Genomic DNA, 54264 nt, shown 5'->3' on the forward strand with positions numbered 1-54264 from the left:
CCCACCAGGCCGGCCCGCCGGCGATTGCTCTCCCGACGGCGACGCGGGCGCCGCGTGCCGCCGGGGACTCCGCTCAGGCGGGCGGGTAGCCGCGGGAGTGCACGACGTCCCGGGTGAGCCGCGTGAACGCGCGGACGGCGGCGCTTTGGTAGGCGTTCTCGCGGCGCAGGAGGCTGACGGTGCGGGCCGGCAGGGCGGGGGAGAGGCGGAGCGGGGCGAGGCGCGGGTGGTCGTGGGTGACGGCGTCGGGCAGGACCGTGGCCAGGGAAGTGCGCTGGACGATCTCGGTCAGCGCCTGGATGGAGTTCGACTCGACGGCGATGCGCGGCCGCACACCATGGGCGGCGAAGTAGGCGTCGATATGGCCCCGTGTGGCGAAGTCGCCGCTGAGCAGGGCCAGTTGATACTCGCCTAGGTCGCCCGGCGACAGCGGCTCCGCCAGGTCGTCGGTGGGCGGGTGGCTGCCGACGACCAGGCCGAGGGTCTCGGTGAACAGCGGGGTCGCGGTGATGCCGGGTGGATGGGTGCCGTGGAAGGCGATACCGAGGTCGAGTTCGTCGGCCAGGAGCCGGGAGGCGATGTGGTCCTGCGTCATCTCCTTGACGTCCAGGGTGATCCCGGGGTGGTGAGTGTGGAGTTCGGTGACCAGGGGCCCGATGAGGTAGGCGGTGAAGGTCGGCGTGGCCGCCAGTCGCAGGTGGCCACGGGACAGGTCGGCCACGTCCAGTACGGCGCGCTCGGCGGCCGCCAGGTCCCGGAGGGCCCGCCGGGCGTGGTGGACGTAGATCTCGCCGGCGTCGGTGAGCCGCACGGTACGCCCCGTGCGGTCCAGCAGCTGCACGCCCACCGTGCGCTCCAGCTGCTTGACCTGCTGGGACAGGGTGGGCTGGGAGATGTGCAGCTCCTCGGCCGCGCGGGTGAAGCTGCCGTGCTCGGCGACGGCGAGCAGATAGCGCAGATGACGCAGTTCCAGGGCGGCCATACGCCCACTGTAGGACACCTATAGATGACAACAATGGAAGTCATGGATAGTGCGTCTTGGACGCTATAGGCCCAGTTCGTGCAGGGTGAATGGCGTCGGCCCGCAGCGGGCCGACAGCCACCGAAGGGATTCATCCGTGCAGGACCTCACCGAGGGCGTCGCGCGATTCCAGCGGGACGTCCACCCGGCCAAGGCGGAACTGTTCGCGCACCTGGCGACCACCCATCGACCGACGACGCTGTTCATCGGCTGCTCCGACGCCCGCGTGGTTCCGGAGCTGATCACCCAGAGCGAGCCGGGCGAGCTGTTCGTCATCCGTACCGCCGGCAACCTCGTCCCCGCCCACACGCCCGGCCCGGACGGCGTCGCGGCCGGCATCGAGTACGCGGTCGCGGTCCTGGGTGTACGCGACATCGTGGTGTGCGGGCACTCCGCCTGCGGTGCGATGACCGCCCTCGCCGAGCGCCACGACCTGGCCGCGACGCCGGCGGTCGCCGACTGGCTGCGCCACGCGGACGCGGCCCGCGCCCGCGCCTCGGCCTCGGCCGCCGAAGGCGAGGTGAGCGCCCTCGTGCGCGAGAACGTGCGGGCCCAACTGGCGAACCTCGCCACCCACCCGTCGGTCGCCCGCGCCCTGGCGCGGCACACGCTCACCCTCAGCGGCTGGGTCTACGACATTCCCACCGGCACCGTCGAAGAAGTCGACGCCGCGGGCCGCGCGCCCGTCCCCGTGGGCTGAGCCGATCCACCGGCCCTCACCCCCGCCGTTCCGCCGCATCACGAGCGAACGACACCCTCCGCAACCCCGAACCCGAAAGGACACCACTCTCATGAAGCACGCTCAGTTCGACCCCGCCGCCCGCCAGGCCCTGGCCGCCGAAGCCGTCGAGGCCAAGCTGCGCAAGGACCTGTCCTGGCAGCACATCGCCGACGCCGCCGGCCTGTCCGTCGCCTTCGTCACCGCCGCCGTCCTGGGCCAGCACGCCCTGCCGGAGCCCGCCGCCCGGGAGGTGGCCGAACTCCTGGGCCTGGACGGCGATGCGGCGCTGCTGCTGCAGACCATCCCGACCCGCGGCTCCCTCCTCGGCGGCACCCCCACCGACCCGACCATCTACCGCTTCCACGAGATGCTCCAGGTCTACGGCACCACCCTCAAGGCGCTGGTCCACGAGCAGTTCGGTGACGGCATCATCAGCGCGATCAACTTCAAACTGGACGTGAAGAAGGTCGCCGATCCCGAAGGCGGCGAGCGCGCGGTGATCACGCTGGACGGCAAGTACCTGCCGACCAAGCCCTTCTGAGTCCCGCTGGGCCAGCAGTTCCAGCTGCCGCTCCCAAGGCGCGCCGAGCGCCCCCTCGGACGGGCCGCTGCCGCACCGGCCGCGCAATAGAGAAATACCCCGGACCGAATTGACGGCCGGGGTATTTCTCTGCGTATATTGAGGGCTTCTGTGTCTTGACTCAACCGAAGTTCAGTTGAAGGCACATTCCCAATGTTCATTCCGAACTATATCCGAGCGGAGTTCAATTGTCAAACGAGGAATTGCGGCGCGAGCAGGAATTCACCGATCTGCTCCATGAGCGACTCGCCGAAATGCGGGACGGCGCCGCGGCGGCGGTGCGGGCAACCCTGCCGCGGGAGGGGAACAACGCCCAGGCGCGGCTGGAACGCGATGTCATGGTGGCCGAGCAGGCCGGACTGCTGGCCGCCTTCGAAGCCGGGGAGAACGGCCTGTGCTTCGGCCGGTTGGTGTTTCGCGACGGCAGCGACCACCACATCGGCCGGATCGGAATCCGGCGCGACGACGCCGACCGCACCCCGCTCGTCATCGACTGGCGGGCCGAGGTCGCCCGCCCGTTCTACCTCGCCACCGGCCACACCCCGATGGGGCTGCGCCGCAGACGGCACATCACGACCGAGGGCCGGCGGGTCACCGCCCTGCACGACGAGATCCTGGACCTGACCGACGCCGAACGCACCGGGCACGAGGGCGCCGACGCGGACGCCGTGCTGCTGGCCGCGCTGGACGCGGCGCGCACCGGACGGATGCACGACATCGTGCAGACCATCCAGGCCGAGCAGGACCGCATCATCCGCGCCCCGCACCACGGTGTGCTCGTCGTGGAGGGCGGCCCCGGCACCGGCAAGACCGTCGTCGCGCTGCACCGCGCGGCATATCTGCTCTACGCGCACCGAGAGCTGCTCGCCCGCCGGGCCGTGCTGATCGTCGGGCCCAACCCGGCGTTCCTCAGCTACATCGAGGAGGTGCTGCCCGCGCTCGGCGAGACCGGGGTCCTGCTCGCCACCCTCGGAGAGCTCTTCCCCGGCGTCCGCGCGACCGGAACCGACACCGCGCACGCGGCCGAGGTCAAGGGCGCCGCGACGATGGCCGACGCGCTGGCACGCTTCGTACGCGACCGGCAGTGCCTGCCCGACCCCGCGATCGTGATCGAGCACGACGACGGCGAACTGCGGCTGGACGCGGACATCGCCTACGAGGCACGCCGCCGGGCACGGGAGACCGGGCTGCCGCACAACCTCGCCCGCCCCCACTTCGCCTTCCGCGTCATCGACGCGCTCACCGCCCAGTTGGTCGACCGGATCGGCGCGGACCCCTACGGCGGCCCGAACCTGCTGGGTCCCGACGACGTCGCCCAGCTCGGCAAGGCCGTCGCCGTCAACCCCGAAGTGCACCGCGCCATCGAGGAGTTGTGGCCCGCCCTCACGCCGCAGCAGCTGGTCGGCGACTTCCTCGCCGACCCCGTCCACCTCCCCGACGCGGACGCCCGAGCGATCCGCCGCGCGGTCGGCGACGGCGACTGGACCCCCGCCGACGTGCCCCTGCTGGACGAGGCCGCCGAACTCCTCGGCGAGGACGACTCGGCGGCCCGTGCCGCGGCCGAGGCCGAGCGGCAGGAGCGGATCGCCTACGCACAGGGCGTGCTCGAACTCTCCTACGGCTCCCGCACCCAGGAGTTCGAGGACCGCGACGACGAGGACTCGGAGGTGCTCGCCGCACACGACCTGATCGACGCGGAACGCCTCGCCGACCGGCAGGAGGAGACCGACCACCGCAGCGCCGCCGAACGCGCCGCCGCCGACCGCACCTGGGCCTTCGGCCACATCATCGTGGACGAGGCGCAGGAACTGTCCGCGATGGCGTGGCGGCTGCTGATGCGCCGGTGCCCGACCCGCTCGATGACCCTGGTCGGCGACCCGGCGCAGACCGCGGAGCCGGGCGGCTGCGGCACCTGGGAGGCGATCCTCGCGCCGTACGTCGGCGAGCGCCGGCAGCACGTCAGGCTCGGCGTCAACTACCGTACGCCGACCGAGATCATGGAGCTCGCCGCGCGGGTTCCCCGGGCCGTCGACCCGGACTTCGCACCGCCGCGCTCGATCCGCTCGACGGGCAGACCGCCGTGGGCGCACCGCACCGACGACCTGGCCGGCGCGGTGGCCGAGGCCGTCCTGCGCGAGACCCGCGATGCGTCGGGCCGCCTCGCGGTGATCGCCCCGCGCCCGCACCATGCGGCACTGCGCACCGCCCTCCCGGCCGCCTCCGCCGGCCCCGCGCCGGACCTGACCAGCCCGGTGGTGCTGCTCGACCCCCGGCAGGCCAAGGGCCTGGAGTTCGACACGGTGATCGTGGCGGCACCGGAGGAGTTCGGGACGAGCGACCTGTACGTCGCGCTCACCCGGGCGACGCAACGACTGGGTGTGCTCCACACCCGGCCGCTGCCGGCGGGACTGGAAACCCTTCTGCCGGAGGAGAGGGCAACCGCGCCGCTCTGAGGGCCGGTTGGCGAGCGGGCGCAGGTGCGGACGAGGAGGAGGGGGCAGGGACGGGAGCGCGACGGGGCGCGACGGGACCGGGCATGGCGGGCGCGGGCCACCCGCGCGCCCGCCAATGCCCCGGCGGACTCCTTTCCCAGGGCATGGACGACACCGTCCCTGGCAAGGCATGACCCGCCCACCGCACCCAAGTCCCCCGTGGGCAGGCCGCCCCCGGCCGCTCCGTGCCAGCCCTTCGCACAGAGGGGCAGATTGGAGGTTCGGCATGCCCGGTAAGCACCGGAGGCGCCCGCGCCGTCCCGAGCGCCGCACCGCGAGGGCCGCGATCGCCACCGCCGTGGGCGTGGTCCTGGGCGCCGCGGGACTCGATGTGGCGACGGCCGACGAGGCCCCGCCGCCGCGGACCGTGGACGCCGCCCCCGCCGCTCCGGAACATCCCGCGTGGCACACTCCCGTTGCCGCCTCGGCCGACCGCGATCCGGCGGATCAGGACCCGTCCGAGTACGTGCGCCAGGTCGTACGGCTGGTGAACGCGGAGCGCACCGGGCACGGGTGCCCGCCCGTACGGTGGAACGCCGTGCTGCAGCGAGCCGCGCAGCGCCACTCGGACGACATGGCCACCCGTCACTTCTTCGACCACACCAACCCCGACGGCGCCGACGCGGGGGAGCGGATCACCCGGGCCGGCTACGCATGGTCCTCGTACGGCGAGAACATCTCCGTCGGCCGGGCGACGCCCTCCGCCGTCATGACCGCCTGGATGGACAGCCCCGGCCATCGCCGCAACATCCTGCAGTGCGACCTGGCGGACATCGGCGTCGGCATCCGCTTCGGCACCGGCGGACCGTGGTGGACACAGGACCTCGCCAGCCCCCGCTGACGGCGACACCCGGGCCCTGTGGGACCTGTGCACCACAACGACCTCAGCCCGGCCGCTACTGACGGAGGGGAGGCCGGGCAGCCGGCAGCGACGCTTCAGGGGCGAGTCCCCCCTCAGCCCAGGTTGAGCGCCGTGGCGAGGTCCACGGACGGGTCGAGTGAGACGACGACGCGGGCCTGGAGGAGTGGTTCGCCGTGGGTGAAGCGGCTGGTGCCGAGGGCTGCGTTGAGGTGGGCGGCGGCGCCCGCCGTGGTCGTGAGGGCGGCGTCCAGGCGCAGGACCGCGGTCCGGGTGTCGAGGGACGAGCGGATGCCGGGCCGGGTGAAGGTACCCAGGGTGAGCGTGGTGCCGCCGTGCACGCCGTCGGTGGTGCGGGCCCTGAAAGTGCCTTGGGAGAGGTCGGCTTCGAAGCCGGTGACCTTGACGGTCTGGTGGGTTCGGCCGTTGACCAGCGCCATACCGGAGTCGACGAAGTGCAGTTCGCCGCCGACCGTACCGCCGCTGTTGGTGACCGCGCCGTCCTTGACGCGCAGCCGCATACCGCCGTCGGTGTGGCCGGAATCGTGCGGCCCGACCTCGCCGCCGGGGTCGACCCCGGCGATCGCCACGCCGTCGGCTGCGAGCGCGGCGAGCAGGGCGGCGGGCATGCGCACGACGGCGGAGCCGCTCCGGACGGGCACCTCGGTGTGGCCGGCGGGCCGGGCGGGAGCGGCCGGCGCGTCCGGGGGCGGGGCGGCGGAGGAGGGGTGTGCCGGAGCCGGAGCGGCCGCGGGAACGGCGATGGCGAGCGTCAGAAGGACGGCCGTGACCAGGCGGCGAGGGTGCATGGGGACCCCTTTCGTGAGCGGGAGGTCACTCCACGTGCCCCTCCGTACTCATGATGAAGTCTCCCGGCGCCTTCCGCCGGGCACGCCCTGGCTGACGGCGACCGCCGGGCGGGGGCACGGCGCATCGCGGCACGGCGGCGCGGTGACGTGGTGAAGCGTGGCGACCCGGCGACAGTTCTTCTCGTATTTTGTGCAAAGTCGAGGGTATCTTGCTAGTAGAACGAGTAACCGTGCCGTCCCGCCCCACCCCGCCCCAGCCCCAGGGAGCCGTGAACCTGCCATGACCGTCACCCCTGCGATTCCCGCCACCATGCGTGCCGCCGTCCTGCACGGACCCGAGCGCCTCGGCATCGAAGAGCGCCCCGTTCCCGCCCCCGGTCCGGGCGAGGTGCTGATCCGCGTCGAGGCGGTCGGCACCTGCGGCTCCGACGTGCACTACTACCGGCACGGACGCATCGGCGACTTCGTCGTGCGCGAGCCGCTCGTCCTGGGGCACGAAGCGGCCGGCACGGTGGTCGCCTGCGGCCCGGGAGCCGACGCCCGCCGGATCGGGCGGCGGGTCTCCGTCGAGCCCGGCACCCCTTGCGGCAGCTGCGGCGAATGCCGTCCGGGCCGCTACAACCTCTGTCCCGACATGCGCTTTCTCGCCACACCGCCGGTCGACGGCGCCTTTTGCGAATACCTCGCCGTGCGGCAGGACTTCGCCCACGAGGTCCCCGACTCCCTGACCATCGAGGAGGCCGCCCTGCTGGAGCCGCTCTCGGTGGCGGTCTGGGCCTGCCGCAAGGGCCGCGTCGCCCCCGGCGACCGCGTCCTGATCACCGGTGCGGGGCCCATCGGACTGGTCGCCGCGCAGACGGCACGGGCCTTCGGCGCACGGGACGTGCTCGTCACCGACGTCCTCCCGCACCGTCTCGAACTCGCCCGAGCCGTCGGCGCCACCGCCCTCGACGTCTCCCGCACACCGCTGCGCGAAGCGGAGTACGCCCCCACCGTGCTGCTGGAGTGCTCCGGCGTCCCCGCGGTGAGCGGCGAGGCGATCCGCACCGTGGCCCGGGCCGGACGCGTCGTCCTCGTCGGGATGGGCGGGGACGAGGTCCCGCTGCCCCTGAACCGGGTGCAGAACTATGAACTGGAACTGACCGGCACCTTCCGCTACGCCCACACCTGGCCCACCGCGACGGCGCTGGTGGAGTCGGGGGCGGTCCGGCTCGACTCCCTGGTCTCGCACGGTTACGGTCTTGCCCAGGCTGAGAGCGCACTGACCGTCGCCACCCACGACGAGACCGCCGTCAAGGCCGTCATCTATCCGCAGCGGTAGGCCGCGCCGCCGCTGCCCGACCGGAAAGGGGCGGCCCCGATGGCTTCCGCACGGTCGTCGCTGGCCGAGGTCGACCGGCGACGGCAGGACGTACTGGCCCACGTCGTCGAGCACGGAGAGGTGCGCATCGACGCGCTGGCCCGGCACTTCGGGGTCAGCCTCGCGACCATGCACCGCGATCTGGACCAGCTCGTCGAACGACGGCTGCTGCGCAAGGAACGCGGCCGGGCCGCGCCGTTCCCGTCCCTCACCATGGAGACCGCGACCCGCTTCCGTATCGCCGTGAACCGTCCCGTGAAGGAGGCGCTCTGCGCCGCCGTCGCCGACGAGATCCGCCCGGGCAGCACCGTCGTCCTGGACGACTCGACCACGGTCTTCCCGCTCGCGGCCCGGATCGCCCGCACCGAAGCGGTCGCCGTGGTCACCAACTCCCTCGGTGTGGCCCGGCTGTTCGACGAGACGCCGGGCGCCGACGTCACCCTCCTCGGCGGCCGCTACCGCGGGGAGTTCGGCTCCTGCGTCGGCCCCGACGTGCTGCGCGCCCTCGGCCGTCTCCGCGCCGACCTCGCGGTGATGTCGGCCGTGTCCGTCCTCGGCGGCCGGCTCTTCCACCCGGTACGCGAATACGCGGAGATCAAGGAAGCCATGCTGGACTGCGCGCGGCGCTCACTGCTCCTGGCGGACCACACCAAGTTCGGCAAGACCGCCACGCACGCCTACGGCGACATCACGCGCTACGACCGGGTCGTCACCGATCACGCCACGCCGCCCGGCGAACTGACCGAACTGCGCCGCCTGGGCGTGCCCGTCGACGTGGTCGACGCCTGACGCCCACGGCAGGCGCTTCGGATCGCCACGCACCGACGGTGCGGGGCGTACCCGGCCGGAGCTGCCGTACCCCGCCGGCGAGTGCCCGGATATCGGGCGGCGCCTGCCATTTTCCGACAATCAACGCCCTGCGCAGGAACATCCGTTGACGTCGGGCCCGTCCTGATGTGACAGTACGGCCGCCCGGGTCATGGACATGCCGTCCTCGACACGCCGTCCTCCTGCCGTGCACTGCCCCACTCGTCGGAAACCGGCCGGACGACGACACCACGCTGCCCCGACCCGGCGTCCCACCAGATCCCCCGTCGGCAGAACGCGCTACCCCCTCAAGGAGCCATGGTGTTACGAAGACTCTCGGTGGCCGGCATATCCCTCGCCGCCACCCTCGCAGCAGCCGTCCTCGCCGCGGCCCCCACGGCCGCCGCCACCCCGCAGAGCCCGCGGCCCGCCACGGCCCAGGCCGCCCCCGACATCGACGTGGTCAAGGTCCAGGCGCACCTCACCGAGCTGAACAACATCGCGACCCGCAACGGCGGCAACCGCAAATCCAGCGGACAGGGCTACCGGGACTCCGTCGCCTACGTCAAGAACAAGCTCCAGGCGGCCGGCTACACCGTCACCGAGCAGCCCTGCACCTCCGGCTGCGCCAGCGGGGCCGGCCCCAACCTGATCGCCGAATGGCCCAAGGGCGACGCCGGCACGGTGTACATGTTCGGCTCGCACCTCGACAGCGTCGGCGCCGGACCGGGCATCAACGACAACGGCTCCGGTTCGAGTGCGCTCCTGGAGACGGCGCTCACCCTCGCCGAGCAGAACCCCGCCATGGCCGCCCGCGTCCGCTTCGGCTGGTGGACGGACGAGGAGCAGGGCCTTAACGGCTCCGACTTCTACGTCAACTCCCTCTCCACCACCGACCGTTCGAGGATCAAGGCGTACTACAACTTCGACATGGTCGCCTCGACCAACGGCGGCTACTTCATCAACCACATCAACTCCGCCGCCGCCGCGCCGATGAAGGCGTACTGGGACTCCCTCGGCCTCCAGCCGGAGGAGAACACCGAGGGCGCCGGCCGCTCCGACGACTACTCCTTCGAGCAGGCCGGCATCCCGACCTCCGGATACGCGATGGGCGCCGGCGCGAGGAAGACCTCCGCCCAGGCCGCCAAGTGGGGCGGCACCGCCAACCGCTCCTACGACCCCTGCTACCACCAGTCCTGTGACACCACCGGCAACATCAACGGCACCGGACTGAACCGCAGCGCGGACGGCATCGCCGCCACCCTGTGGAAGCTCGCCGTCTCCGACACCGCCCCGTCGAACGACTTCTCCCTGGCCGCCGCCCCGTCCTCCGGCAGCGTCGAACCGGGAGCGTCGGCCACCAGCACGATCTCGACGGCGACCACCAGGGGCTCCGCCCAGACGGTGCAGCTGTCGGCGTCGGGCGCCCCGGCGGGCGTGACCGTCTCCTTCAGCCCCGCCTCGGTGACGTCCGGCGACAGCTCCGCCATGACCGTCGCCACATCGGCGACCGCGGCCCCCGGCACCTACTCCCTCACGGTCACCGGCACCGGATCCGTCACGCACTCCACGACCTTCGCCCTGACGGTCAAGGGGACCGGCAGCTGCACCAGCCAGCAACTGCTCGGCAACGGGGGATTCGAGAACGGCACCACCCCCTGGACGGGCGACACCGGCGCGATCGGCGCCCACTCGGGCCAGCCCGCCCACAGCGGCAGCAGGTCCGCCTGGCTCGGCGGCTACGGCTACTCCGCCGCCGACACCCTCAGCCAGCCGGTCACCGTGCCCGCCGGATGCAGCCGAGCGACGCTGACCTACTGGCTGCACATCGACACCGGCGAGACCGGCAACACCGCCTACGACACGTTCAAGGTCAAGGTGGGCGGCACCACCCTGACGACCCTGTCCAACACCGACGCGTCCAACGGCTACACCCAGCGCACCCTGGACCTGAGCCGCTACGTCGGACAGCAGATCACCCTGACCTTCACCGCCACCGAGGACGCCAGCCTCCAGACCAGCTTCGTCCTCGACGACGCGGCCCTGCAGACCGGCTGACCTCCAACTGCCCGGAGGGGCGACGGACCGGCCCACCGGCCCGTCGCCCCTCCGGCGCACGAGCGTGACGCGGCCTGCCTCACGTCGGGCTCAGACCCGGGCGGTGAAGGGGCACTTCCAGTCGGCCGGCTTGCGGCGGCCCGAGTAGCGCCGGGCCTCGGAGAGCTGCTCGTACTCCACGAGGTTCGGATTGATGTCGCCCTGCAGCTCGATGTCCTGCTTGCGTATCTTCTCCTGGAGCCGGTCCCACAGGCCGGCGGCCTTTATCCGGTTGAACTGGGCGTGGGAGTTGAAGGCGAGCATCGGGAACGGCGGGCGGCGGCCGAGACGGCTGTGCGTCTCGTGCAGCCCGATCACGAAGAACGGGTGCCCGGCCACGCTGTACGCGAAGGCGCCGGACGAGGGGTCGCGGTCGTAGCCGTCGGCCCAGGGGTGGGTCAGGCTGTCATGATCGTGAACGGCCTGCAGCTGCTGCCACATCAGGTCCTCGAACTCGGTGTCCGGCACGTTCAACGGCCCCGAGAAGGTGGCGACGAAACTGGTGAAGGGCTTGGCCTCCCAGTCCACCGACTTCACATAGGCGTGCAGGTCCTCCGTCATCTGCCGGGCGGCCCCGTCGTCCCCGAGCCAGGTGTAGTGATGATGGGCGATACCGCCCTGCCGCCATGCCGAACGGCCGGCCAGGCAGGGAAAGGCGTCGCCGAGCAGGAACTGCCCGACTTCAGTGGCGGCGGAGGCGTCAACCGTCATGTTCGTGACCTTCGGTGAGGGGGGCATCGCCCGGGGGTGGGGCCCTGGTCGTGCTGGGGACTCTGGAAGTGAAGATCGAACCCCGCCGATTCGTCAAGGCATGGCCGCTGGGCACCTGCTCGGCCGCCCTCACCAGCGGCGACGGGACCGTGGCCGAGGGGTGCCGTGCCCCGTCGGGCGCGATGTCGCCCCGGCGGGCCGCACGCCCCGGGGGAGCCGCCGTCAGCGTGCGGCGGGAAGGCCGCTCCCGGTGCGCTTCAGGGTGCGGATCACCGGAGCGGTCTCCAGGGACCGGACGGCGTCCAGCGCGGCCACCCGCTCGGTCAGATACCGGCACAGATCATCGGCGCTGCGGCAGTTGACCGCGGCGACGAGATTGCTGGGGCCGGTGGTCATGGCGGCGAACGACACCTCGGGATGCCCGGCCAGCTCCCGCGCGACGTCGCTCAGCGCGGAGGGCCGCACGGACATCCACAGCCGTGCCTCGGTGGGGAACCCCAGGGCGGCCGGAGCGATGTCGACGGCGTAGGTGAGGACGCCGGCTCGCCGCAGCGCCTCCAGGCGGTGCCTCGCCGTGGAGTCCGCCGCGCCCATGGCGGCCGCGAGCTCGGTGTAGCCGGCCCTGCCGTCACGCGCGAGGATCTCCAGCATCGTCCGGTGCTGATCGTCGAGGACCACCGGCCCGTCGCCCGGGGAGGTCGGGGCGGGCCGCAGACGGTCGACCTGCTCCGCGGTGAGTCGGGCGGCTCCCGCCCAGGCGTTCGGCAGAGCGGTGGCGCGCAGCAGCAGGTGCGCGGAGACCGCGGTGACCCGGCTGGTTCTGGGGAGCTTGTGCAGCAGCAGGGCATCCCGCTCGGCGGCGGACGGCGTCTGGACGTTGCAGGAGATCTCCGTCCCTCCGGAGAGCAGGTACACGTAGGACGTGTCGGACCGGGCGGCCAGAGCGCCGGCGATCGCACCGGCAGCGTCCGGGGTGCACTGCAGCCGGAGAGTCCACGACGTGTAGCCCAGCAGCACGCCGTTGACCACGCCGACGACCCGGAGGACGCCGGCAGCCCGCAGTCGGCGGTAGCGGCGGGCGACCGTGTTCTCCGAGACGTCGAGGACCTCGGCGACGGCGCGGAACGGTGCGCGTCCGTCGATCTGGAGCGCATGGACCAGACCGCGGTCGACCTCATCCATGGCCACGACATCGGTGACGGTATCCATCGCACCACGCTACTTGGTGACGGGTTCCTGCGTCCTGGCGGCGCTGGATGGCTCTCCCGCGCCCTTCACGGTGATCGTGGACACGCACCGCCCGACCCGGCAGGCCTCGGCCCACCCCGACCCCACGGAAGGCTTCGATGAACGCCAACAGCAAGATCCTCGTCACGGGAGCGACCGGAAACGTGGGCCGACAGGTGGTCTCCCGGCTCCTGACGGCCCACGTCGGCGAGGTGCGGGCACTGACCCGCACCCCCGACGCGGCCCGGCTTCCGCAGCAGGCGGACGTACGCCAGGGCGACCTGGCCGACTCCGGCGCGCTGGAGTCGGCCCTGGAGGGCGTGGACGCGGTCTTCCTCATGTGGCCCTTCCACAGCGCCGAGCCGGCCGCCGCCGTCGTGGACGCCGTCCAGCGACACGCGCGCCGCGTGGTCCTGCTGTCCTCCGGCGCCGTCCAGAGCGGGCTCCCCTGGGATCGGCAGCCCCACCCGGTGGGACGCTCCCACCGGGCGGTGGAGCAGCTGATCGAAGACTCCGCTCTGCGCTGGACCCACCTGCGGCCCAGCACCTTCGCCGCCAACGCCCTGTGGTGGGCCGACCAGATCCGCACCGGTGACGCGGTACGCGGCGCCTACGGGGCCGCGGCCATGGCACCCCTGCACGAGGCGGACATCGCCGCCGTCGCGGTACGCGCCCTGACCGACGACGGCCACGACGCTGCCACGTACACGCTGACCGGCCCGGACGTCCTGACCCAGGCCGAGCAGGTCCGCGTGATCGGCGAGGCGCTCGGCCGGCCCTTGAGGTGGCAGGAGCTGTCGCGGGAAGCCGCCCGGCAGCTGCTGCTGGCCGATGCGGCGATCCCCGACTCCTTCGTGGAGGTCCTGCTGGACGGGTACGCCGAGATGCTCGACGCGCCCCGCCCCGTCACCACCGGCACGGTCGAGGAGATCACCGGCGCACCGGCGCGGACCCTGCACCAGTGGGCCCTCGACCACGCCGATGCGTTCCGTCGTCGCCGGTGAGCAGCGAAGTCACCAACCGGGAGGCGATCGGCACGGGCACCCCGTGCCGATCGGCCGCCCGCAGCAGCGCACCGCCGATCGCATCGAGCTCCAGTGGACGGCCCGCCTCCGCGTCACGTTGCATCGACGACTTGCTGTCGCCCGGGAACGCGTCGTACAGCTCCAGGGTCTTCGCGGGGTCGGCCGGCGCACCGCAGGCCCCGCTCACCGCGGCGGCCTCCGCCACCAGCGCCGACAGCTCCTCGCGCCGCTCGGTCCGCACCGCACCGATGGTCAGACCGTAATGGGCGGTGAGCAGCGCGAACGGAGCCAGGAACGCCAGCTTGCCCCAGAGCGCGGCCGTCTCGTCGTCGGCCACACGCGTGCGCACCCCCGCCTCCTCCAGCACCGCGGCCAGCGCCCCGAGGCGCTCGGGCGCTCCGGCCAGATCGATCTCGGTGAACGGGCTGCCGTGCTCGATGGTCCCCGGCGCGGTCCGGGTCGAGGCGACGCGGATGACGCCCGGCACGACGCACCGCGCGCCGTAGCGCCCGCGCAGGACGTCCGGGTGCTCGACGCCGTTGAGCAGCGGAACCACCCAGCCGTCACCGACGACGTCGGGTGGGATCCGCTCCAGCGCCGCGGCGAGAGCGGTGTGCTTGACGGCGATCAGACACAGATCGACCGGTTCCCGCAGCTCGGTGACCGCCTCGACCGGCGCGGTGAAGGCACCGAACTGCGCGCTGCGCACCGTGATGCCGTCCCGCCGCAGCACCTGCGTCGTCTCCTCCGCGGCCACACAGATCACCCGGTGTCCGGCGCGGGACAGCACACCTGCCAGGAGACCGCCGACTCCGCCCGGGCCGAGCACCGCCACGGTCCAGGGGCGTGCGGTGGGCCGGGTCGCGGGCGCCGGTGCCGCACCGGCCTCGACTCCGGTCTCGGCCCCCACCCCGGCTCCGGTTCCGCAGGCGGCCGACGGCGCGGAGAGCACCGCCCGGCAGTCCCGCCACGCGGACGCGCTCAGGAGGGGGCGAAGGCGGCTGAACAGGCTGAGCAGGCCGGCGCCCGAGGCCTCCCGGAACGCCGGGTCGACGCGGGCGATGTCGAGTTCGTTCGCGGCGGTGAGCTCGGCGAAGTCCCGCCGCAGCGCGAGGGCCGGCGTGCGGGTACGACCGGTGAATCGGTCCCGGAAGGTGGCGTCGGGGTCCGCGAGGGTGGGGTACGAGGCGTCCCGGTCGCAGCCGGCGTAGAAGTACACCAGCGCCTCGGCCTCGGCGCCGATGACCGCGGCCAGTTCCGCGCGGCGGTCGAGCGGCAGCAGGGGTGTGGCGAAGCCGTCGGTTCCGTAGAAGGCGTGGCACAGGCCGGCGAGCCGCAAGGCCGGCCGGGCGCCCCACGCGGCGAGCTGTTCCTGCACTCGGTGGAGGTGGGTCAGGAGCGTCCCGCCGGGATGCCCGAGCGTGTCGGCGCCCAACTCGCGCACCATGTCGGTGACGCGGGCGATGACCGGACCGATATCTGAACCGCTGTCGGAAGCGAATTCTGAACCGCTCTTTGCACTGATCTCGAAATCGATGCCTGAACCGCTGTCAGAAGCGGCTCTGGGGTCATTGATGCCTGAACGATGGGCGTCAGGAGGTACGGAGAACATGGGGTTCGGGCTCCTCTCGGTGCTTGACGGGTCGGCACCTGCCCAGGCCCGCGCCGGCCGTCCGGCCTGGTGCGGGAGCGGGGCGTGGTTGCCGCCCTCGGCCCTGCGGTGATCATCGAGGAAGCCTCAAATCCGAGTCAATCCCAGGGTTTTCTTGCCCCTGCCCAAGCAATCGCTTGGATTTCGCCGTCGACCTGCCGGACGCCGCCCGCCTGGCCCGCCGGCGGCCCCGCATTGTGCCCGGACCTGTGCGGAGAGCGCATCTTTTGACCTGCCGGGGCGTCGTGCCTACGCTCGGAAGTGACATCTGATTGAGGTTGCAACGATGTCCGCGAAGCAGGTTCGGAGTCCTGCCAAGTCGCCCCCGTACGGTGCGTCAGGGCCTCGCGCGTTCCCGGCGCACGGCGGTGAGCCCAGGAGAACTCCACATCGACATGCCGATGCATCGGCAACGCACCAACCCCGAGAGGGGACGACGATCATGCGCGCGAAGACCAGGACCCACCGCATAGCCGCGGCACTGTGCGCAGTGCCCTTCCTCGTGCTCGCCGGGGCCGGCGCCGCCAGCGCGGCTCCCGCCGCCGCACCGGCAGCCGCACCCACCCATGCCTCCGCCCACGGGTGGGACTGTGACGACGACTGGCGCTGGGGCGACTGCCACGACCACTTCGGCTACGACGACTACGGAATCAGCGTCATCGTCATCGGCTGATCATCCGGGCCGCGAGAGCCGACAACCTTCTACCGCAGGGGACCTGCCCGCACGGGCCGGGCCCCTGCCACCGTGCCGGCCGCCGGACGGTCGGCGAGGCGCGGACGCCGCCGACCGTTCTCCGGTCGGCGGCGTCGGACGGACCCGGCGTCAGGCGGCTTGCTGCAGTCGGTGCAAGGACGCCACCAGCTTGTCCACCTCCTCGGGCGTGTTGTACAGCGCGAGGGAGGCACGGGCCGCGCTCTCCACGCCGTAGTGGGCCAGAGCGGGCTGGGCACAGTGATGACCGGCCCGGATGGCGATGCCGTCGCGGTCCAGCCAGTCAGCGACCTGTGACGGATCGTGACCGGCGAGGGTGAAGGTGAGTACGGCGATCCGCTCGGGCGCGGAACCCAGCAGCTCGAGCCCCGGAACCGTGGACATGGCCTGTTGTGCGTGCGCCATGAGCGAGGTCTCGTAGGCGGCGATGGCGTCCCGGTCGAAGGACGTCAGCCAGTTGAGCGCGGACAGCAGACCGACCACGCCGGAGATGTGCCCGGTACCGGCCTCCAGGAGGTGCGGCACCGGTGCGTAGGAGGTACGGGCGAAGCTGACCGACTCGATCATGTTGCCGCCGCCCTGCCAGGGCGCCATGCTCCGCAGGATCTCGGGCTTGGCGTACAGGGCGCCGATCCCCGTGGGCGCGAACAACTTGTGGCCGGAGAACACATAGAAGTCGGCGTCCAGGTCCTGCACGTCGACGGGGAAGTGCGCCACCGCCTGCGCCCCGTCCACCAGCACCTTGGCCCCGTAGCGGTGCGCGAGCGCGGTCATCTCGCGGACCGGCGGGACGGTGCCGAGCACATTCGACGCATGGCTGATCGCCACGAGTTGGGTGCGCATCGACAGCAGATCGGCGTACGCGGTGAGGTCGATCTGCCCGTCCGGTTGCAGCGGTACGGGCACCACCCGGGCCCGGGTCTCCTTGGCGACCAACTGCCAGGGGACGATGTTGGAGTGATGCTCCAGCACCGGTACGAGGATGTCGTCCCCGGGGCCGAGGTTGGCCCGTCCCCAGCTCTGGGCGACGAGGTTGATCGCCTCGGTGGTGCCGCGTACGAAGACGACGTCGTCCGGTGACGGCGCGCCGAGGAACTGCGCGACCGCCGCCCGGCCCGCCTCGTACGCCTCGGTGGCCTCCCGGGCCATGGTGTGGGCACCACGGTGGATGTTGGAGTTGGCGGATCCGTAGAAGCCCGCCAGCGTCTCGATCACCTGCCGCGGCTTCTGCGTGGTGGCCCCGTTGTCCAGCCAGACCAGCGGGTGCCCGTTCACGGTCCGGTGCAGGATGGGAAAGTCCCGCCGCGCCAACTCGGGTGAGAAGGCGACCGGTTGACCGGGGAGACCGGCGGGTGCTGAGGGTGGGGGAGTGCCGGGGTGGGAGGTGGCGGACGGTGCCCCTTCGGCGACCGGGGGCGCGGCCGGAGCCGGAGCCGGAGTCGTCGCCGGAGCCGTCATGGGGGCCGTGGTCGCGGCCGGCGCGGTGGCGGGAGTCGTGACCGCATGCAGTGCCGCGGCCGGATCCGTGGTCGCCTGCGGGACCGTGCCGGGCCACTGACCCCGCGTCACGTCAGGAGTAGTCATGGTAGTTGGAGACCTCGACGTTCTGGAGCACGGCGAGCGCGTCCTCCACCAGCACCGCGGTGTTGAAGTACGCCGTCATCAGGTACGACGTGATGCCCTTCTGGTCGACGCCCATGTTGCGCATCGACAGGCCGGGCTCCACCTCGTCCTCGACCTTCGCCGGGCGCAGGCCCACCACGCCCTGCTCGGCCTCGCCCACGCGCATCAGCAGGATCTCGGTGGTGCCGACGCCCGCACCGCCGGAGAACCGCACCTTGTCGGAGGGCAGCAGGGGGACCCCGCGCCAGGTCAGCAGCGGGCTGCCGAAGCGGTTGTCGATGATCGGGGGCACGCCCCGGCGCGTACACTCCCGGCCGAACGCGGCGATGGCCCTGGGGTGGGCGAGGAAGTAGCCGGGCTGCTTCCAGACGCGGGTCAGCAGCTCGTCGAGGTCGTCGGGGGTCGGAGAGCCGGTGCGGGCCTGCACCCGCTGCCCGGGGGCGACGTTGTTGAACAGGCCGAACTCCGGGTGGTTGAGCAGCGAGGCCTCCTGCCGCTCGCGCAGCGCGTGGACGGTGAGGTTGGACTGGGCGCGGGTCTGGTCGATCGGCCCGTTGTAGAGATCGGAGACCCTGGTGTGCACGCGCAGCACCGTCTGGGCGAGGGTCATGTGGTACTCGCGGGGTGTGTCCTCGTAGTCGACGAACGTCCCGGGGAGGTCCGGTTCGCCGTCGTGCCCGGCCTTGAGGTCGACCGGCACCTCGGCGCCCGGCAGCACGCCGTCCGCCGCGAGGTAGGCGTCCATCGCCCCGCGCACCGTCGCGTCGCGCTCGCACAGCCCGGCGAGCACGCTGCGCTCGACGCACAGCGCCACGCCGGGGGTGAGCGCCTTGACGCGGTACGACAGGGGCTCGCCACGGGTCCAGGCGTCGAGGTCGAAGAACTGGCCGTCGCCGATCACTTCGAGCAGGGCGTCCTCGCCGTAGCGGCCGCTCACCCGCTTCTCGGCGCGGCCCTGGGCGATCACCCACAGCCGGTCGTGCGCGTCACCGTCCTGCGCGAGCAGCTGCCCGGCCTCGAAGGGAACTTCCGTGAAGGCGCCCGCCAGTTCGGTCAGCAGCGCGTCGTCGGCCTCCCTGAGGTAGGGCAGTTCCCGCAGGTCTCCGGGGATGATCCGGGGTGAGCCGCCGTCGGAGTGGGTGCTGATGCGGTCGTCTCCGAGGACGTACGTACGGCGGCGGTTGACGCGGAAGACACCTGCTTCGACGTCCACCCAGGGCAGGGCGCGCAGCAGATAGCGCGGGGTGATGCCGCGCATCTGCGGAGTGGTCTTGGTGGTGGTCGCGAGCTGCCGTGCCGCATTCGGGCTGAGACTCATCTGGTCGTTCACAGGGACCTCCTCGCACACAGGCATGCCGAACGACCGGCGCGGGGCCGACGGCATGCGGGAACGAACCGATCGTGTTGTCGGGCTCGGTGGGCCCGCAACCGACCGTCTGCCGGGGTGCGGCCTGAAACGCTCGCCGAACTGACGGCGCAAGTCCGTATGCCTGAGCGACCACGCGGCGTCGTGCCGCCGGTACCACGCGTCGGCATAGCGGAATTAGTCATTCCATCGACGTCGCGGCATGTCACTCGACGTCACATGGCGCCCCATATACGACCAGATTCGCCCTCATAACGCTACTTTGCGTTTCCTAAAGGGTGACTTATGGCGCTGGCCTATGACGATCCGCCAGGGTCTGGTGAGGTATGCGGGTAGGGGCGGGGCACACGGAGACCGAGGGGAGCGGGGGTAGGGGACCGCGTTTGTTGGGGACTTGTGTGAAAGGGGTGTCGTTGGGGGTGGAGGGTCCGTAGTGTCGGCTGGCGCCGGAGCCTGCTCTGGGGATTCTTCGTGGGATCCGCCCCTTGGCTCCTGGACCATGAGGCAGTGCTTGCGCCGAGGGAGCAGTGGTGACATCCCTGATCGTACCGGTCATGATCACATTCGGGATCTTCCTGTTGGCCATGGTGGCCGTGGGTATCGCGACCTATCAGGACACGTTGACGTTCTCTGATTTCGCTTTGGGCGGCCGCCGGTTGAGTGCGCCGCTCGCGGCCCTCTCCGCGGGGGCCAGTGACATGTCCGGCTGGCTGTTCCTGGGGCTGCCGGGTGCGGTGTACGCGGCCGGCATCGGCGCCTCGTGGATTGCCGTCGGCCTGGCCGTCGGCACGTATCTGAACTGGCGCCTGGTCGCGCCGCGCCTGCGCACGTACACGGAACTGGCCGGCGACGCCAAGACGTTGTCGGCGTACTTCGAGGAGCGGTTCGAGGACGGCAGCAGGATGCTGCGGGTGGTCTCGGCGACCGTCACCGTCGTGTTCTTCACCGTCTACGTCGCCAGTGGCCTGCTGGCCGGGGGCGTCCTCTTCGAGGGCATCTTCGGCGGCGGCTTCGAGTTCGCGCTCACCGTCTTCGCCGTGGTGATCGTCGTCTACACCGTCCTGGGCGGCTTCCGCGCGGTCAGCGTGACGCACTCGGTGCAGGCCACACTGATGTTCTGCGCGGCCGTGGCGCTCCCGACGATCGGCATCGGGCTGCTCGGGGGCTTCGGCGCGGTGCACGAGGCGCTCACCAGCAAGAGCCCGGCCTTGATGGACATGGGGGCCAAGGCCGGTTTCGACGGCGCGCGTTGGGCGTCGGGCGAGCCGCTCGGCGCGGTGGCGGTGATGTCGCTGCTCGCCTGGGGACTGGGGTACTTCGGGCAACCGCACATCCTGGCCCGCTTCATGAGCATCCGCAGTACGCGGGAGATTCCCCTGGCCCGCCGTATCGGTGTGGGCTGGGTGGTCGTCTCGCTGGCCGGCGCTTCGCTGGTGGGGCTGGTGGGTGTCGCCGCGCTGGACCAGCCGCTGGAAAACCCCGAGACCGTGTTCATCGCGCTGTGCGCCCAGTTGGTCAACCCGTGGATCGCCGGCATTCTGCTGGTGGCCGTGCTGGCCGCGATCAAGTCCACTGCCGACAGTCAGCTGCTGGTCTCGGCGATGGCCCTGACCGAGGACTTCTACCGGGCCTTCGTCAAACGGCGGGCCTCGGACGCGTCGATGGTGCTGGCGTCCCGTGTGGCGGTGGTGGCCGTCGCGGTGGTGGCGTACGTCATCGCGCTCAGCGGGGGCGCCGTGCTGGACATCGTCGCCTACGCCTGGGCGGGCTTCGGCTCCGCCTTCGGGCCCGTGATCCTGCTGTCGCTGTACTGGCCGCGGATGACACGGGCGGGGGCGATGGCCGGCATGCTCACCGGGGCGGTCACCGTGGTGCTGTGGAAGCACATCGACCCCCTCCTCGGGCCGCTGCAGTCGGGCGTGTACGAGATGGTGCCGGGGGTGCTGGCGGCCACGGCGGCGGCACTGCTGTTCGGGAAGTTCGTCGGCCGTCCGCCGCGACGGGTCTGGTCCGGCGCCATGGAGAAGCGCGCGGCGTCCTCGGTCCCGGTCGGCTGAATCGGAGGAGCGGGCCGCCCCCCTGACGTCCCCGCCCGGCGCCGGTCCGCGCACGGAGCTGCGGGCACCGCCCGGCGGTGCTGTGCTGGAGGTGGCGCGGGACGCCAGGGGCCTACGTGCTCGTCACAGCGGGTAGTCGCATCGTCACAGCGGGTACGGTTTCCCTGACGCGGCGTGATCGGACAGCGGCGCGCGACGACGCGCGCCGAACGAGCCGCGGACGACGCGCGCCGCATGAGCCGCGAAGGAGCCGACCGTGGACACGGGCACGAAGCAGGACACCAACGGGCGGCACTGCCTGGTGACCGGTGCCACCGGCTACATCGGCGGACGGCTGGTGCCGGAGCTGCTGCGGGCCGGCCACCGGGTGCGCTGCCTCGCCCGGACCCCCGGCAAGCTGCGCGACCACCCCTGGGCACCGGACGCCGAGGCGGTCGAGGGCGACGTCACCGACCCGGCGTCGGTCGCCCGGGCCATGCGCGGCATCGACGTCGCCTACTACCTGGTGCACGCACTGGGCACCGGACGCGACTTCGAGGAGAAGGACCGCACCGCCGCGCGGATCTTCGCCGAGCAGGCGCACGCCGCAGGGGTACGGCGGATCGTCTACCTGGGCGGTCTGACGCCCGAAGGCGTCCCGGAACGGGAGTTGTCCCGGCACCTGCGCTCGCGGGCCGAGGTGGGGCGCATCCTCCTGGACGGTCCGGTCCCCGCCACGGTGCTGCGCGCCGCGGTGATCATCGGGTCGGGCTCGGCGTCCTTCGAGATGCTGCGCTACCTGACCGAACGCCTTCCGGTGATGGTCACCCCGAGCTGGGTGCGCACCCGCATCCAGCCCATCGCGGTCCGCGACGTGCTCCGATACCTGGTCGGCTCCGCGACGATGCCGGACCACGTCAACCGCCCCTTCGACGTCGGCGGCCCCGATGTCCTCACCTACCGGGACATGATGCGCCGGTACTCGACCGTCGCCGGCCTGCGCCGTCGGCTGATCGTGCCCGTGCCGGTGCTCACCCCGGGGCTGTCCAGCCACTGGGTCGGGCTCGTGACACCCGTACCGGCCTCCCTCGCGCGACCGCTCACCGAGTCGCTGCGCCATGAGGTCGTCTGCCACGAGCACGACATCGCCCGGTACGTCCCCGACGCCCCCGGGCAACCACTGCCGTACGACGAGGCGCTGACGCTCGCACTGCGCCGGGTGCGCGACGCCCAGGTCGCCACCCGCTGGTCGTCGGCCTCGGTGCCCGGCGCGCCGAGCGATCCGCTGCCCACCGACCCGGACTGGGCCGGCGGCAGCCTGTACGAGGACGAACGCCGGCTGACCGTCGCCGCGTCGCGCGAGTCCCTGTGGCGGGTGATCGAAGGCATCGGCGGCGACAACGGCTGGTACTCCTTCCCCCTGGCCTGGGCGGTGCGGGGGTGGCTGGACCGCTTCGTCGGCGGCGTCGGCCTGCGGCGCGGCCGGCGGGACGCCGAGCGGCTGCGGGTGGGCGACTCGCTGGACTTCTGGCGGGTGGAGGAGATCGAACCGGGCCGTCTGCTGCGACTGCGCGCCGAGATGCGGCTGCCGGGCCTGGCCTGGCTGGAGATGTACGCGGAGCACGACGCCGAGGGCCGCACCCGCTACCGGCAGCGCGCCGTGTTCCACCCCCGCGGACTGTCCGGGCACGCCTACTGGTGGAGCGTCTCCCCCTTCCACGCCGTCGTCTTCGGCGGGATGGCGCGCAACATCTCGCAGGCCGCCGCGAAGGGCATGAGCGCGCACAGCACACCCACGCCGGCGGACCACCACCCGGACGCCCGCGACGGGCGAAGTGCCCCGTAACAGCCCCGACATGACACCAGGAGAGGCGCCATGACCGTCGCGGTCGTCCTGTTCACCGCGGACCTGCGGCTGCACGACCATCCCCCGCTGCGGGCCGCGCTGCGCGCCGCGGACGAGGTCGTGCCGCTGTTCGTCCTCGACCCCGGCATCCGAGCGGTGGGCTTCGACGTCCCCAACCGGCGCGCCTTCCTCGCCGACTGCCTGGCCGACCTCGACGCCGGGCTCCGCGAGCGCGGCGGCCGGCTCGTGCTGCGCTCGGGGCAGGTGGCGCGGGAGGTGGGCCGGATCGCCGCCGAATGCGGAGCCGGCGAGGTGCACATGGCGGCCGGTGTCACCCGCTACGCCCACCGGCGGGAGGAGCTCGTCCGCAAGGAGCTCCGGGAGCGCGGGGTGGACCTGCACGTGCACGACGCGGTGATCACGGCCCTCGCTCCCGGGGCGGTGACCCCGGCCGGATCCGACCACTACGCCGTCTTCACCCCCTACTTCCGCCGCTGGTCCGCGGAACGACTGCGGGACACCTGCCCGGCGCCCCGGACCGTGCGCGTACCCGCCGAGGTGCGCTCCGAGCCGCTGGTGTCCCGCGACACGGTGTCCGGCACCTCACCGGGCCTGCCCGCGGGCGGGGAACGCGCCGGCCGACAGCGGTTCTCGAACTGGAAGCGGTCCGGCCTGGGCGCCTACGAGGAGCGGCACGACGACCTCGCCGGCGACGGGACCTCCCGCCTCTCGCCCTACCTCCACTTCGGGGCCCTCTCGCCCGTCGAGCTCGTCCAGCGGGCCCGCGCGCACGGCGGCCCCGGGGCGGAGGCGTTCGTGCGCCAGCTGTGCTGGCGCGACTTCCACCATCAAGTACTGGCGGCCCGGCCCGGCTCGTCCGTGAGCGACTACCGCACGCGCGACGACCGCTGGCGCACGCGGGACGACGCGGCCGAGGAGATCACCGCGTGGCAGGAGGGCCGCACCGGCTATCCCGTCGTCGACGCCGCGATGCGGCAGCTGCGACACGAGGGCTGGATGCACAACCGGGCCCGCCTCCTGGTGGCCAGCTTCCTCACCAAGACCCTCTACGTGGACTGGCGGATCGGCGCCCGGCACTTCCTGGACCTGCTGGTGGACGGCGACATCGTCAACAACCAGCTCAACTGGCAGTGGGTCGCCGGAACCGGCACCGACACCCGCCCCCACCGTGTGCTCAACCCGGTGGTCCAGGGCAGACGCTTCGACGCCCAGGGGACGTACGTACGCCGCTGGGTGCCCGAACTGCGGGACGTGCACGGCAAGGCGGTCCATGAACCCTGGCGGCTGCCCGCGCCCGAACGCGCCCGCCTGGACTACCCCGAGCCGCTCATCGACCTCGCGGACGGCCTCGCGCGCTTCCGACACGCCCGGGGCCGAGGCTGACGGACTTCGCACGCCACGGGCGGCCGGCGGCTCGTGCTGGGCCGTCGGAGTGAGCCGTGCTCCGGCGAGGGCTCCTACCGGGCAGGGATCACCGCATGCCCGGGGGCGCTGTCTGAGACGTCCTGGCGCGGCCCCCCCGGCGCGGGTGGCCGGCGGCCCCCGGACCGGACGAAGGAGGGCGTGTGAAGACCGTATCGGGGCCGACCGACCACGTGGTCGTCGTCGGTGCCGGGCTGTCCGGCCTCTCCGCGGCCCTGCACCTGCTGGGGGCGGGCCGCCGGGTCACCGTGGTCGAACGGGACGCCGGGCCGGGCGGACGAGCCGGCCGGCGCGCACTCGGCGGGTACCACCTGGACACCGGCCCGACCGTGCTGACGATGCCGCACCTCGCCGACGAGGCCTTCGCCGCCGTCGGCGACAGCCTGTACCGGCGGGTGGACCTCGTCGCGCTGCACCCCGCCTACCGGGCCCGCTTCGCCGACGGCTCGCACCTCGACGTCCACACCGACGGCGACGCCATGGAAGCGGAGGTGCGGCGCTTCGCGGGCGCCGCCGAAGCCGACGGCTACCGGCGTCTGCGGTCCTGGCTCGAACGGCTCTACCGGGCCCAGATGCGCCGCTTCATCGACACCAACTTCGACTCGCCCCGCCAGCTCCTGCACCCGGACCTGGCCCGGCTGGCGGCGCTCGGCGGATTCGGCCGGCTCGATCCGCGCATCGGCAGGTTCCTCTCCGATGCCCGTCTGCGGCGCGTCTTCTCCTTCCAGTCGCTGTACGCGGGCCTGGCCCCGGCCCGGGCGCTCGCCGCGTACGCCGTGATCGCCTACATGGACACGGTGGCCGGCGTGTGGTTCCCGCGCGGCGGCATGCACGCGCTGCCGCAGGCGATGGCCGACGCGGCCGGCGAGGCGGGCGCCACGTTCCGCTGGTCGGCCGAGGTGACGGAACTGGAGCGCTCGGCCGGCCGGGTCCGGGCCGTACGCCTCGGCTCCGGGGAGCGCATCACCTGTGACGCGGTGGTCCTCAGCCCCGATCTGCCGGTGGCGCACCGACTTGTGGGGCGCACACCACGGCGCCCGCTGCGGCTGCGCCATTCCCCTTCCGCGGTGATCCTGCACGCCGGCACCGACCGCACCTGGCCGGACCTCGCCCACCACACGATCTCCTTCGGCGCGGCCTGGGAGCGCACCTTCGACGAACTGACGCGTACGGGGCAGCCGATGAGCGATCCGTCCCTGCTCATCACCCGCCCCACGACCCACGACCCGCAACTCGCCCCACCGGGCAGGCATCTGCACTACGTCCTCGCGCCCTGCCCCAACACCGCCACCGGGCCGTCCGCCGCAGCCTGGCGCGACCTCGGGCCGCGCTACCGCGACAGCCTGGTGGCCGAGCTGGAACGTCGCGGCCTGCACGGGTTCGGGGACCACATCGAGCACGAACTCCTGGTGACTCCCGCCGACTGGACGGCGCAGGGACACGCGGCGGGCACGCCCTTCTCGGTCTCGCACACCTTCGCCCAGACCGGCCCCTTCCGGCCGCGCAACCTCGTGCGCGACCTCGACAACGTCGCACTGGCCGGCTGCGGGACGACGCCCGGGGTCGGGGTGCCCACCGTGCTCATCAGCGGCAAGCTCGCCGCCGCCCGCATCACCGGCGGCCGCCCGCCGGCCCCCCGCAGCGCCGCCGCGCCGACCGCCCCGCACCGCCCCGGCCAGGAACGGCGGCCGCGATGACCCGTCGCGAACTGGCTGCCGCCGGCATCACCGACCCCGCCCTGCGCACGGCCTACACCCACTGCCGGCAGCTCAACGCCCGCCACGGCAAGACGTACTTCCTCGCCACCCGTCTGCTGCCGGTCGAACGCCGCTGTGCCGTCCACGCGCTGTACGGCTTCGCCCGCTGGGCGGACGACATCGTCGACGACCTCGACCGGCGGCGCACACCCCCCGAGCGGGACCGGCTGCTGCGGCTGCTGGAGCACGACCTCGCGCACGGCCTGCGCACCGGCGGCGGCGACCAGCCCGTGGTGCGGGCCGTGGCCGACACCGCCGCCCGGTACGCGATCGAACCCCGGCTGTTCGCCGACTTCCTGGCCTCGATGCGCGACGACCTGAGCGTCACGGACTATCCGACATACGCCGACCTGCGCGCCTACATGCACGGTTCGGCGGCGGTGATCGGGCTGCAGATGCTGCCCGTCCTCGGGACCGTGGTGCCCCGCGAGACGGCGGCACCGCACGCGGCGGCCCTCGGAGTGGCCTTCCAGCTCACCAACTTCCTGCGGGACGTGGGCGAGGACCTGGACCGCGGCCGCGTCTACCTGCCGGCGGACCTGCTCGCCGCCCACGGGGCGGACCGGCCGCTGCTGGAATGGAGCCGCCGCACCGGACGCCGCGACCCGCGGATCCGCGCCGCGTTCGCCGCCGCCGAGGCCCTGACGAGAGCGGTGTACCGCGAGGCGGAACCGGGCATCGCCATACTCGACCCCCGGGTACGGCCCTGCATCCGTACCGCCTACACGCTGTACGGGGGCATCCTCGACGCGATCGCCGCCGACGACTACGCCGTACTGCACCGCCGCTCCGTGGTGCCGCGCCGACGCCGGGCGGTAACGGCCGCGGCCGGCATCGTCCGCATCCTGGGAGCCCGCGCCCGTACCGGCCCGCCGCGCCCCGTGGCACCGGTACGCAGCGAGCCGACCCCCCAACGGGCGGGGGACCGGCGGTGACCGACCGGCGGGAACGGGCGGACTGGAGATCACCACTGCGGCTGCGCCGCGGCCCGAAGTGGGAGGCACAGCCGCCCACCTGGCGCGAGGCGCGGCCCACCCTGATCGCCGACGCCCTCAAACGCGCCGGCGCGCGGCCGTCGGGCAACTGGTTCGTCGTGGGAGCCTCCCGGGACGTGACCGCCGGCGGCCGCCCCCGCGGCAGGACGGTGGCCGGCGTGGAGGTCGTCCTGTGGCGGACCGCGGCGGGTGCGCTGCGAGCCGGGCCCGGCGCGTGCCCCCACCTGGGGGCTCCACTGCGCGACGGCCGGGTGGTGTGCGGCACGCTGGTGTGCCACTGGCACGGACTGGCCCTGGACGGCGGCCCGTTCGCCGGCTGGGAGCCGTTCCCGGTCCACGACGACGGCGTGCTGGTGTGGGTGCGGCTCGACGAGGTCGGGGGCGAGGAGCCGCTGGAACGCCCCGTGGTGCCCGCCCGACCGGCGGCCGGGGCGGTGGACGCGGTGTGCACGGCGGTGGGACGGTGCGCGCCGCAGGACGTGGTCGCGAACCGGCTCGACCCCTGGCACGGCTCGTGGTTCCACCCGTACTCGTTCGTCGACCTCCGCGTGGTCCGCGTACCGCGTCACGAACAGGACGACGCGTTCGCCGTCGAGGTGTCGTTCCGCGTCGCCGGCCGCCTGGTGGTGCCCGTGCGCGCGGAGTTCACCGCACCCGAGCCGCGCACCGTCGTCATGCGCATCACCGAGGGCGAGGGGGCGACGTCCGTGGTCGAGACGCATGCGACGCCGCTGACCGCGAGTGCGGCGGCGGAACCGAGAACGGCCGTCATCGAGGCCGTCGTCGCCGCGTCGGACCGGCGGGGCTTCGCCCTGGCGCGCGCCGCCGCACCGATGCTGCGCCCCCTGATGCGCCGGGCTGCGGGCCGGCTGTGGCGCGACGACCTGGCCTACGCCGAGCGCCGCTGGGCCCTGCGGAGCACCGGGCGCTTCCCCGGCTGAGCGGACCTGCCCGGCCCGCCCGGCCGTTCAGCGGCGGGCCGCCGCACCCGCCAGGGCCCGCAGGACCCGGGAGCGGCCCGCCCTCGGCACCGTCCACAGCACCTGGCCGCGGATCCCCCAGTCGGCGAGCAGGGCGTTGGCCGCCAGGAAGCCCGAGGTCGCCGCGCGCTCCATCAAGGCCACCGGAAGGCGGGTGCGGACCAGGTCGCCGGCGACCATCACGCGCGGGTGCGGGGTCCGTACGGACGGCCGGCGGTGGTGGCCACCGACGTCGAACAGCGGGCAGTCGGACCGCCATTCATGGCGCGCGTCCACGATCCGCGCCTCCCGTGTCTCCGGATAGACCTCGCGCAGCCGGTCGACGACCTGTTCCTGCACCCGCTTCGGCTCCGCGGCGGGATCGACCGCGTAGGCGTGCAGCTCCACCACCGAACCGCCGGTGCGCGCCGCCCAGCGGGCCGCCTCGCCCTCCCAGCGGTCGAGGACACTGACGTTGTCCAAGCCCCCGAATCCGCTGGTGCCGAGGAAGCCGGCGCGGTCCTCGCGCACCGGCCGGTCGAGCCACAGGCGCGAGACGAGGAACGGTGGTGCGGTGCGCAGCCCCTGGACGTCCGCGCGCCACCCCGCGCTGCCCAGGCCCGGTGACCTCGCCACGATCCCGCGCAGTCCGGCCGTGTCGAGTGCGAGGACCACCGCCTGGTGACGCTCCGCCGTCCCGTCGGTCTCGACCTCCAGACCGCCGTCGACCGGGCGGACCGCACCGACCGGAGTGCCGGTACGGACGTCGACCCCGTGCTTCTCCAGATAGCCGCCGAGCGGCTCCCACAGAGCCCGGGGGAAGGGCTCGCCCGGCACGTCGAAGAGCAGGCCCTCGGAAGAGCCGAGGAAGTAGATGTGGAACATCACCAGCAGCTCGGCGGCGGACAGTTCACGCGGATCGGCGAAGAAGCTGCGGGAGAACACCTCGAACGCGAGATGGTGCGCGGCCTCGGGGAAGCGGACGCGGGCGAGGAAGTCGGTCGCACTGACACCGTCGTAGCGCCCGTAGACCTCGGGCACCCGTACGTCGAGCAGCGGCAGCGCGGCGCGCGGGTCCATCGAGGCGAGGTCGCGCCAGCCGAACGTCGGGCTCAGGGCGGCGAATCCGAGCGCGCTCCAGGGCGGTGTCCGGGGCACTCGGGCGAAGCTGTCGGTCAGGCCGCCGCTGTGCCGCAGGGGGTAGTCGGGCAGGGGGACGAGGCAGGTGAGAGCGGGGTCGGTCCGCCGCAGCAGACCGCGCAGGTTGTAGTACTGGCGGAAGAAGGCGTGGAAGCCGCGGCTCATGGTCACTTCGGAGCCGTCCGCCAGGCACGTCCGCCATCCGGCGAGGCGCCCGCCGAGCGACGCCTCCCGCTCGTGGAGCGTCACCCGCACACCGCGTTCGGCGAGGGCCGTGGCCGCGGCGATGCCGGCGATGCCCCCACCGACCACCGCGACACGGGGTGCGTCGCCGTCGGCGAAGCGCGCCCGGCCCGGGACGGGCATCAGGACCTGCGCCTTGCGGTCGCGGCCCCTCCGGGCGGCCCCGGCGCGCCCGAAGGCGCTCATCCGGCGGGCTCCGTCACCGGGGCGGAACCGTTGCGGCCGAGGAAGGTGTGGACGATGCCGGTCTGCCAGCCGGTGACGGGGGCGGTGCGCACACCGGTGAAACCGGCCCGCGCGAGCCGGGCCGCGAACACCGGGGCGGTGTCGAAGGCGAGGACGCTGTGCCACAGGTGGCGGTAGAGCGCCCGGTCACCGTTCAGGGTTCCCGCCGGGATGATCAGGGTCCGGCACACCGCCGTCCACAGCGCCCGGTGGCGCGGGGATCCGCTGAGGCTGTAATCGTGCACGGCCAGCCGGCCGCCGGGACGCAGCAGGGCCCGCATGACGGCGAACGTGCCGTCCGGGTCGGTGACGTTGCGCAGCAGATAGGCGGCGAAGACGGCGTCGAAGGGACCCTCGTCGACGGTGCGCAGTTCCTCGGCGGTCAGATGCAGGAACCGGACGGTGGTGGGCCACCGTTTGGCCTGCGCGCGTTCCAGCATGCCGGCGGAGGCGTCGACGGCCGTGATCCGGACGCGCGGAGCGGCGTGCAGGAGGGCCCGGGTGGAGGCGCCCGTACCGCAGCCGAGGTCCAGGACATGCAGACCGGCGCCCTCGTGTGGCAGGCGCAGCCGGCGGGCCGACCGCAGCAGGCCGGAGCGGTGGCCGGGGTTGAGCGCCGTGAGGCGGTCGTAGCTGTGGGACGCGTGGTCGAAGGCGCGGGTGAGGTCGTGGTCGCGCAGCAGCGTCATCGGCGGCTCTCCTCGGACGGGGCGGTCGCGGTCACCCCGGCGACGGGGCGGCGGGGCAGGAAGGGCAGCTCCGCCGCGGTGCGGAGCATGGGCCCGACGGGCGTGCGCAGACCGATGCCGAACTCCTCCCAGGGCGTGGTGGCGCCGTCGAGGAAGCGCAGCAGTCGCGCCGTCGGGACACGACGGAACAGGTCGGTGAAGAACCCGGGGCCGTCGATCCGGCCGGTGTCCAGCGCCCGCAGCAGCACGGCATCCATGGCGAGCGCCCGCCGGCCGTGCGGACGGGGCGCGAGGTCGCCTCCGTCGCGCAGCGCGGCGGCGATCGCCCGGCTCTGCCGCTGCACGGCGGCGAAGGTGTAGCCGGTCGCGGGCCGGGTGGCACCGCCGGCCGCCCCGACGCGGAAGACGGCCGGCCCGATCCGGCGGGGGAAACGTGCGTCGGTCATGGGGATGACGCCCTGCTCGGCCGATTCCACGGTGAGCGCCCCCAGCCGCAGCACCTCGCCGGTGTAGTGGCGCAACGCAGCCTCGTACGCGGCCGTGGTGAGCGGCCTGCGGGAGAACTCGGTGTACTCGACCAGCGCCCGGTCGGGCGCGAGGGGCAGCACATAGCCGAACGCGAGTCCGTGGCGCGGCTGCGGCACCCGGAAGTCCATCAGGTCCGCGACCTCGGGGTCGAAGCACCCACCCGCCGTGCGCACGAACCAGCCGCGGAAGTGCTGGAGCAGCGTCGTACGGGCCGGCGGCAGACGGCGCAGGGGCCGGGAGTCGAAGACGTAGCGGCCCCGCAGGAGGAGGGCCCGGCCGTCGGGGGCGGCGCAGCGGACCTCGGCCCCGCCGGCGGCGGTGCGCACGGCCTGGGCCGTCGCGCGCAGGACACACGCCTGCGGGTACCGGGCCAACCGGGAGTGCACCAGCTCTTCGAAGGGCGCGGACCGCAGCATCCGGTAGCGCAGCGGTGTGGTGTCGGTGGTGACCTGCCGGCCGTCCGGGCCGCGGACCCGCAGCCGCGACCACGAGGCGGCCACCGCCTCCTCGAACTCCCCGGGCGCGTCGTCCCAGTAGCACCAGGTGCGCTCGGCGGGTCGCAGCGGTCCGTCGGGCGCCTCCACCACGGTCACCGAGGTGGTACCCGTCCGCGTCAAGCAGTGCGCGAGGCTCAGTCCGGCCGCGCCGCCCCCCACCACGACGACCTCCGCCCGCCCGGCCGGTGTGGTGGCGCGGCGGCTCACCGCGCCGGCCGTCCGACCGCCGGTGCCCCGTCCCAGGATCGAACGCGCTGACCGGTCATCATCCGCCTCCTTCACGCTGCCGTCGGCACGGGCCGACGGCGACGGGCGGTCCAGCCGATCACGTCACAGGCGTCGATGCCAGTCGCCGCAACGTCGTCCGGCCGGAGGCGACCGCATCGGGTGACGGCTCGTTACCGCCGTACGACCGAACCGCCGTACGACCGGCTCCGCGGCCACCGGCGGTGCGGGGGACCGGTGTGTCGGTCAGCCCTCCGGCATCTCCGCGAGCCGGAAGGGCCCCGCGGCGCCGGGGCCGAACATCACGGGGAGGCTGCGGCCCTGCGGGACGACGACGAGCGGCTCGTTGCGGTATTCCCGGAGGAAGTTCTCCAGCGGCTCCCAGATGAGGCTCCGGTATCCGGCCTCGGACCGTTGGCGTTCAAAGGAAAGAGTGAGCGCGGATTCCGTGAGGCTGACGCTCACGGCGTCCACTTCGATCCACTCTCCGCCGATCCAGGCTTCGAGCCTTACGTATGACATGACGTAAGGGTGCCCTGCGGCGCGGGGTACTGGCAATCGGCCACGATCCCGTCGGGGGAGTACGACCTACTGGAGCCCGGTCTCCGTCTTACTGAACAATTCGCCTTCGGAGTAGAAGAACACCGCACTGCTGATTCCGTCGGCGCCGTAGCAGGTCCAGGTGACGGGGTAGTTCTGGGCGGGTTCGGCGTCGGTTTCCTGTTGGCATGTGTTGGCATACTTCAGGAGCGTTTTCTGGCTGCTGCCGGCCTTGATCTTCCAGTATTCCGCGAGGGTCAGCGGGTCGCTGGTGGCGGCACTGACTTCGTAGATGCCGGCGGCCATGAGGAGGCCGAGGGCGCCGACGCCGGCTATCACGCTCTTCTTCACGGGTGGGTCGTCCTTATGCGGATCCGGATGCGGTTCTGACGGGGCCGGCACGGGTGGGCCGGGACTCCGTGGTCCACGGCGACGCGATGCGCCACGGGGAGGCCTTGATCGTATCGGGACCGTTGCCCGTCGCTGCCCCAAGCCGGCCACTTCGCCGTGACCGTGCCGCTTCCCGACCGTCATCGGCGGTTCGCTCCACCACATCGGCATCGCCTTCGCGGCGCCGGACCTGTGCCCGTACGCGCCACACCGAACCCGGCCTTCTGTGTCCCTGCGAAGACGACTGCGCGCGGGCGAATGCTCCTCCCCGAAAACGGACAAAAGGGATGCTAATCTCCTTCGGCCCCCGACCGGCCAGAGCCCCACCGACTCCCGTGCCACCGACTCCCGTGCCACGACGCATTGCCGTCCGCCAGGTGGAGAGAGAAAACCCGATGCCCTCGAAAGGCGCCCGTATCGCCGCCCAACGGCCTTCCTACCTACGCGACCTGGCGCAGGGGCTGGAGAGGTTCTTCGAGCCCCGCCGTAAGGACTGCCCCTGGTGCTCCTGCCGCGACCTCCGTCGGCGTCTGCACACCACCGACCTCATCCAGCGCAAACCGGGAACCTTCACGCTGGAGCAGTGTCACGGCTGCGGCCATGTCTTCCAAAACCCCCGGCTGAGCACGCAGGGCCTGGAGTTCTACTACCGCGACTGCTACGACGGCCTCAACGAACGGGCCATGGACCGGCTGGCGTCCTCACACACCTTCCGAAAGCTCTACCGGTCCCGAGCCCGGGCACTGGTGCCCTTCGGGCGCCCCTCCCGCTGGCTCGACGTGGGCACGGGCCACGGCCACTTCTGCGCCGAGGCACGGTCGATCCACCCCACCACACAATTCCACGGCCTCGACCGAGGGGAAGGCGTCGAGATCGCCGCCCGCACCGGCCGCATCAGCCACGCCTACCAGGGCTCGTTCACCGAACTGTCCGATCAACTCGCCGGACGGTACGACGTGGTGAGCATGCACCACTACCTTGAACACACCACCGACCCGCGCCGGGAACTCGCCGCCGCGCACACCGCTCTGCGCCCCGGCGGCCATCTCCTGATCGAAGTCCCCGACCCCCAGTGCCTCTCGGCGCGGCTACTGGGCCGCTGGTGGGTCCCCTGGCTCCAGCCCCAGCACCTGCACCTCATCCCGCTGGGCAACCTCCGCCGCGCGCTGGAACAGCACGACTTCACCATCCAGGCCGTCGATCGCCGCGCACCCCACGTCCCCACCGACCTGGTCGCCGCCGCCCTCAACCGGCTCAACTCCGCACTCCCGGGAGAAGACCTCCCCTGGCTGCCCGCGGCACCCGGGCCGACCAGCCGCCTCACCCGTGCCCTGGCATGTCTGATCGCCGCCCCGTTGCTCCTCGTCCTCTTCGGGCTCGACACGCTCCTGGCGCCGCTCGCCCGGCGCACCCGTCTGTCGAACGCCTACCGCGTGGTCGCCCGCCGCAACTGAAGGGGCGACCGGCCGACCGGGACCGGCGTGGTTGACTGCGTGGGTGACTGATTGTGACGTGCTGCGCGTCTTCTGTGGTGCCGACGGCCGATACGGCAACGCGCTCGGAGTCGTACGTGACGGAACCGCCGTCCCCACGGAGGCCGAGCGGCTGGCCTTCGCCCGGAGAGCGGGTTTCAGCGAGACCGTGTTCATCGACGAGCCCGAGCGCGGCGTCATCGACATCTACACGCCCACATCGAGACTTCCCTTCGCGGGGTACCCGTGCGTGGGCTCGGCCTGGCTGCTCGGCGTGCCCGCCCTGGTCACGCCCGCAGGAGTGGTGCGGACCCGGACCGAAGGGGAGTTCACCTGGGTCGAGGCGCGGGCAGAGTGGGCGCCACCGCGCCTGCTGCGGCGATACTCCTCCGCGGCGGAGGTCGACGCGCTGGCCGTACCGGAGCCAGGAGAGTGGATCTACGCCTGGGCATGGCAGGACGAGGCGGCCGGCGAGGTCCGGGCCCGCGGATTCCCCGGCCGCGGCGACGGCATCGACGAGGACGAGGCAACCGGCGCGGCCGCACTGCTGCTGACCGCGCGCCTGGGCCGGCCCCTGCGCGTCGCGCAGGGACGCGGCTCGCAGATCCTGACGGCCCCGCGGTCGGGGGGCCTGATCGAAGTGGGCGGCCGGGTGAGGAGGGACTAGCCGGTGTCCCGGAGTGAATCCGTCCCGGGCCGGACACCCGTAGAGCGGGAGCGGGCCGCCTCCGTCGCACAATCGACGCCCATGCGAGACACGAGGCTGTCGGAGCCGCCGGCGCCGACCGAGCACTACATCTTCGACGACGGCCGGACGATCGTGCTGGAGCGCGGATTCCAGTGGGGGTCCGCGCCCGACCGGAGTCCGATCGAACTGGAGCGCATGACCGCGCACTGCGCCGTCCGAGCGCTGACCGAGCTGTGCGAGGGGCTCGTCAGGCCCATGACGTTCGGTGTGACCCGAAACTGGGTGGACGAGTACGGCTGGCCGGCCGAGGGCGATCCGCCGCGGTGGAACTGGTTGCTGAAGACGCCGCAGTCGCCGCCTGACGCCTGCTCACCGTATGCGGACCCGCAGGTCATGGAGACACCCACGCTGGACGAGCGGTCGATGCTCGCCGCCGTCGACCGCGTGCTCGACGACGAGTGTGACGCACCCGAAGGCCGGCGCCTGGCATGGGCGGAGATGCGCATGGACCACACCTGGGCCCGGCTACCCGAACCCGACCGGCACCTGGAGAACGACGAACTGCGCATCGATGACCACGACAACAAGACGCGTGGCGTTCGGGCCCCTGTGGAACGTGCGAACGGCCGCACATGGGCGACCGTGCCGGAGACCAGCGTGTGGTACCCGTTCCTGCTGAGGGTGGACAGGTCCACCGGCACGGTCTACTCCGACGGGCTCGCATACGACGAGTTCATCGAGATGACGATTGCCGTCAACTGGTCGTTCTGGTGGCATCCCGGGGAGGGCCGGACCATGCTCGATCAAGCAGTGGACCGCCTGTCCCGGCATGGATGGCGCAACGCGGACCCGTGGCCGTCGTCGCCGAGCGGCTCTCGAACCCGTCCCCAGTGATCGACGCCCGACCCTGAACAGCCGTCTGCCCCCCGACGAGCGGATGGCGGTCCAGGGCTCGCCGCGCCGGCCGGTCGTCCGCCGCGCAAAGGATCGCGCGGACGGCCGGACGGCCGGCAGGCTTCGACGAGGAGCGGTACGAGAATCGCGGTGGTCAGCGGTGGTGGGTGGCGAGTAACGGCAAGGCACGTGCCTCGGAGTGCGCGGCCGGGCCGGGGTCCGGCGAAGCGCGAGTTGCTCGTGGTTGCCTGCCGGTCACGGGGTCCTCGGTCAGCAGGAGCGTCAGCAGGAGTGCCGCGGAGCGCTCACTGAGGGCATGGGCGGTGGGCAGGAGCCGGTGGCGTTGTCCGGCGGGCAGGGACAGGGCCACACACGTGGCGCGTCCCGGAATGCCGAGCGGGAACGCCACACAGACTTCGTGCTGGGAGTACTCCAGGAGGTCGAACTGGGCGGCATGCGGACCGTGCCCGTCGAGGGCCTCGAAGAGCGCTCGGGGGCTGGTGATGGTGCGGTCGGTCAGCTTGATCGGCCGGTAGCGCGCGAGATGGTCCATTCGGCCGTCGAAGTCGAGCTGGGCCAGCAGGCTCTTGCCGACGGCGCTGGCGTGCGCGGTGTCGCGGAAGGCGACGTACTCCGTCACCGCCGGCGCATCCGGCCCATAGGCGGACTGGAGGACTCTGACGTCCCCGGACATGTAGCCGCTGACGTAGACGGCGGCACCGAGGCGGTCCCGCAGGCTGGTGAGGGTCCGTTGGAGGAGCTCCGCGCGCTGCTCAGGGTGGCGGGTCATGGCCATGAGGGGGCCCGGGAAGTGCGCGCCGGCGATGGTGGAGATCAGATGCTGCCCCCGCAGCCAGTGCAGCAGCCAGGCAACCGCGGCGGGGGAGAGCCGGGTTCGGGTGGCCAGTGCCCTGGTGGTGATCCCGCCCGCGGCGTCGACGAGGTAGAGGATGTCCAAGGCCCGGGCCGCCGCCCGCCACTGCTGCGGGGTGTCGATGTGTACGGGAGTGCGGCGGGCCATCTCCGTCAGCACGGCGGGACGCAGCGCATGGGCCGACCACCAGGGCTCGTCCTCGCCGCCGTCGTTCACGGAGCCGCTGCCCCCCTTCATGTCGCCGCCGCCTTCGTGCATGGTGGCGGCGGACGCGCACTCGGGCTGCTCAGGTGGCAGCGGCAGCAGCAGGCCGTTGGTGGAGCCCGTGCTGCCGCACACCGGAGTGCGCCGCGGCTGCCCGGCCACCATGGTCTCGTCGGCCGACCAGGGCTGCGCCGGCCGTGCCCGCTCGGAAGCGTCCGGTCGGCCCAGCCCGGTCGCCGGTACCCAGACCAGCTCGGCGCAGGCCGTCTCCGCTCCCTCCGCGGGTGCGGCCATGGGTCGCTCACCCGCTCCCACGCCTCCCTGCTGCGTCGCAGGCCCGGCCGGCGGGCCACCCCCGAGTCCGGCGCGCACTTCGTCGACGAACTGCGGATCCTCGAGCGCGGTATGCGCCGGGGACTCGGCGCCCGCGGGGCGTGCTGACGCCGCCAACAGCCCACGGGCGTCACCGTGCCCGTGCCGCGCGGCCTCCGCGACGAGGAACCGTACGCTCTCATGTCCCTGGCCGCGCACCCGCGCGGTCAGGGCGGCCAGCCGGAACAACGCCCCCGGGTGACCGGCCTCGGCCGCCGCGCCCAACCAGTCGGCGGCAGAGCGCAGCTCGTCCCGGGCCAGGGCCTTCGACCCCAGCCGGTACAGCGAGTTGGCGTGCGCCCGCTTCTCGGGGGACAGCGCGTACTCGGTAGTCAGGGGGCCGAAGTCGCCACAGGGCCGGTCCCAGAAGTCGGGTGCTCCGGTGAGCCGATCCAGCAGTTCCGCGAGCGCGGACGGGACCACTGGCGCCGGGCGCCCCGCCCCGTCGCGGTGGTCGTCGTACCTGCTCACATCCCTCACCTGTCCTTCTTTCCGTGCTGCTGCTTCTTTCGGTGCCCTTCGCGAATATGCCCGGCGAGTGTGCGCCTTAGATGCGCAACCGCCTTGTTCCGCAGATTGTGGAGACGGACCGCGGGTATGCCGAGCTCGGCGACGATCTCCGGATCGCTCAGCCCCCGGCTCTGCAGGTCCACCACCCGACGCCGGAGGCTCTCCGGCATCCCTTCGATCGCGGGGAGCACCAGATCCTGCAGGACCACCCGGTCCTCCTCCGCGAACGCCCGCTGCTCCGGCACGGCGGCCAGCGAATCGCCGCCCATCAACACCAGCCGCCTGCCCGCACCTTGCTGACCGCGGGTCCGGTCGACGGCGAGATTCCGGGCCGCCCGCCGCAGATACGCCACGACGTTCGTGTCCGCCGCGAGCCCTCCGGCGGCCGCTTTGGACCCCACGCGCAGGAAGGCCTCCTGGGCGATGTCCTCGCAGGCGGCCAGCGACAGCGCCGGATGGGAGTGCCGCAGTCTCTGCGGCTCGGTCGCGATGAAGTCCGAGTAGTACTCCAGCAGCCGCTGACCCACGTCCGAGCCCAACGCCACAACCTCCCCGGACAGGCCGTCTCCTACCACGGGCCCGGCCCCCCGCCCGCCGTACTGCCGCCGGCGGGATCGGCGCAGAGCGTGATCCGCACCGTCATCCGGTGATCCACGAGCGCGTACGCCTCCACGCGCGCGCAGGCCTCCGCGACCGGAAGACGGGCGGCACACCGGCAGCACCCCTCGACGGCTCGCGGACGCCCGGCCGTTCCGGACCGGGGCGTCCCCCCGTCGTCAGGGCTGCGCTTCCGACGCAGGCGCACCAGGGTGCCCAGCGCGTTCACCGCGCTCACGGCGGCCGAGACGTACCCGGTCCACTCCAAGAACGGCGTCATGTATGTGGTCTCCATCTATTGGACTGGGACGCGGTGCGCGTCCTCGCCCCTCTGACGAGCCCTGAGCACCACTTCTCCCTTCACCACCTCGCTCTTCACTCGGAGGAGTGAACTCCGGCCCAGGCGTGACCAGTAGGGGACCAATGCCCGCCAGGGGCGGCTGACTGCACGTAACAGGGGCCAGGGGCGGTCGTTGAGCAGGCATGACTACCCTTCGGAAGATCGTCACAGCTATGGGGACGACGGCTGCGGCCGTCGGCATCGTCTTCAGCGCGGGGCCGCCCGCGACCGCCGACGGCAAGTGGTGCAACCACTCCGTCTGCATCGAGACCTACGACACGGGGACGTATCTGGGCAGGGTGGAGGTGTCGGTCGTCAACACCAACCAGCCGCACAGGATTTCCGCACGCGTGTGGGTCACCAACGACAGCGCCGACCTGTGGAGCGCCCGCACCAAGGTCGAGGACGTCGACAAGTTCCGCACCTACCGCGACCAGGCCTCTCCGCAACGCCGCTTCCCAGCCGGCACCCGGCTGTGCGCGGAAGGCTTCCGCGGCGGCGAGAGCGTCGGCCTTCCCTGCGTGACGCTCACCGGCTGACGTTCACCGCCCGACGTCCCCACCCGGCCGGTGGCCCAGGAGCCGGAACGCGGCCAGGCCGCCGGCCAGGGCGATGGCTGCCGCGGTGAGGAAGACCGCGTGCAGCGCGCGGGCGTACGCGGCGGAGGTGCTCCCGCTGCCGGAGGCGTGCTGGTGGAAGAGGGTGCCCAGGAGCGCGATGCCCAGGGCCAGGCCGAGTTGGCGGGCGCTGTTGGCCGCGGCGGCGACCGTGCCGGTGTGGGTGGGGGGTGCGCAGGACATGGCGGCGGCGGGGAGGACGGGGGAGACGAGGCCGGCGCCGAGGCCGGTGAGCAGGAGGCCGGGGAGCAGCGCCGGCCAGGAGGAGGCGGCGTCGACGACGAGGAACGAGAGGTTGCCGACCGCCACGATCAAGGTGCCGCCGCCGAGGGTCCAGCGGACGGGGATCCGGTGCAGGGCGCTGCCGACGAGGGCGGAGGTGGCGAAGAAGGCGGCCGGTTGCACCGTGATGACCAAGGAGGTGCTCAAGGCGCTGAGGCCGGCGGCGTTCTGGAGCCAGAGGGAGAGCACGGGCAGGAAACCGAAGGCGGAGAAGTAGTAGACGCCGGCGGCGATCAGCATGCCGTTGACGGCGGGACCGCGCAGCAGGGAGAGCGGGAGCATGGGGCGGGAGGCCGCGCGCTCGATGACGACGAACGCGGTCAGCAGGACGGCGGCCACGATGAAGGCGAGCAGGGTCGAGGGGGCCGACCAGGCGCTTTCGCCGCCGTGGGCGAAGCCGTAGGTGAGTGCCAGGGCGGCCAGGGTGAAGGCGGTGATGCCCCACCAGTCGACGGGGGTCGGGGCGCCGGCGTCGTCGGCGAGCACCTTGACGGAGAGGGCGAGGGTCGCGGCGCAGACGGGGAGCGCGCCGTAGAAGATCCACTGCCAGGAGAGGAACTGGGTGAGGATGCCGCCGGCGACGTTCCCGGCACAGCCCGCGGCACCGGCGACCGCTCCCCAGATCGCGAATGCCCTGGGCCGGTCGCGGCCCGTGTAGGTGAGGCCGATCAAGGGCAGCAGCGTGGCGAACATGGCGGCACCGGCGATCCCTTGGACCGCGCGGGCCGCGATGAGGATCTGGACGGTGGGGGCGAGTCCGCAGACCAGGGTGGCGAAGGCGAAGAGCGCCAGGCCCACCACATAGAGGCGTTTGCGGCCCAGGCTGTCACTGAGCGAGCCCATGCCGAGGAGCACGCCGGCGAGGGCGAGGGTGTAGACGTCGACGATCCACTGGAGCGAGCCGAAACCGGCGTGGAGGTCGTCGGCCATGGCCGGCAGGGCCACCGTCACGATCGTCGCGTAGACCAGCAGCAGGAAGGTGCCCAGGCAGGTGGCCGCCAGGGGGAGCCATTTCCGGACGGCGGCCCCGGGCGGAGCCGAGGCCGGTCCGGGTGCGGTGGATGTCACCGGGGGCGCGTCGGCGAGGCCACCAGAGCGCCGGCGGGTCGGTAAGGAGTACTTGTCCATGACCTCAGCCTGATGTAATGGCCTTATGCAGCTGAACCCTTACGGGGAGGACCTGGTCCGGTTTGTGGTCGGGCTCACAAACGCCCCGCCGCGCAGCGTCCCCGAACTCGTCGAGCGTTCCCTCACCGCCGGGATGGCCATCGACCGGCCCGTCGAGGAGGAGGACCTCGATCAGGTACTGACGTTCGTGGAGCGATGGGCCGAGGTGGTCGACGCCCCAACGGACCGCAGACGCGCCGAGCTGCTCAATGTGCTGCTCGCGGAGGCTTCCACGTACCCCCGGCTGACGGACCACGCCGATGGCGGCTGGCACATCCACTACCGGGAGGACGGGATCGGGTTGGGCGGCGTCCTGAGGGCGATCGGTGCCGTGGGAACGGCGCTGCACCTGACCGGGCTGGGCATGCACCGCCTGGGACGGTGTGCGCTGGCCGAATGCGGTAACGCCTATGCGGACTTCAGCCGTGCGGGCCGGCAGCGCTACTGCTCGCCGGGCTGCGCCAACCGGGATGCGGTACGCCGCCACCGTGCCAGGCGTGAGCGCAGGCCCCACGCCTCGGAGTGACCGCCGGACAGCCGGAGTCCGGCGCCCCGAGAGGACGCCGGACTCCGGCTCGGCCACTGAGGCGGCGGCCGTGCTTCCGCCCCGAACCTCACGGCTCTTCCCGGCTGGTCGGTGCTATTCCGCCTGGCTCAGCTCGGCGAACACCACCACGTTGTCCGGGTAGTAGTGCTGCGACGCGTCGTAGTCGCCACCGCAGGTGATCAGGCGCAGCCCCGCGTGGTCGATGTTCTTGTAGACCTCGATGGTGGGGAACTTGTTCTTCGGGTACTGCGCGACACGGCTGACGGTGAACTTCGCGGACTTCCCGTCCGCCCGCTCGACCTCGATCGCCGCACCGGCCTTCAGCGAGGACAGCCGGTGGAACACCGACGGCTTGCCGTTCCAGCTGACATGACCCGCGATCACGGCCGGACCCTTGTCACCGGGAGCCGGACCGGGCGTGTACCAGCCCGCCTTGTCGGGGTCGACGGGCGTCTCCATCGTCCCGTCCTTCTTCTTCCCCAACGCCTCAAGGGTGGAGGAGATATTGAGCGACGGAACCGAGATCCGCTGCGGGGCGGCCTTCCGCGCACCCCCCGTCTCCTCCTCACCGCCCTGACCGCTCCCAGCTCCCGCTCCCGCCCCCTTCTCCGTGCCGGACGCGGCCTCGCCGCCCTGCGCGGGCTGCTGCTGCCCGGCGGGAGGCGCCTGCGACGCAGGGTCCCCGGCCGCACACCCGCTGAGCAGCAGCAACGCCGCAGCCGCGGCGCAGGACAGGGCCGCGCGCCTTCCCCGGTTCCTCACGCGGCACTCCGTCCGGTCGACTCGGCGGCAGCGGCCGAGCGCTTCCGGCGGCCCAGGGCAAGCGCTCCGGCCGCCGCCACGAAGGCGAGTCCGCCGGCGCCCACCAACGCCCTGGGGATCTCATGGCTCTCGGCTGTTCCGCCACCCGTCTCCACGCCGCCCACCGGGATGGATCCGACCGCGGCGCCCTCGACGACGCCGCAGTTCGTGGGGGCGGTGGCTTCCTGGGGCAGCTTGGGATCGAGTTCGCTCTTGCCCACGCCGAAGTCGTACTGCTTGTTGCCGTTCGGGTCGATGCCGTGCTCCACCACATGGAGGTCCTTGATGTGCTCGACCACGTCCTGGGACACGGGGATGCTGCGCTCGTAGGAGAGATGGCCCCGGGCGTCCGCCTTGGGCATGCGGTCGACGGCGAGCCCGCTGTCCGGGCTGGTGTCGCCGTCGGTGGTGAGCGAGATGTTGATATCGCCGTAATGCACCGTGGCTTCGGTGTTGTTGATGATCCCGTCGCCGTCCGTGTCGGCACTCGCGGACGGGCACTGGAAGTCGTGACCGTCGGTGGAGCCGTGGAGGTGCTGGGCATGCGGCTGGCCCGGGACGAGCCCGTCCGACTCGATCTTCACGTTCAGCCGGTCGCCGTCGAGGCTGAGCATCACCGTGCCCCGGCTCCCCGAGTTGTTCAGGGGCTTGAGATTGATCTGGTACGCCTTGTCCCCGGCGAGAGCCGGAGCGGCGGTCAGACCCGAGAGAGCCAGGGCGACAGGCAGAGCGAGGACGGCGGCGAGGCGAGCGGTGCGCTGGGTTGTCACGGTCGTTCGTTCCCTTCCGGCGGTCTCCCCGTCGGGATCGCCGTGGTCTCGTCCGTAGGCCCGTACAACGCGGCTCCAGGCGGCCTGAGTTGACCGCCCGGTGTTGCCCGGGCACAAGTAGCCCCTAGTACGAGGCGCGCTGAGACCGCGTTCAGCGCTCCGGTCGATGAGGCATCATGCCTAAAAAACGACGGCTTCCCTTGACCACTGGGACCCTCCTGTGCCATGGGGAGGATCGTGCCTCCGCTATCCATGCATCGCAATGCGCGTCCGCTCACAGGCGTGCTCGGCCTCACCACGGCCCGGGTGTGGAGACGGCGCCGGGGGGACACGCCACCGACCGGGTGATGGCGCTCTGTTGAAGGAGAGCGTCCGGTACTTGTGACGCATGATCAATACACGCGCCCGGTGGTTAGTCGCTGTCGTCACTCTTGCGCTGGGCGCCGTGCTCGGCCCGGCCGCCGTCACTCCGGCCGCCGCGGTACCCGCCCAGATGCCCGAGCCGCCGTCGGCGGAGGTCGTCCGCACGGAACTCGCGGACCTGACCATCGAGGCGCCACATTCGATGAACGGTTACTCGCGCGCGAAGTTCCCGCACTGGAGTCAGCAGGGAAGCAAGTGCGACACCCGTGAGGTCGTGCTCAAGCGTGACGGCCAGAACGTCACCCAGGACGACCAGTGCCGGGCCGTCTCCGGCTCCTGGCACAGCCTCTATGACGACAAGACCCTGACGTCGGCGTCGCAGGTGGACATCGACCACATGGTGCCCCTGGCCAACGCCTGGCGGTCGGGCGCCGACGACTGGACGACGGCCCGACGCAAGCAGTTCGCCAACGACCTGCAGCACTCGCAGCTGATCGCCGTCTCCGCCGCCTCCAACAGGAGCAAGGGCGACCAGTCGCCCGACCAGTGGACCCCGCCCAGCCGCGGCTACTGGTGCACGTACGCGCGCGCCTGGACGGACGTCAAGCACATCTACCAGCTGTCGGTGACCCAGCCGGAGGCCGACCGGCTCGCCTCGATGCTCGACACCTGCGCCTGATGCCCACCGGTCCTCAACGGCACGTCGACGAGGTGACCGCCGGCCCCGGCGGCGCGATGACCGACGAGGTGGGCGTCATCACCGGTGACCTCACCCTCGCCACCGTCCTCCAGCCCGGCGGCCGGGTGGCGGTGCACATCCAGTACACCGGCGCCGAGGAGTGGTACACGCTCACCGGCAGCCCGGTCGCCGTGGCACCAGGTGGTCTGGAGGCCCTGCACACCGCCGTCGTGCAGGCCGTACGTCGTGGCGGCGGGGCCGTCGTCCCCGCACCCGGCCTCCGGTGACGAGATACCGGACCGACCCGCGGCGACGCCGTTCCCGGACGTCGGCGCGGGCGGCCCCCGGCTGGCGGATGCCGGAGCCGGGGGCCGCGGTGGGCCTGTTTGGGAAGGGCTACTTCTTGGAGTCGCGTTTGACCCAGGTCATCGGGGTGGACTTGCCGGGGGCCTGGATCGTGACGCGGGCCGGTATGGCGACGAGCTTCTGCTTCTCCGTGCCGCCGGAGGCGAGGTGTTCCTTGGCGATGATGTAGCCGATGTACGTACCGCCGTTGGCGCGTCCGTCGAGCCAGCCGACCGCCCCGTCCGGTACGTCGATCTCCACACCCTGCTCCGCCATGCTCGTCCACTTGTTGGTCGTGGTGGTGGACTCGCTGTAGGTGAAGTTCACTTCGCCGCCGGGTGAGACGCCGCCCTTGTCGCCGGGGGGCACCAGCGATGCGCTGACCTTCCCGCCGACGGACCAGCCCTTGGTCTCGGCCTTGTCCTGCCCGACGGTGGCCTGTGTCTTGTAGGTGAGCTTGGCCTTCCCGGTCACCTCCGCCGTGGCCTGGATGGTGGGGTACTTCTTCTCCAGTACGCCCACGAAGCCGCACGGTGGGCTGTCGCCTCCCTTCTTCTCGTTGGGCATGGTGCAGCCCTGCTCCGCCGTCAGGCCCGTCCACGGCTCCACGTTGTCCTGGCTGGACTTGCGGACGTCGGGGTTGTCGACGACCTGGACGCCCGGGGTGAAGTCGAAGCCGCTGCCGAGCTTTTCCTTGGCGTCCTTGATCGCGTCCTCGGGGGAGTAGACCTTCTGGACGTCCTCGAGCTTGACCTCTCGGGTGTCCTGTCCCTGCGGGTAGCCCTTGACGGCCTCCTTCGGGTTCAGCGGCGCCGTCTGCGACAGCAGGTTGACGACGTCCTCTTCGGACTTGTAGAAGCCGCCGTCACCGTCGGCGGCCGCTGCCGGAAGCTGGCCGCCGACCAGCGACCCGGCGATCAGGGTTGCTCCGGCCACGACGGCGGAACGCCGCATCCATCTGCCAGGAGCACTCGGGTGGTTGCCAGTCTTCGGAAGGTTCATCGCGGGTATCTCCTCGATATGTGGACCTGCAGAACCACTGCGCTGGACGGAAAGGCGGAAAGGCGGAAGGGCGCAAAGCGGGAACAGTGAAATGACGGAACGACGGAAATGACGAGGTACCGACGTATCGAAGTGTGGAACCGCCGAAAGGGCTCCACCGCTTCGCCGTATTGCCGAGTCCGCCCGACGCTGCGCTAGAAAGACTTCCCTCCCTTCGTCACGTGTGGAGATGGCAGTGGATCCCCGGGGGTTCCGCCGACTATCCGGTAACTTTTGCGGGGTCCGTCGAGTCGATGAGGAATTCCCGGGGAGGGAGGGGGAGCGGTAGCGAAATCTCCTAAGGCAAATTCTTGGATTTATGGTTCCAGGTGTCCGCCTGCGCTGCGGGCGCGGTCAGAGCGCGCTGCCCGCCTGCCATGCGTTCCAGGGCAGGTTCCACCCATTGAGGCCGTTGTCCGGCTTGACGGTCTGCTCGGGCGAGTTCTTCACGACGACGACATCGCCGACCAGCGACTGGTCGAAGAACCACTTGCCCGGTGTGCCGTCCCCGCCGCCCTGGACGTCCCGCAGGCCTATGCAGCCGTGGCTGGTACCGGCCTTGCCGAAGACGGACGGGGAGCCCCAGTAGTTGCCGTGCAGGAATGTGCCGGAGGTCGACAGCCGCATCGCGTGCGGCACGTCAGGGATGATGTAGGAGTCCTCGGGATTCTTGAAGCCGACGGTCGAGCCGTCCATGCTGGTCTGCTCGAACTTCTCCGAGATGACCATCTGCCCGTTGTAGGTCGGGTTGTCGGGGCTGCCGCCGGAGATCGGGATGGACTTGATGGTCTTGCCGTCCCGCTTGACCGTCATCATCTGGGTGTTCATGTCGACGGTGGACACCTGCGAGCGTCCGACGGTGAAGGTGACCGTCTTGGACTGCACGCCGGTGATGCCGTTGCCGCCCTTCACACCGTCCAGGTCGATCTCCATGGTGACCTTGGAGCCGGCCTTCCAGTACTCCGCCGGGCGGAAGTCCAGGCGCTGGGCGCCGAACCAGTGGCCGACGACCTGCTGGCCGCTGCTGGAGGTCACCTTGATGTGGGACTGGACGTCCTTCTTGTTGGTGATCACCTTGTCGAAGTTGAAGGACACCGGCATGCCGACACCGACGGTCTTGCCGTTGTCGGGCGTGTAGGTGCCGATGAAGCTGTTGGCCGAGGAGACCGTCGTGAACGTCGCGTTCTCGGTGGCCGAACGGCCCTTGGCGTCCTTGGCGTTCGCCACGATCTTGTACTTGGTGCCGCGCTCCAGCTGCACCGATGGTTTCCAGGACGCCCCGCCGGGCGCCATCGCGCCGGCCACCTCCTTGCCGGACTCCGCGGCGGTCAGCTTCACCTCGGTCAACGTGCCGCCGCTGACCTGCACACGGGCTCCGTTGAGGCCGGCGTTGGTGGCACCGTCCTTGGACGACACCGTGATCCGGATGCCGGAGCCGTCCTTGGCGCCGGCACCGTTCTTGCCGTCGCCGCTGCCCGCCGAGCCGTCCCCGCCACAACCGGACAGGACCAACGCCCCCGCCGCGAACAGAGCCGATGCGGTGAGCGTCCTGCGTATCTTCCGGGACCGGTACGACGCACCGGGTACCGGCGGCCGCTCGGGCGGGAGCAGCCGGTGGCGCGGTGCGTGCAACCGGGAGGGCACGGGGTTGTCCGACGTGGTCACGAGCAGCTCCATACGGGAAGGCGGGATGGTGGGATGGTGGGACGGCCGGGCCAGGGGCCGGGCAAACATCGGTGGCCGACCCTAGGGGGCACTTCTCAACGCACCTCTTAGATCAGTTAGATCAGCTAGATCAGTCAGCTCAGTGAGAACCGTGGTCCCGCTCACCGCGGCGCAGGTCCGCCGCGGCCCGCCAATTACCCTTGCGGCATGACGACGCACAAGATCGGCCGTTTGCGTGTTGACGCGATGCTCGAGGACCTCAGGACACTCGTCGAGGTCGAGTCTCCGTCGCGCGACCTCGACGCCTTGCGGGCCTCGGCCAAAGCGGTCGCCGCCGTCATCGAGAGCCGCCTCGGCGGGCAGGCCGTCCTCGTCGAGAGCGAGGCCGGACCGCACGTCCACTGGTCGGCTGGTGGCGACCCCAAAGTTCTCATCCTCGGCCACCACGACACGGTGTTTCCGCTCGGCACCCTTGAGCGCCGCCCGTTCACGGTCGAAGACGGTCGTGCCACCGGCCCCGGAGTCTTCGACATGCTCGGCGGGCTCGTACAGGCCATTCACGGCCTGGCGACGCTCGACGACCGGTCGGGCGTCGAGATCCTGGTGACCGCCGACGAGGAGGTCGGCTCCCGCTCCTCGCGCGCGCTCATCGAAGAACGCGCCCTTGCCTGTGGCGCTGTACTCGTGATGGAGGGTGCCGCGGACGGCGGCGGCCTGAAGACCGGCCGCAAAGGCTGCGGCACGTTCGAGGTCTCGGTCGCGGGCCGGGCGTCACACGCGGGTCTTGAGCCGGCGGCCGGGGTCAACGCCCTGGTCGAGGCGGCGCACCAGGTACTGGACATCGAAGCGCTCGGTCGCCCCGACATCGGCACGACCGTCACCCCGACCGTCGCGTCCGCAGGGACCCTGGACAACGTCGTGCCCGCGGAGGCGACCGTCATCGTCGACGTCCGGGTCGAGTCGGCCGGCGAGAAGGAACGCATCGAAGCCGCTTTCGCGGCACTGGCTCCCCATCTCGACGAGGCGGAGATCACGGTGCGAGGAGCCGTCGGCCGGCCCCCGATGCCCGAGTCGGCGTCGACCGAGCTGTTCGCCGTGGCGACGAGGCTGCTTCCCGGCATCGAAGGCAGGGCAGTCGGCGGCGGAAGCGACGGCAATTTCACGGCCGCACTCGGGGTGCCGACACTCGACGGCCTCGGAGCGGTCGGGGGCGGTGCCCACGCCGACCACGAGTACCTGGTGGTCGACGTCATGGCCGAGCGGGCGAACCTTGTTGCCGGCCTGGTGAACGCGATTCAAGACGCGTAGCACGCCGCGTGGAAGAACGCCGATCAACCGTGTCGAGGGAGAAGAATGGAACTGCCGCCGATTCCCGCCAGCATCACCACAGTGATCACCTCCGGGAAGCTGCCACCGGAACTGGGCGCATTGTTCACCCCTGCCGGAGAGTTGGCCGACGGGACGTACTGGGGCCATGTCGCCTCGGCCGTGGACGAATATCTGGCGGCCGGAGCCGTGGACGGGAACGTACGCGGTGTGCTGGCGCTCGCCGGGGCCTATGCCCGCCTGGACGACATGGAAGACAACCCGGACCCGGACGATATGGACGAGGACAACGACCGGGCCGTCGAGCTACTGAAGGAAGCCGAAGCCAACGGCGTCGACGAGGACGAGACCGTTGAGCTGTGGTGGTATTCCGACCACATGCGAAGCCGCGCAGCCCAAAACAGAGACTACTTGGTGGAAATCGAGGCCTATGTCGCCAAGTACGGTGCGCTGCCGAACCAGCGGTTGGAAGCGAAGTTGAAGCCGGCGCACGAACTCTACTCGGCCGGCGATCGTGCCGCGGCGCTCGCCCTGTTCCGTGAAGTCGCGGAAATCAGCCCCTGGGACAGCGAGTTCAGCGGCTGTATCGACCGCATCGATGTCGGCTGGTGCCGTCTGCTGCACGACGCGGCCCATGTCGAGGGACCGGAGGCGGCGCGGAAGATATGGCAGGAGGCCAGGGCGCATTACCGGGCGGCGAGGTTTCCGGTCACGACGCACTCCTGGCAGTTGGTCGAGATGCTGTTGGGCACGGGTGTGCCGGACATCATCGAGGTGATCATCTACGAGTGGCTGGAGGCTGCTGAAGAGGCCGGGGAGTCGGACGTGCCGGTGACCGAGGATCAGCACCGCATCTTTCAGCTCGCGGTGGCCGAAATCGAGGGATCGCCGGGAGCGGCTGAGGCGTGAGAGCGCTCCTCCGATTCCCCTCCGATCCGCCCAGAGCGCCATCGGTCCCCCTCCGGTCTCCCTCCGGTCTCCCTCCGACCCCCTCCTGATGAGCCGCCAGGCCGCAGACCCTAGAGCCCGACCGTTTCGCCGAGCTTCGGCACATGCAGCCGCTCACTCAGACCGGCCTGCGCGAAGGCCGCCGTCAGGCTGTCCGCACCCTGGGTGAAGTGACCCCACTGTTCGAAGTGCAACGGCACGACCTGCCGCGCACCGAGGACCTCCGTGGCCAGCGCCGCGTTCGCGCTGGACAGCGTGAGGTCCGCATCACCCACCAACGGCGTACGGGCCGCCCCCACGAACAGCACCGCCACATCGATGGGCCCCGACCGACGAGCGACCTCCCGCACGACATCCAGCGAGGCGTTGTCCCCGCTGACGTACACCGTCGGCAGCCCGTCCCCGCTCAGCACGAAGCCGGTCACCTCGCCGACCAGGTGCTCGCTTCCGTCCGGCCCGTGCTGCGCGGGCGTACCCGTGATGCGGACGTCACCGATCTCGTACGTCTCCCAGTTGGGCAGCGCCCGCACCGGTCCGCCGAGCCGCTCCACTGCCGAGCGGGTGGAGAGCACGAGCGGGGCGGCAGCGGCGAACCCGCGCCCCGCCTCGTCGAGATTGTCCGGGTGATGGTCGTGCGAGAGCAGCACCGCGTCGACCGCGCCCACCTCGTCCGTACTCAGCGCGGGCCCGGCCAGCTTGACGAGCTTGCGCTCGCCGATCGGGTAGTCGCCGGGAGCGTCGAAGGTCGGGTCGGTGAGCAGACGCAGGCCGCCGTATTCGATGAGCGCGGTCGGTCCGCCGAGGTAGGTGAGGGCGTTCATGACCCTGCCAGCGCGCTCAGCCGACCGGTTATTCCGGCCGGGTACCGCCACGAACGTCCGCCGAACCCCGCCGTGCACGCCGAGCCCGGGGCCGAACCGCATGATCCGTCGGAACCGGCGGGCCGGCGTCGTTCGTAGACGCTCACCTGACGGCCTCGCTCCGTACGGGTCGAGCGGCGGACGAAGTGCCTTTCGAGGACGCGTTGCTTGGTGAGGTCGCGCGCCGTGTCGGGGGCCGGCGCCCCGGGGTCGGTGACGAGGACTATGCGAGGTGTGTCGAGCATGGCGCGCTCTATGGTGCGGGGGGCGGCCTCTATGCCCTTCAAGGTTCCTGACTCCTGCGGGCCCTGGGCCAGGGCCAGGTCCCGCAGGCCTTGGAAGGCGTCCGGTGAGACCAGGGCGGTGTCCCGGCGCGCGGCGGGGATGTAGACCACGCCGTCGCCCGCGTGGCGGATGCGGTCGACGAGGTGGGCGGCGGTGAGCACGTCGTCGACGCGGCTGTCTTCGGTACGCAGCCGGAGTTCCATCGGCAGCAGTGCCAACAGGGTGACGGCGACAACGGCGGGAAAGAGCACCCGGGGCTGCGCTGTGAGGCGCACCGCGATCGCGGCCAGCAGGGCGCCGAGGAGCAGTGCCAGGCCGACGTAGGCGAACAGGACGTAGCGCGTGACGTAGAGAGGCTTGATGACCGAAGCCAGCGCCAGGCCGAACTGGGGTAGTGCGCACAGTGGCAGTGCGACGGCCGCGAGGTGCACACGAGCGGAAGGCGTCCCCTCGCGGCCGCCGTGTGCCGTGCGTGCCTGTGGTGTGCGCGCCCCGAGGGCTGCGATCGCTGCGGTGACCAGCACGCCGAGCACCGTCGACCAGCCCAGCGGTTTGATCCACGAGACCTGTCCGGCCTGCTCCTGGCTGGCCAGGACCAGCGGTAGAGCCGCTGCGAGGGCGCTGCAGGAGGCGAGCGCCCACCCGAGGACACGGGCCCGGCCGGGGCGGACGTACGCCATGGTGACACCGTGTGCGACCAGCGCGAGCAGCGAGAACCAGTTGAGCAGCGCGGCGATCAGCACCGAACCCGCATAGCAGGCCCACCGCCCGGGGGTCGGCCGCTCCAGGGCACCTACCAGAAGCCAGGTCGCGAGTGCGACGAAGGCGAGGACGAGTCCGTAGGGCCGTCCTTCTTGGGCGTGTTCCTGGACTGCGGGAATGACGACCAGACCGCACCCGGCACCGATGCCGACCCAGCGATCCGAGAGCCGGGCCCCGATCAGGGCGGTCAGTCCGCAGGCGAGGGCGGTGGCGAGCACCGAGGGCAGTCGCAGGGTGAGCAGACTGTCGCCGAAGACGGCGAACACCGCGTGCATCACCACGTAGTAGAGGCCGTGGACGATGTCCACCTGACCGACCATATGCGCAATTTCGGCCAGCGGCCGATGAGCTGCCTGCCAAGTCGCCGCCTCATCCCGCCACATGCTGTGCTCGCGCGTGATGCCCCACAGGCCGAGACCGAGTGCGAGGCCGGCCGGGCCGGCCCAGACGGATATGCGGAGGCGTCGGATTACGCGGAGGTGACGGGATATGCGGAGGTGACCGGATGTGCGCAGATGACTGGATATGCGTATGCGACGGCGTTGCACGGGCCCCCCTGGCCGATGGCATCAGCTCGGCCCGGCAGCTGGTCCTGCCCCTTCGTCGCGGCCTGCTTCACCAGCCAGACGGCCGAGTGAAGATCGCCGAATTCTCGCTGAGAAGGTAGAACAAATTTCAGTCATTTCCAAGTTTGCAGGCGCTTTCGGAGCCAGTGGGGAAAGTGGCGGTGATGTCGTCCTTGTCGGTGCGGGACTGCGGGACTGCGGGACTGCGGGCAGGCCGGGGTGGGTGTGCGGCGCCTGACACACCTTCACGGCAGCGAGGAGAGGAAGAAGAAAGAGGAAGACGAGGAAGGAGAGGAAGGAGAGGAAGTGAGGAAGAGTTGGGCGCCGGTCACGAGGTGACGGAGAGGACAATCTTTCCGGTGGTGCGGCCGGCCTCCCCGAGCGTGTGGGCGGCCGCGGCCTCCTCAAGGGGGAAGACCGCGTCCGCGATGACGCGCAGTCGGCCGTCTTCGACCAGGGCGCTGATCGCGTGCAGCCCCGCCCGGTCGGGTTCGACGAGCATGAACACCGCCCGCACTCCGGCCGCTTCGGCCTCCTGGTGGGGGAACGTGCCATCCAGCGGCAGGATCGAGATCAGCGTTCCACCGGGGCGCAGGGTGCGCAGAGAGCGGGCCCAGCTCTCGCCGCCGAGGCTGTCCAGCACCACATCCACGTCGCGGACGGTCTCGGCGAAGTCCTCGGTCCGGTAGTCGACGAGTTCGTCCGCGCCGAGCGAGCGCAGTAGCTCGTGCTTGGCGGCGCTGGCGGTGCCGATCACATGGGCGCCCCGGGCCTTGGCGATCTGGACGGCCAGGTGGCCGACGCCGCCCGCGGCGGCATGGACGAGCACCCGCTGTCCCGGCTGGACGTGCGCGGTGTCGACCAGGGCCTGCCAGGCGGTGAGCGAGGCCAGCGGCAGGGCACCGGCCTGGATGTGGTCCAGGTCCTTGGGCCGACGGGCGAAATGGCGGGCCGGGGCGGTGACGTACTCGGCGTAGGCACCGGCCGGGTGCGGGAAGCGCGGCATCCCGAAGACCTCGTCACCCGGCTGGAAGAGGGTTACGCCGTCGCCGGTCTCCGCGACCACTCCGGAGACGTCGAAGCCCAGGGTGAACGGAGGCTTCGCCCCGTTGGCGAACACACCCCGCTCGCGGGTCTTCCAGTCGGCCGGGTTCACGCCCGCCGCGTGCACCCGGACCAGGATCTCGCCCCGGCCGGGCTGCGGGCGGGGCACCTCGACGACCTTGAGGACGTCGGGACTCCCCGGGGCGTCCTGGGATATGGCAAGCATGGTCGCAGGAGCAGGAGCAGGAGCAGGAGCAGGAGCAGGAGCAGGAGCAGGAGCAGGAGCAGGGGCGGGGACAGGGGCGGGGACAGGAGCAGAGACAGGGACAGGGGCAGGGCTGATGGCGTCCTGAGACATGGTCACGTTCGCTTTCCCGAGGCTCTTGTTATGGTTCGTGCCGTTTTTCTCGGGCACGTCCCCAGCCTGCCGGAGGCACAAGATCCCCAGTAGCGGCCTGATGGCCATGACCTGAAAGGATCTGGCCATGCACCACGTCGGCGTTCTGGCCCTGGACGGAGTCGTCCCCTTCGAGCTCGGCATCCCCGCCCGTATCTTCGGCGCAGCCCGCGACGGGGCGGGCACCCGCCTCTACACCGTGACCACCTGCAGCCTGGACGGCCGCCCCGTACGCACTGAGGCTGACTACGGCCTCAGCGTCTCGCACGACGCTTCCTTGTTGGCTGGCGTCGACACCGTCGTCATCCCTCCCTCTCAGGCTCTCGGCCCGGTCCGTGAAGAGGGCCGGTTGCCGGGTGCACTGCGCGATGCCCTGGCGGGTATGCGCCCTGGCACCCGGATCGTGGGCATCTGCACCGCCGCCTACGTCCTGGCCGCCGCTGGGCTGCTCGACCGTCGGCCTGCCACCACCCACTGGCGGGAGGCCGATCGGCTGCAGCGGATGTTCACTACCATCCGCGTCGACCCCGATGTCCTGTTCGTCGACGATGGCGACATCCTCACCTCCGCCGGAGTCGCCGCGGGCATCGACCTGTGCCTGCACATCGTCCGTCGCGATCACGGCAGCCAGATCGCCAACGAGGTCGCCCGCTCCTGCGTTGTACCGCCCTGGCGCGACGGCGGCCAGGCCCAGTACATCCAGCGGCCCGTCCCCGACACCCAGGCCGCCAGCACCGCACCCACCCAGGCGTGGGCCCTGGAGCACCTTGCCGAACGCCTCACCCTGGCCGACCTCGCCGCCCACGCCAACATGAGCGTACGCACCTTCACCCGCCGCTTCCGCGACGAAGTCGGCACCACCCCTGGCCAATGGCTCACCCGTCAACGCGTCGACCTCGCACGCCATTTGCTGGAGACGACCGTATGGCCGGTCGACCTCGTCGCCCACCGCGCCGGCTTCGGCACCGGCGTCTCGCTGCGCCAGCACCTCCACGCCGCGATCGGCGTCGCTCCCCAGGTGTACCGCCGCACTTTCCGCGGCGACGGCGGGTAGCCGGGGTCGCATGAGCGGGCAGCCGGGCAGCCGGGCAGCCGGGCAGCCGGGCGGACGTAAGCGAGGTGGTGGGGAGGGCGGGAGCGGGGGAGCGGGGCGCACATAAGACGGTGAGCTCGACCACCCCTTCGGTCTGGTTCTGCTGGATCTGGTTGGCTGCCCGGTTGTCGTCGGTAGCGATCCTGAACTGCTGGTTGAGTTCGCCCGGCCCTACTGGCAG

General features: G+C 71.7%; 48 protein-coding genes and 1 pseudogene. 25 read left to right on the forward strand and 24 right to left on the reverse strand.

Going from position 1 to position 54264, the window contains the following annotated elements; translation table 11 throughout:
* Positions 1-73 precede the first annotated feature (73 nt).
* A complete protein-coding gene (gene cynR, locus ACFWZH_RS33690) occupies positions 74-982 on the reverse strand; it encodes a transcriptional regulator CynR (protein ID WP_384440131.1) in 909 nt (302 codons plus the stop codon).
* 136 nt (positions 983-1118) lie between these two features.
* Here cynR and ACFWZH_RS33695 point away from each other — a divergent pair, with 136 nt between their 5' ends.
* The 4 genes from ACFWZH_RS33695 to ACFWZH_RS33710 all read left to right on the forward strand — a co-directional run bounded on the left by ACFWZH_RS33695 (position 1119) and on the right by ACFWZH_RS33710 (position 5655).
* A complete protein-coding gene (locus tag ACFWZH_RS33695; protein ID WP_384440134.1) occupies positions 1119-1721 on the forward strand; it encodes a carbonic anhydrase in 603 nt (200 codons plus the stop codon).
* 91 nt (positions 1722-1812) lie between these two features.
* Positions 1813-2283, forward strand: coding sequence for a cyanase (cynS, locus tag ACFWZH_RS33700; RefSeq protein ID WP_384440137.1), 471 nt, complete (start codon positions 1813-1815; stop codon positions 2281-2283).
* 242 nt (positions 2284-2525) lie between these two features.
* Positions 2526-4775, forward strand: a complete 2250-nt coding sequence (locus ACFWZH_RS33705) for a HelD family protein (protein ID WP_384440267.1) — start codon at positions 2526-2528, stop codon at positions 4773-4775.
* A 265-nt stretch (positions 4776-5040) separates the two neighbouring features.
* Complete coding sequence (locus ACFWZH_RS33710; RefSeq protein WP_384440140.1) at positions 5041-5655, forward strand: CAP domain-containing protein; 615 nt, start codon at positions 5041-5043, stop codon at positions 5653-5655.
* A 113-nt stretch (positions 5656-5768) separates the two neighbouring features.
* Here the strand turns inward: ACFWZH_RS33710 and ACFWZH_RS33715 are convergent, their stop codons facing one another.
* On the reverse strand, positions 5769-6482 hold the full coding sequence (locus ACFWZH_RS33715) for a hypothetical protein (RefSeq protein ID WP_384440143.1): 714 nt from the start codon (positions 6480-6482) through the stop codon (positions 5769-5771).
* Between the two features lie 280 nt (positions 6483-6762).
* Between ACFWZH_RS33715 and ACFWZH_RS33720 the strand changes: the two genes are divergently transcribed.
* The 3 genes from ACFWZH_RS33720 (at position 6763) to ACFWZH_RS33730 (ending at position 10707) form a co-directional block, all read left to right on the forward strand.
* Entirely contained in the window at positions 6763-7803 is a 1041-nt protein-coding gene (locus tag ACFWZH_RS33720; protein WP_384440146.1) for an NAD(P)-dependent alcohol dehydrogenase, read from the forward strand.
* 39 nt (positions 7804-7842) lie between these two features.
* Positions 7843-8631, forward strand: a complete 789-nt coding sequence (locus ACFWZH_RS33725; protein ID WP_384440149.1) for a DeoR/GlpR family DNA-binding transcription regulator — start codon at positions 7843-7845, stop codon at positions 8629-8631.
* A 336-nt stretch (positions 8632-8967) separates the two neighbouring features.
* Positions 8968-10707, forward strand: coding sequence for a M28 family peptidase (locus ACFWZH_RS33730; RefSeq protein ID WP_384440152.1), 1740 nt, complete (start codon positions 8968-8970; stop codon positions 10705-10707).
* A gap of 90 nt (positions 10708-10797) precedes the next feature.
* Here ACFWZH_RS33730 and gntA read toward each other — a convergent pair whose 3' ends face one another.
* The gene (gene gntA, locus ACFWZH_RS33735; protein ID WP_384440155.1) at positions 10798-11457 is read right to left on the reverse strand and encodes a guanitoxin biosynthesis heme-dependent pre-guanitoxin N-hydroxylase GntA; all 660 of its coding nucleotides are present in this window, start codon (positions 11455-11457) and stop codon (positions 10798-10800) included.
* A 222-nt stretch (positions 11458-11679) separates the two neighbouring features.
* Positions 11680-12666, reverse strand: coding sequence for an AsnC family transcriptional regulator (locus ACFWZH_RS33740; RefSeq protein WP_384440158.1), 987 nt, complete (start codon positions 12664-12666; stop codon positions 11680-11682).
* 137 nt (positions 12667-12803) lie between these two features.
* Here ACFWZH_RS33740 and ACFWZH_RS33745 point away from each other — a divergent pair, with 137 nt between their 5' ends.
* On the forward strand, positions 12804-13688 hold the full coding sequence (locus ACFWZH_RS33745) for an NAD(P)H-binding protein (protein WP_384440161.1): 885 nt from the start codon (positions 12804-12806) through the stop codon (positions 13686-13688).
* Here the strand turns inward: ACFWZH_RS33745 and ACFWZH_RS33750 are convergent.
* Together ACFWZH_RS33750 and ACFWZH_RS33755 are read right to left on the reverse strand one after the other, a co-directional pair.
* A complete protein-coding gene (locus tag ACFWZH_RS33750) occupies positions 13615-14544 on the reverse strand; it encodes a ketopantoate reductase family protein (protein ID WP_384440270.1) in 930 nt (309 codons plus the stop codon). The two genes, ACFWZH_RS33745 and ACFWZH_RS33750, sit on opposite strands and share 74 nt — an antisense overlap.
* A 102-nt stretch (positions 14545-14646) precedes the next feature.
* A pseudogene (locus ACFWZH_RS33755) lies at positions 14647-15156 on the reverse strand (DUF6817 domain-containing protein); the annotation flags it as partial.
* A gap of 646 nt (positions 15157-15802) precedes the next feature.
* On the opposite strand from ACFWZH_RS33755, the gene ACFWZH_RS33760 reads away from it, so the two are divergent.
* Positions 15803-16033 carry a hypothetical protein gene (locus tag ACFWZH_RS33760; RefSeq protein ID WP_384440164.1) on the forward strand — a complete coding sequence of 77 codons (231 nt, stop codon included), beginning with the start codon at positions 15803-15805 and terminating at the stop codon, positions 16031-16033.
* Between the two features lie 150 nt (positions 16034-16183).
* Here the strand turns inward: ACFWZH_RS33760 and ACFWZH_RS33765 are convergent, their stop codons facing one another.
* Positions 16184-17656, reverse strand: coding sequence for a SufS family cysteine desulfurase (locus tag ACFWZH_RS33765; protein WP_384440167.1), 1473 nt, complete (start codon positions 17654-17656; stop codon positions 16184-16186).
* On the reverse strand, positions 17643-19025 hold the full coding sequence (locus ACFWZH_RS33770) for a family 2B encapsulin nanocompartment shell protein (protein ID WP_384440170.1): 1383 nt from the start codon (positions 19023-19025) through the stop codon (positions 17643-17645). Before ACFWZH_RS33770 ends, ACFWZH_RS33765 begins: the two co-directional genes overlap by 14 nt.
* Before the next feature lie 590 nt (positions 19026-19615).
* Between ACFWZH_RS33770 and putP the strand changes: the two genes are divergently transcribed.
* The 6 genes from putP to ACFWZH_RS33800 all read left to right on the forward strand — a co-directional run bounded on the left by putP (position 19616) and on the right by ACFWZH_RS33800 (position 28079).
* Positions 19616-21118 (forward strand): sodium/proline symporter PutP, encoded by a 1503-nt coding sequence (putP, locus tag ACFWZH_RS33775; RefSeq protein WP_384440173.1) that lies wholly within the window; start codon positions 19616-19618, stop codon positions 21116-21118.
* A gap of 256 nt (positions 21119-21374) precedes the next feature.
* A complete protein-coding gene (locus tag ACFWZH_RS33780; protein ID WP_384440175.1) occupies positions 21375-22943 on the forward strand; it encodes an SDR family oxidoreductase in 1569 nt (522 codons plus the stop codon).
* Between the two features lie 30 nt (positions 22944-22973).
* Positions 22974-24347 carry a cryptochrome/photolyase family protein gene (locus ACFWZH_RS33785; protein WP_384440178.1) on the forward strand — a complete coding sequence of 458 codons (1374 nt, stop codon included), beginning with the start codon at positions 22974-22976 and terminating at the stop codon, positions 24345-24347.
* Between the two features lie 182 nt (positions 24348-24529).
* A complete protein-coding gene (gene crtI, locus ACFWZH_RS33790; RefSeq protein WP_384440181.1) occupies positions 24530-26083 on the forward strand; it encodes a phytoene desaturase family protein in 1554 nt (517 codons plus the stop codon).
* Positions 26080-27078, forward strand: coding sequence for a phytoene/squalene synthase family protein (locus ACFWZH_RS33795; RefSeq protein WP_384440185.1), 999 nt, complete (start codon positions 26080-26082; stop codon positions 27076-27078). Before crtI ends, ACFWZH_RS33795 begins: the two co-directional genes overlap by 4 nt.
* On the forward strand, positions 27075-28079 hold the full coding sequence (locus ACFWZH_RS33800) for a DUF5914 domain-containing protein (RefSeq protein ID WP_384440188.1): 1005 nt from the start codon (positions 27075-27077) through the stop codon (positions 28077-28079). Before ACFWZH_RS33795 ends, ACFWZH_RS33800 begins: the two co-directional genes overlap by 4 nt.
* Positions 28080-28106: 27 nt before the next feature.
* Here ACFWZH_RS33800 and ACFWZH_RS33805 read toward each other — a convergent pair whose 3' ends face one another.
* From ACFWZH_RS33805 to ACFWZH_RS33825, 5 genes are all read right to left on the reverse strand, one after another.
* The gene (locus ACFWZH_RS33805; protein WP_384440190.1) at positions 28107-29666 is read right to left on the reverse strand and encodes an FAD-dependent oxidoreductase; all 1560 of its coding nucleotides are present in this window, start codon (positions 29664-29666) and stop codon (positions 28107-28109) included.
* Positions 29663-30394: a class I SAM-dependent methyltransferase gene (locus ACFWZH_RS33810; protein ID WP_384440193.1), complete on the reverse strand. Its 732-nt coding sequence runs from the start codon at positions 30392-30394 to the stop codon at positions 29663-29665. The genes ACFWZH_RS33805 and ACFWZH_RS33810 overlap by 4 nt, the downstream gene beginning before the upstream one ends.
* Positions 30391-31626 carry a lycopene cyclase family protein gene (locus ACFWZH_RS33815; protein WP_384440195.1) on the reverse strand — a complete coding sequence of 412 codons (1236 nt, stop codon included), beginning with the start codon at positions 31624-31626 and terminating at the stop codon, positions 30391-30393. The genes ACFWZH_RS33810 and ACFWZH_RS33815 overlap by 4 nt, the downstream gene beginning before the upstream one ends.
* 264 nt (positions 31627-31890) lie before the next feature.
* Positions 31891-32166 carry a hypothetical protein gene (locus ACFWZH_RS33820; RefSeq protein ID WP_384440198.1) on the reverse strand — a complete coding sequence of 92 codons (276 nt, stop codon included), beginning with the start codon at positions 32164-32166 and terminating at the stop codon, positions 31891-31893.
* 66 nt (positions 32167-32232) lie between these two features.
* Positions 32233-32535 (reverse strand): hypothetical protein, encoded by a 303-nt coding sequence (locus ACFWZH_RS33825; RefSeq protein ID WP_384440201.1) that lies wholly within the window; start codon positions 32533-32535, stop codon positions 32233-32235.
* 434 nt (positions 32536-32969) lie between these two features.
* On the opposite strand from ACFWZH_RS33825, the gene ACFWZH_RS33830 reads away from it, so the two are divergent.
* The 3 genes from ACFWZH_RS33830 to ACFWZH_RS33840 all read left to right on the forward strand — a co-directional run bounded on the left by ACFWZH_RS33830 (position 32970) and on the right by ACFWZH_RS33840 (position 35628).
* Positions 32970-34028 carry a class I SAM-dependent methyltransferase gene (locus tag ACFWZH_RS33830; RefSeq protein ID WP_384440204.1) on the forward strand — a complete coding sequence of 353 codons (1059 nt, stop codon included), beginning with the start codon at positions 32970-32972 and terminating at the stop codon, positions 34026-34028.
* A gap of 43 nt (positions 34029-34071) precedes the next feature.
* Positions 34072-34713: a PhzF family phenazine biosynthesis protein gene (locus tag ACFWZH_RS33835; protein WP_384440207.1), complete on the forward strand. Its 642-nt coding sequence runs from the start codon at positions 34072-34074 to the stop codon at positions 34711-34713.
* Positions 34714-34794: 81 nt separating this feature from the next.
* Positions 34795-35628, forward strand: a complete 834-nt coding sequence (locus tag ACFWZH_RS33840; protein ID WP_384440210.1) for a hypothetical protein — start codon at positions 34795-34797, stop codon at positions 35626-35628.
* 154 nt (positions 35629-35782) lie between these two features.
* Here the strand turns inward: ACFWZH_RS33840 and ACFWZH_RS33845 are convergent, their stop codons facing one another.
* The 3 genes from ACFWZH_RS33845 to ACFWZH_RS33855 are packed head-to-tail and all read right to left on the reverse strand — an operon-like array spanning position 35783 to position 38465.
* The gene (locus ACFWZH_RS33845; protein ID WP_384440213.1) at positions 35783-37549 is read right to left on the reverse strand and encodes an IclR family transcriptional regulator C-terminal domain-containing protein; all 1767 of its coding nucleotides are present in this window, start codon (positions 37547-37549) and stop codon (positions 35783-35785) included.
* A 5-nt stretch (positions 37550-37554) separates the two neighbouring features.
* Complete coding sequence (locus ACFWZH_RS33850; protein WP_384440216.1) at positions 37555-38127, reverse strand: RNA polymerase sigma factor; 573 nt, start codon at positions 38125-38127, stop codon at positions 37555-37557.
* A 29-nt stretch (positions 38128-38156) separates the two neighbouring features.
* Entirely contained in the window at positions 38157-38465 is a 309-nt protein-coding gene (locus ACFWZH_RS33855) for a hypothetical protein (RefSeq protein WP_384440219.1), read from the reverse strand.
* Positions 38466-38698: 233 nt separating this feature from the next.
* On the opposite strand from ACFWZH_RS33855, the gene ACFWZH_RS33860 reads away from it, so the two are divergent.
* A complete protein-coding gene (locus ACFWZH_RS33860) occupies positions 38699-39064 on the forward strand; it encodes a hypothetical protein (protein WP_384440222.1) in 366 nt (121 codons plus the stop codon).
* 3 nt (positions 39065-39067) lie between these two features.
* Here ACFWZH_RS33860 and ACFWZH_RS33865 read toward each other — a convergent pair whose 3' ends face one another.
* Positions 39068-40552 (reverse strand): MFS transporter, encoded by a 1485-nt coding sequence (locus ACFWZH_RS33865; protein ID WP_384440225.1) that lies wholly within the window; start codon positions 40550-40552, stop codon positions 39068-39070.
* A gap of 25 nt (positions 40553-40577) precedes the next feature.
* Between ACFWZH_RS33865 and ACFWZH_RS33870 the strand changes: the two genes are divergently transcribed.
* Complete coding sequence (locus ACFWZH_RS33870; protein ID WP_384440228.1) at positions 40578-41117, forward strand: CGNR zinc finger domain-containing protein; 540 nt, start codon at positions 40578-40580, stop codon at positions 41115-41117.
* Positions 41118-41231: 114 nt separating this feature from the next.
* On the opposite strand, the gene ACFWZH_RS33875 is transcribed toward ACFWZH_RS33870, so the two are convergent.
* Entirely contained in the window at positions 41232-41900 is a 669-nt protein-coding gene (locus ACFWZH_RS33875; protein ID WP_384440231.1) for a class F sortase, read from the reverse strand.
* On the reverse strand, positions 41897-42709 hold the full coding sequence (locus ACFWZH_RS33880; RefSeq protein ID WP_384440233.1) for a hypothetical protein: 813 nt from the start codon (positions 42707-42709) through the stop codon (positions 41897-41899). The genes ACFWZH_RS33875 and ACFWZH_RS33880 overlap by 4 nt, the downstream gene beginning before the upstream one ends.
* A gap of 388 nt (positions 42710-43097) precedes the next feature.
* Here ACFWZH_RS33880 and ACFWZH_RS33885 point away from each other — a divergent pair, with 388 nt between their 5' ends.
* Positions 43098-43751 carry an HNH endonuclease family protein gene (locus ACFWZH_RS33885; RefSeq protein WP_384440236.1) on the forward strand — a complete coding sequence of 218 codons (654 nt, stop codon included), beginning with the start codon at positions 43098-43100 and terminating at the stop codon, positions 43749-43751.
* The gene (locus ACFWZH_RS33890) at positions 43751-44038 is read left to right on the forward strand and encodes a hypothetical protein (protein WP_384440239.1); all 288 of its coding nucleotides are present in this window, start codon (positions 43751-43753) and stop codon (positions 44036-44038) included. Before ACFWZH_RS33885 ends, ACFWZH_RS33890 begins: the two co-directional genes overlap by 1 nt.
* 109 nt (positions 44039-44147) lie before the next feature.
* Here ACFWZH_RS33890 and ACFWZH_RS33895 read toward each other — a convergent pair whose 3' ends face one another.
* Positions 44148-45098, reverse strand: coding sequence for a hypothetical protein (locus ACFWZH_RS33895; protein WP_384440242.1), 951 nt, complete (start codon positions 45096-45098; stop codon positions 44148-44150).
* Positions 45099-45491: 393 nt separating this feature from the next.
* Positions 45492-46814, reverse strand: a complete 1323-nt coding sequence (locus ACFWZH_RS33900; protein ID WP_384440246.1) for an Ig-like domain-containing protein — start codon at positions 46812-46814, stop codon at positions 45492-45494.
* A gap of 195 nt (positions 46815-47009) precedes the next feature.
* On the opposite strand from ACFWZH_RS33900, the gene ACFWZH_RS33905 reads away from it, so the two are divergent.
* Both ACFWZH_RS33905 and ACFWZH_RS33910 read left to right on the forward strand, forming a co-directional pair.
* On the forward strand, positions 47010-48110 hold the full coding sequence (locus ACFWZH_RS33905) for a M20 family metallopeptidase (RefSeq protein WP_384440249.1): 1101 nt from the start codon (positions 47010-47012) through the stop codon (positions 48108-48110).
* 45 nt (positions 48111-48155) lie between these two features.
* Complete coding sequence (locus ACFWZH_RS33910) at positions 48156-49037, forward strand: hypothetical protein (RefSeq protein ID WP_384440252.1); 882 nt, start codon at positions 48156-48158, stop codon at positions 49035-49037.
* A gap of 110 nt (positions 49038-49147) precedes the next feature.
* Here ACFWZH_RS33910 and ACFWZH_RS33915 read toward each other — a convergent pair whose 3' ends face one another.
* From ACFWZH_RS33915 to ACFWZH_RS33925, 3 genes are all read right to left on the reverse strand, one after another.
* The gene (locus tag ACFWZH_RS33915; RefSeq protein WP_384440255.1) at positions 49148-49897 is read right to left on the reverse strand and encodes an MBL fold metallo-hydrolase; all 750 of its coding nucleotides are present in this window, start codon (positions 49895-49897) and stop codon (positions 49148-49150) included.
* A complete protein-coding gene (locus tag ACFWZH_RS33920; RefSeq protein ID WP_384440258.1) occupies positions 49894-51291 on the reverse strand; it encodes a hypothetical protein in 1398 nt (465 codons plus the stop codon). Before ACFWZH_RS33920 ends, ACFWZH_RS33915 begins: the two co-directional genes overlap by 4 nt.
* Before the next feature lie 586 nt (positions 51292-51877).
* The gene (locus ACFWZH_RS33925; RefSeq protein WP_384440261.1) at positions 51878-52819 is read right to left on the reverse strand and encodes an NADP-dependent oxidoreductase; all 942 of its coding nucleotides are present in this window, start codon (positions 52817-52819) and stop codon (positions 51878-51880) included.
* A 259-nt stretch (positions 52820-53078) separates the two neighbouring features.
* Between ACFWZH_RS33925 and ACFWZH_RS33930 the strand changes: the two genes are divergently transcribed.
* Positions 53079-54044: a GlxA family transcriptional regulator gene (locus ACFWZH_RS33930; protein WP_384440264.1), complete on the forward strand. Its 966-nt coding sequence runs from the start codon at positions 53079-53081 to the stop codon at positions 54042-54044.
* The last annotated feature ends 220 nt before the right edge of the window (positions 54045-54264 follow it).

Origin of the sequence: Streptomyces sp. NPDC059008, assembly GCF_042749045.1 — a bacterium.
Taxonomy (GTDB): domain Bacteria; phylum Actinomycetota; class Actinomycetes; order Streptomycetales; family Streptomycetaceae; genus Streptomyces.

Coding starts and splice junctions, on each gene's coding strand:
- cynR (WP_384440131.1), bottom strand. CDS start 982: ATGGCCGCCCTGGAACTGCGTCATCTGCGCTATCTGCTCGCCGTCGCC.
- cynS (WP_384440137.1), top strand. CDS start 1,813: ATGAAGCACGCTCAGTTCGACCCCGCCGCCCGCCAGGCCCTGGCCGCC.
- ACFWZH_RS33710 (WP_384440140.1), top strand. CDS start 5,041: ATGCCCGGTAAGCACCGGAGGCGCCCGCGCCGTCCCGAGCGCCGCACC.
- ACFWZH_RS33715 (WP_384440143.1), bottom strand. CDS start 6,482: ATGCACCCTCGCCGCCTGGTCACGGCCGTCCTTCTGACGCTCGCCATC.
- ACFWZH_RS33720 (WP_384440146.1), top strand. CDS start 6,763: ATGACCGTCACCCCTGCGATTCCCGCCACCATGCGTGCCGCCGTCCTG.
- ACFWZH_RS33725 (WP_384440149.1), top strand. CDS start 7,843: ATGGCTTCCGCACGGTCGTCGCTGGCCGAGGTCGACCGGCGACGGCAG.
- ACFWZH_RS33730 (WP_384440152.1), top strand. CDS start 8,968: ATGGTGTTACGAAGACTCTCGGTGGCCGGCATATCCCTCGCCGCCACC.
- gntA (WP_384440155.1), bottom strand. CDS start 11,457: ATGACGGTTGACGCCTCCGCCGCCACTGAAGTCGGGCAGTTCCTGCTC.
- ACFWZH_RS33740 (WP_384440158.1), bottom strand. CDS start 12,666: ATGGATACCGTCACCGATGTCGTGGCCATGGATGAGGTCGACCGCGGT.
- ACFWZH_RS33745 (WP_384440161.1), top strand. CDS start 12,804: ATGAACGCCAACAGCAAGATCCTCGTCACGGGAGCGACCGGAAACGTG.
- ACFWZH_RS33760 (WP_384440164.1), top strand. CDS start 15,803: ATGCGCGCGAAGACCAGGACCCACCGCATAGCCGCGGCACTGTGCGCA.
- ACFWZH_RS33765 (WP_384440167.1), bottom strand. CDS start 17,656: ATGACTACTCCTGACGTGACGCGGGGTCAGTGGCCCGGCACGGTCCCG.
- putP (WP_384440173.1), top strand. CDS start 19,616: ATGATCACATTCGGGATCTTCCTGTTGGCCATGGTGGCCGTGGGTATC.
- ACFWZH_RS33785 (WP_384440178.1), top strand. CDS start 22,974: ATGACCGTCGCGGTCGTCCTGTTCACCGCGGACCTGCGGCTGCACGAC.
- ACFWZH_RS33795 (WP_384440185.1), top strand. CDS start 26,080: ATGACCCGTCGCGAACTGGCTGCCGCCGGCATCACCGACCCCGCCCTG.
- ACFWZH_RS33805 (WP_384440190.1), bottom strand. CDS start 29,666: ATGAGCGCCTTCGGGCGCGCCGGGGCCGCCCGGAGGGGCCGCGACCGC.
- ACFWZH_RS33810 (WP_384440193.1), bottom strand. CDS start 30,394: ATGACGCTGCTGCGCGACCACGACCTCACCCGCGCCTTCGACCACGCG.
- ACFWZH_RS33820 (WP_384440198.1), bottom strand. CDS start 32,166: ATGTCATACGTAAGGCTCGAAGCCTGGATCGGCGGAGAGTGGATCGAA.
- ACFWZH_RS33830 (WP_384440204.1), top strand. CDS start 32,970: ATGCCCTCGAAAGGCGCCCGTATCGCCGCCCAACGGCCTTCCTACCTA.
- ACFWZH_RS33840 (WP_384440210.1), top strand. CDS start 34,795: ATGCGAGACACGAGGCTGTCGGAGCCGCCGGCGCCGACCGAGCACTAC.
- ACFWZH_RS33855 (WP_384440219.1), bottom strand. CDS start 38,465: ATGACGCCGTTCTTGGAGTGGACCGGGTACGTCTCGGCCGCCGTGAGC.
- ACFWZH_RS33860 (WP_384440222.1), top strand. CDS start 38,699: ATGGGGACGACGGCTGCGGCCGTCGGCATCGTCTTCAGCGCGGGGCCG.
- ACFWZH_RS33865 (WP_384440225.1), bottom strand. CDS start 40,552: ATGGACAAGTACTCCTTACCGACCCGCCGGCGCTCTGGTGGCCTCGCC.
- ACFWZH_RS33870 (WP_384440228.1), top strand. CDS start 40,578: ATGCAGCTGAACCCTTACGGGGAGGACCTGGTCCGGTTTGTGGTCGGG.
- ACFWZH_RS33885 (WP_384440236.1), top strand. CDS start 43,098: ATGATCAATACACGCGCCCGGTGGTTAGTCGCTGTCGTCACTCTTGCG.
- ACFWZH_RS33890 (WP_384440239.1), top strand. CDS start 43,751: ATGCCCACCGGTCCTCAACGGCACGTCGACGAGGTGACCGCCGGCCCC.
- ACFWZH_RS33895 (WP_384440242.1), bottom strand. CDS start 45,098: ATGAACCTTCCGAAGACTGGCAACCACCCGAGTGCTCCTGGCAGATGG.
- ACFWZH_RS33900 (WP_384440246.1), bottom strand. CDS start 46,814: ATGGAGCTGCTCGTGACCACGTCGGACAACCCCGTGCCCTCCCGGTTG.
- ACFWZH_RS33905 (WP_384440249.1), top strand. CDS start 47,010: ATGACGACGCACAAGATCGGCCGTTTGCGTGTTGACGCGATGCTCGAG.
- ACFWZH_RS33910 (WP_384440252.1), top strand. CDS start 48,156: ATGGAACTGCCGCCGATTCCCGCCAGCATCACCACAGTGATCACCTCC.
- ACFWZH_RS33915 (WP_384440255.1), bottom strand. CDS start 49,897: ATGAACGCCCTCACCTACCTCGGCGGACCGACCGCGCTCATCGAATAC.
- ACFWZH_RS33925 (WP_384440261.1), bottom strand. CDS start 52,819: ATGCTTGCCATATCCCAGGACGCCCCGGGGAGTCCCGACGTCCTCAAG.
- ACFWZH_RS33930 (WP_384440264.1), top strand. CDS start 53,079: ATGCACCACGTCGGCGTTCTGGCCCTGGACGGAGTCGTCCCCTTCGAG.